Annotated in this window: 46 protein-coding genes and 2 pseudogenes (1 of these 48 running past the window's edge); 34 read left to right on the top strand and 14 right to left on the bottom strand. The window is 68.6% G+C overall.

All coding sequences use genetic code 11. The annotated features are described in order from the left end of the window. The 13 genes from ACFQ9K_RS43790 to ACFQ9K_RS43730 form a co-directional block, all read left to right on the top strand. Nucleotides 1–281, top strand: part of the annotated coding region (locus tag ACFQ9K_RS43790; RefSeq protein WP_378984514.1) for a hypothetical protein (this coding region is incomplete at its 5' end). The annotated region extends 525 nt beyond the left edge of the window; 281 of its 806 annotated nt are in view. Beyond that, nucleotides 281–1,105, top strand: a complete 825-nt coding sequence (locus ACFQ9K_RS43785; protein ID WP_378721050.1) for an ESX secretion-associated protein EspG — start codon at nucleotides 281–283, stop codon at nucleotides 1,103–1,105. The genes ACFQ9K_RS43790 and ACFQ9K_RS43785, both read left to right, overlap by 1 nt. Nucleotides 1,106–1,120: 15 nt before the next feature. Further along, a complete protein-coding gene (locus ACFQ9K_RS43780; RefSeq protein ID WP_378721049.1) occupies nucleotides 1,121–2,764 on the top strand; it encodes a hypothetical protein in 1,644 nt (547 codons plus the stop codon). Beyond that, nucleotides 2,761–3,540 carry an ESX secretion-associated protein EspG gene (locus ACFQ9K_RS43775; RefSeq protein ID WP_378721048.1) on the top strand — a complete coding sequence of 260 codons (780 nt, stop codon included), beginning with the start codon at nucleotides 2,761–2,763 and terminating at the stop codon, nucleotides 3,538–3,540. The genes ACFQ9K_RS43780 and ACFQ9K_RS43775 overlap by 4 nt, the downstream gene beginning before the upstream one ends. Continuing rightward, on the top strand, nucleotides 3,533–3,910 hold the full coding sequence (locus ACFQ9K_RS43770) for a hypothetical protein (RefSeq protein WP_378721047.1): 378 nt from the start codon (nucleotides 3,533–3,535) through the stop codon (nucleotides 3,908–3,910). Before ACFQ9K_RS43775 ends, ACFQ9K_RS43770 begins: the two co-directional genes overlap by 8 nt. After that, nucleotides 3,907–4,191 (top strand): YbaB/EbfC family nucleoid-associated protein, encoded by a 285-nt coding sequence (locus tag ACFQ9K_RS43765; protein ID WP_378984511.1) that lies wholly within the window; start codon nucleotides 3,907–3,909, stop codon nucleotides 4,189–4,191. Before ACFQ9K_RS43770 ends, ACFQ9K_RS43765 begins: the two co-directional genes overlap by 4 nt. 116 nt (nucleotides 4,192–4,307) lie before the next feature. Continuing rightward, the gene (locus tag ACFQ9K_RS43760; protein WP_378721045.1) at nucleotides 4,308–4,628 is read left to right on the top strand and encodes a type VII secretion target; all 321 of its coding nucleotides are present in this window, start codon (nucleotides 4,308–4,310) and stop codon (nucleotides 4,626–4,628) included. Next, nucleotides 4,625–5,950 (top strand): hypothetical protein, encoded by a 1,326-nt coding sequence (locus ACFQ9K_RS43755; RefSeq protein ID WP_378721044.1) that lies wholly within the window; start codon nucleotides 4,625–4,627, stop codon nucleotides 5,948–5,950. Before ACFQ9K_RS43760 ends, ACFQ9K_RS43755 begins: the two co-directional genes overlap by 4 nt. Nucleotides 5,951–5,963: 13 nt before the next feature. Continuing rightward, nucleotides 5,964–6,269: a PE domain-containing protein gene (locus ACFQ9K_RS43750; protein WP_378721043.1), complete on the top strand. Its 306-nt coding sequence runs from the start codon at nucleotides 5,964–5,966 to the stop codon at nucleotides 6,267–6,269. A 27-nt stretch (nucleotides 6,270–6,296) separates the two neighbouring features. Next, on the top strand, nucleotides 6,297–7,292 hold the full coding sequence (locus tag ACFQ9K_RS43745; protein WP_378721041.1) for a PPE domain-containing protein: 996 nt from the start codon (nucleotides 6,297–6,299) through the stop codon (nucleotides 7,290–7,292). Next, nucleotides 7,289–8,071 (top strand): ESX secretion-associated protein EspG, encoded by a 783-nt coding sequence (locus ACFQ9K_RS43740; protein ID WP_378721040.1) that lies wholly within the window; start codon nucleotides 7,289–7,291, stop codon nucleotides 8,069–8,071. The genes ACFQ9K_RS43745 and ACFQ9K_RS43740 overlap by 4 nt, the downstream gene beginning before the upstream one ends. A gap of 74 nt (nucleotides 8,072–8,145) precedes the next feature. Next, nucleotides 8,146–8,460 (top strand): WXG100 family type VII secretion target, encoded by a 315-nt coding sequence (locus tag ACFQ9K_RS43735; RefSeq protein ID WP_378721039.1) that lies wholly within the window; start codon nucleotides 8,146–8,148, stop codon nucleotides 8,458–8,460. Between the two features lie 40 nt (nucleotides 8,461–8,500). Continuing rightward, nucleotides 8,501–8,794 carry a hypothetical protein gene (locus tag ACFQ9K_RS43730; protein ID WP_378721038.1) on the top strand — a complete coding sequence of 98 codons (294 nt, stop codon included), beginning with the start codon at nucleotides 8,501–8,503 and terminating at the stop codon, nucleotides 8,792–8,794. A gap of 50 nt (nucleotides 8,795–8,844) precedes the next feature. Here ACFQ9K_RS43730 and eccE read toward each other — a convergent pair whose 3' ends face one another. Beyond that, entirely contained in the window at nucleotides 8,845–10,545 is a 1,701-nt protein-coding gene (eccE, locus tag ACFQ9K_RS43725) for a type VII secretion protein EccE (RefSeq protein ID WP_378721037.1), read from the bottom strand. 108 nt (nucleotides 10,546–10,653) lie between these two features. Between eccE and eccB the strand changes: the two genes are divergently transcribed. The 12 genes from eccB (at nucleotide 10,654) to ACFQ9K_RS43665 (ending at nucleotide 33,131) form a co-directional block, all read left to right on the top strand. Continuing rightward, complete coding sequence (gene eccB / locus ACFQ9K_RS43720) at nucleotides 10,654–12,054, top strand: type VII secretion protein EccB (protein ID WP_378721036.1); 1,401 nt, start codon at nucleotides 10,654–10,656, stop codon at nucleotides 12,052–12,054. A gap of 110 nt (nucleotides 12,055–12,164) precedes the next feature. After that, the gene (locus ACFQ9K_RS43715; RefSeq protein WP_378721035.1) at nucleotides 12,165–13,262 is read left to right on the top strand and encodes a hypothetical protein; all 1,098 of its coding nucleotides are present in this window, start codon (nucleotides 12,165–12,167) and stop codon (nucleotides 13,260–13,262) included. Further along, nucleotides 13,259–13,720: a YbaB/EbfC family nucleoid-associated protein gene (locus ACFQ9K_RS43710; protein ID WP_378721034.1), complete on the top strand. Its 462-nt coding sequence runs from the start codon at nucleotides 13,259–13,261 to the stop codon at nucleotides 13,718–13,720. Before ACFQ9K_RS43715 ends, ACFQ9K_RS43710 begins: the two co-directional genes overlap by 4 nt. A gap of 36 nt (nucleotides 13,721–13,756) precedes the next feature. Next, entirely contained in the window at nucleotides 13,757–14,113 is a 357-nt protein-coding gene (locus ACFQ9K_RS43705) for a YbaB/EbfC family nucleoid-associated protein (protein WP_378721033.1), read from the top strand. Between the two features lie 72 nt (nucleotides 14,114–14,185). Continuing rightward, nucleotides 14,186–15,760 carry an MFS transporter gene (locus tag ACFQ9K_RS43700; RefSeq protein ID WP_378721032.1) on the top strand — a complete coding sequence of 525 codons (1,575 nt, stop codon included), beginning with the start codon at nucleotides 14,186–14,188 and terminating at the stop codon, nucleotides 15,758–15,760. Nucleotides 15,761–15,978: 218 nt separating this feature from the next. Continuing rightward, a complete protein-coding gene (locus tag ACFQ9K_RS43695) occupies nucleotides 15,979–16,347 on the top strand; it encodes a hypothetical protein (protein ID WP_378721031.1) in 369 nt (122 codons plus the stop codon). 131 nt (nucleotides 16,348–16,478) lie between these two features. Then, on the top strand, nucleotides 16,479–17,138 hold the full coding sequence (locus ACFQ9K_RS43690) for a response regulator transcription factor (RefSeq protein WP_378721030.1): 660 nt from the start codon (nucleotides 16,479–16,481) through the stop codon (nucleotides 17,136–17,138). 12 nt (nucleotides 17,139–17,150) lie between these two features. Continuing rightward, nucleotides 17,151–18,569: a sensor histidine kinase gene (locus ACFQ9K_RS43685; protein ID WP_378721029.1), complete on the top strand. Its 1,419-nt coding sequence runs from the start codon at nucleotides 17,151–17,153 to the stop codon at nucleotides 18,567–18,569. A gap of 52 nt (nucleotides 18,570–18,621) precedes the next feature. Then, nucleotides 18,622–19,821: a hypothetical protein gene (locus tag ACFQ9K_RS43680; protein WP_378721028.1), complete on the top strand. Its 1,200-nt coding sequence runs from the start codon at nucleotides 18,622–18,624 to the stop codon at nucleotides 19,819–19,821. Then, the gene (locus tag ACFQ9K_RS43675) at nucleotides 19,785–28,514 is read left to right on the top strand and encodes a hypothetical protein (RefSeq protein WP_378721026.1); all 8,730 of its coding nucleotides are present in this window, start codon (nucleotides 19,785–19,787) and stop codon (nucleotides 28,512–28,514) included. The genes ACFQ9K_RS43680 and ACFQ9K_RS43675 overlap by 37 nt, the downstream gene beginning before the upstream one ends. After that, entirely contained in the window at nucleotides 28,463–32,602 is a 4,140-nt protein-coding gene (locus tag ACFQ9K_RS43670; protein ID WP_378721025.1) for a C2 family cysteine protease, read from the top strand. The genes ACFQ9K_RS43675 and ACFQ9K_RS43670 overlap by 52 nt, the downstream gene beginning before the upstream one ends. After that, nucleotides 32,595–33,131, top strand: a complete 537-nt coding sequence (locus ACFQ9K_RS43665) for a type VII secretion system-associated protein (RefSeq protein WP_378984508.1) — start codon at nucleotides 32,595–32,597, stop codon at nucleotides 33,129–33,131. Before ACFQ9K_RS43670 ends, ACFQ9K_RS43665 begins: the two co-directional genes overlap by 8 nt. Before the next feature lie 16 nt (nucleotides 33,132–33,147). Here the strand turns inward: ACFQ9K_RS43665 and ACFQ9K_RS43660 are convergent, their stop codons facing one another. The 4 genes from ACFQ9K_RS43660 to eccD are packed head-to-tail and all read right to left on the bottom strand — an operon-like array spanning nucleotide 33,148 to nucleotide 40,377. Next, a complete protein-coding gene (locus ACFQ9K_RS43660) occupies nucleotides 33,148–33,450 on the bottom strand; it encodes a hypothetical protein (protein ID WP_378984505.1) in 303 nt (100 codons plus the stop codon). Nucleotides 33,451–33,476: 26 nt separating this feature from the next. Continuing rightward, nucleotides 33,477–37,517: a type VII secretion protein EccCa gene (eccCa, locus tag ACFQ9K_RS43655; protein WP_378722382.1), complete on the bottom strand. Its 4,041-nt coding sequence runs from the start codon at nucleotides 37,515–37,517 to the stop codon at nucleotides 33,477–33,479. Between the two features lie 12 nt (nucleotides 37,518–37,529). Next, nucleotides 37,530–38,930, bottom strand: a complete 1,401-nt coding sequence (mycP, locus tag ACFQ9K_RS43650) for a type VII secretion-associated serine protease mycosin (protein WP_378722381.1) — start codon at nucleotides 38,928–38,930, stop codon at nucleotides 37,530–37,532. Continuing rightward, nucleotides 38,923–40,377 carry a type VII secretion integral membrane protein EccD gene (gene eccD, locus ACFQ9K_RS43645; RefSeq protein WP_378722384.1) on the bottom strand — a complete coding sequence of 485 codons (1,455 nt, stop codon included), beginning with the start codon at nucleotides 40,375–40,377 and terminating at the stop codon, nucleotides 38,923–38,925. The genes mycP and eccD overlap by 8 nt, the downstream gene beginning before the upstream one ends. Before the next feature lie 231 nt (nucleotides 40,378–40,608). On the opposite strand from eccD, the gene eccA reads away from it, so the two are divergent. From eccA to ACFQ9K_RS43620, 5 genes and pseudogenes are all read left to right on the top strand, one after another. Beyond that, nucleotides 40,609–42,429, top strand: coding sequence for a type VII secretion AAA-ATPase EccA (eccA, locus tag ACFQ9K_RS43640; protein WP_378722380.1), 1,821 nt, complete (start codon nucleotides 40,609–40,611; stop codon nucleotides 42,427–42,429). 203 nt (nucleotides 42,430–42,632) lie between these two features. After that, the gene (locus tag ACFQ9K_RS43635; protein ID WP_378722379.1) at nucleotides 42,633–44,324 is read left to right on the top strand and encodes a protein-arginine deiminase domain-containing protein; all 1,692 of its coding nucleotides are present in this window, start codon (nucleotides 42,633–42,635) and stop codon (nucleotides 44,322–44,324) included. Between the two features lie 22 nt (nucleotides 44,325–44,346). Then, nucleotides 44,347–44,649, top strand: a pseudogene (locus tag ACFQ9K_RS43630) (MerR family transcriptional regulator); the annotation flags it as partial. 182 nt (nucleotides 44,650–44,831) lie between these two features. Continuing rightward, entirely contained in the window at nucleotides 44,832–45,482 is a 651-nt protein-coding gene (locus ACFQ9K_RS43625) for a response regulator (RefSeq protein WP_378722378.1), read from the top strand. Then, nucleotides 45,479–46,579, top strand: coding sequence for a sensor histidine kinase (locus ACFQ9K_RS43620; RefSeq protein WP_378722377.1), 1,101 nt, complete (start codon nucleotides 45,479–45,481; stop codon nucleotides 46,577–46,579). Before ACFQ9K_RS43625 ends, ACFQ9K_RS43620 begins: the two co-directional genes overlap by 4 nt. 26 nt (nucleotides 46,580–46,605) lie before the next feature. Here ACFQ9K_RS43620 and ACFQ9K_RS43615 read toward each other — a convergent pair whose 3' ends face one another. The 5 genes from ACFQ9K_RS43615 to ACFQ9K_RS43595 all read right to left on the bottom strand — a co-directional run bounded on the left by ACFQ9K_RS43615 (nucleotide 46,606) and on the right by ACFQ9K_RS43595 (nucleotide 51,602). After that, nucleotides 46,606–47,121 (bottom strand): pyridoxamine 5'-phosphate oxidase family protein, encoded by a 516-nt coding sequence (locus ACFQ9K_RS43615; RefSeq protein WP_378722376.1) that lies wholly within the window; start codon nucleotides 47,119–47,121, stop codon nucleotides 46,606–46,608. Nucleotides 47,122–47,177: 56 nt separating this feature from the next. Then, a complete protein-coding gene (locus ACFQ9K_RS43610; protein WP_378984502.1) occupies nucleotides 47,178–48,242 on the bottom strand; it encodes a glycoside hydrolase family 3 N-terminal domain-containing protein in 1,065 nt (354 codons plus the stop codon). Nucleotides 48,243–48,502: 260 nt separating this feature from the next. Next, entirely contained in the window at nucleotides 48,503–49,735 is a 1,233-nt protein-coding gene (locus tag ACFQ9K_RS43605; RefSeq protein WP_378722374.1) for a dipeptidase, read from the bottom strand. A 41-nt stretch (nucleotides 49,736–49,776) separates the two neighbouring features. After that, nucleotides 49,777–51,123: an FAD-binding oxidoreductase gene (locus tag ACFQ9K_RS43600; protein ID WP_378722372.1), complete on the bottom strand. Its 1,347-nt coding sequence runs from the start codon at nucleotides 51,121–51,123 to the stop codon at nucleotides 49,777–49,779. Between the two features lie 95 nt (nucleotides 51,124–51,218). Beyond that, nucleotides 51,219–51,602: a hypothetical protein gene (locus tag ACFQ9K_RS43595; protein ID WP_378722371.1), complete on the bottom strand. Its 384-nt coding sequence runs from the start codon at nucleotides 51,600–51,602 to the stop codon at nucleotides 51,219–51,221. A 208-nt stretch (nucleotides 51,603–51,810) separates the two neighbouring features. Between ACFQ9K_RS43595 and ACFQ9K_RS43590 the strand changes: the two genes are divergently transcribed. Next, a complete protein-coding gene (locus ACFQ9K_RS43590) occupies nucleotides 51,811–52,254 on the top strand; it encodes a pyridoxamine 5'-phosphate oxidase (RefSeq protein ID WP_378722370.1) in 444 nt (147 codons plus the stop codon). A 27-nt stretch (nucleotides 52,255–52,281) separates the two neighbouring features. On the opposite strand, the gene ACFQ9K_RS43585 is transcribed toward ACFQ9K_RS43590, so the two are convergent. Then, nucleotides 52,282–53,157, bottom strand: a complete 876-nt coding sequence (locus ACFQ9K_RS43585; RefSeq protein WP_378722369.1) for a hypothetical protein — start codon at nucleotides 53,155–53,157, stop codon at nucleotides 52,282–52,284. 230 nt (nucleotides 53,158–53,387) lie between these two features. On the opposite strand from ACFQ9K_RS43585, the gene ACFQ9K_RS43580 reads away from it, so the two are divergent. Continuing rightward, nucleotides 53,388–54,449 carry an MCE family protein gene (locus ACFQ9K_RS43580; protein WP_378722367.1) on the top strand — a complete coding sequence of 354 codons (1,062 nt, stop codon included), beginning with the start codon at nucleotides 53,388–53,390 and terminating at the stop codon, nucleotides 54,447–54,449. Between the two features lie 64 nt (nucleotides 54,450–54,513). Here ACFQ9K_RS43580 and ACFQ9K_RS43575 read toward each other — a convergent pair whose 3' ends face one another. Both ACFQ9K_RS43575 and ACFQ9K_RS43570 read right to left on the bottom strand, forming a co-directional pair. Next, on the bottom strand, nucleotides 54,514–55,113 hold the full coding sequence (locus ACFQ9K_RS43575) for an ABC transporter permease (RefSeq protein ID WP_378722366.1): 600 nt from the start codon (nucleotides 55,111–55,113) through the stop codon (nucleotides 54,514–54,516). A gap of 49 nt (nucleotides 55,114–55,162) precedes the next feature. Then, nucleotides 55,163–56,194, bottom strand: a complete 1,032-nt coding sequence (locus ACFQ9K_RS43570) for a medium chain dehydrogenase/reductase family protein (RefSeq protein WP_378722365.1) — start codon at nucleotides 56,192–56,194, stop codon at nucleotides 55,163–55,165. Between the two features lie 105 nt (nucleotides 56,195–56,299). Here ACFQ9K_RS43570 and ACFQ9K_RS43565 point away from each other — a divergent pair, with 105 nt between their 5' ends. Beyond that, on the top strand, nucleotides 56,300–56,944 hold the full coding sequence (locus tag ACFQ9K_RS43565; protein ID WP_378722363.1) for a TetR/AcrR family transcriptional regulator: 645 nt from the start codon (nucleotides 56,300–56,302) through the stop codon (nucleotides 56,942–56,944). 161 nt (nucleotides 56,945–57,105) lie between these two features. Then, the gene (locus ACFQ9K_RS43560) at nucleotides 57,106–57,315 is read left to right on the top strand and encodes a hypothetical protein (protein WP_378722362.1); all 210 of its coding nucleotides are present in this window, start codon (nucleotides 57,106–57,108) and stop codon (nucleotides 57,313–57,315) included. Nucleotides 57,316–57,344: 29 nt separating this feature from the next. Here ACFQ9K_RS43560 and ACFQ9K_RS43555 read toward each other — a convergent pair. After that, a pseudogene (locus ACFQ9K_RS43555) lies at nucleotides 57,345–57,671 on the bottom strand (esterase family protein); the annotation flags it as partial.

Genomic DNA, 57,671 nt, shown 5'->3' with positions numbered 1-57,671 from the left:
CAACCGTGAAACAGGCCTTGGCGCAGGCAACCGAGCGTTTCGGCGAGGAGGTGCACCACGTCGAGGAGCTGCTGTTCCCGCCGGGTGCGACCGGCCCGATCGAGCCGCCACGCGCGCTGTTCCCCGGCCTGGCGGTACCGGATCTCGGTGCGATCAACCGGGCCGGCGGTCGCCAACCGGAAGTCTTCGAGGACTTCACATCCACGCGGTCGACCACCGAGGTCGGCGGAGAAACAGCATCGACCGGGTCGCCCGGCCACACGGTGGAGGGAAATCAATAGTGGAACGCACCTGGCGCCTGAGCGGCCTGGAGTACCTGGTCATGCGTGAGCGCCTCGTCGACCGCACGCACAACTGGCCGTTCAGCTACCTCTCGGACATCCGCGGTTACTACGACTTCCAGTTCCAGAAGGCCCGGGTCTGGGGCGAACTACAGGCGGCGTGGGATCCGGACTTGGCCGACGTACTGGTGAAAGCACTGCGCGCCGATGTCCGAATGACCGTGCATGCCAGCGACAACGGCGCTCCGCAGGATCTCACCGCCCATAAAGTCATGGCGGCCAGGCGATTCGGCGAACGCGCGCTGCTGATCCAAGGTTTCAGCAAGACGACATCGGAGAGCCACGACGATATCGAGATCACCGAGTGCGCCCCCGCTTCGCTGGCGCGTTTGATCGTGGACAGGTTGCCGCCGATGGCGGCGGGCACGCACCCGCGCGTCGCGTTGCTGAACACCGCCGACGAGCAGTTCGACCATTGGCACGGTCGCAGCGGGCTTTTCGACGACGAGCAGGACCACGACGTCGATGCCAGATGCCGCGAGTGGCAGGCGGCGCCGAAGGCGACCGTCGGCCAGATCATGATCACCCACGGTCACTCCACCTTCGGTCCGAGCGGTCAGGTCACCAAGTGGATCTTCTGGGAGGACCACCCGGGCGATGGCCGTTACGTGGTGGACCTCGAACCGCCGATCGCCGCCGTCGCGACCACGGCGGAGGGCCTCGCCAAGCTCATCGACCGGCACTGCGACGAGTTGCTGCTGGTCCGGGCAGACGAGTCCCGGCGCGGGGTCGCCAGGGCGAGCGTTTACGACGACGGCCGATAGCGCGGGAGGCAAGCCATGGCAACGGAAGCGAATGGTACGAACTGGACGGGACTGCCCGGCTCCGCGAAGGACGGGCAGCTCGAGCTCGCGCCCACGTCGGCGCTGCGCTGCGCCCGGCACGTTGAGGACATGCTGAATGTCGTTGTCGGCGTACAGGAGTGGATGACGAAGAACGTTCAGCTGGCGAGTCCGATCATCGCCGAGTCCGTGTCCGGCCGGCTGCTGTGGACGGTGTTCAACCTGAAGTTCGGCACCGAGCTGAAGCAACGGATCGACCGACATCACACGGTCCTCGTCGACATGGGCAACACCTTCGTCGCCGCGGGCAAGCGCTACGCGCGCACCGAGCACGACTCGAAGGTGAGCTTCGACGATCTGTCCTTCGACCACCCGTCCGGTACCCCGCCGAGCGGGGCGCCCGCGCCCGTGCCGATACCCGATCGGCCGAACAAGCCGGTGGCTGGAACCCATTACGACGCTTACGGTTTCGGCCCGGAGCTGGGAAAGCAGCTCGGCTGGGAGGCGCTGTGGATGATCGGCAACTCGATCGACGCGAAGGCGGTCGCCGCCGCGGCCGGGGTCTGGTACTGGCTCGCGCAAACCCTGGACACCGGCTTCACCACGCTGCGTTCGACGATCTCGGCGGTCTCGTACGAGTGGAAAGGCGCCGGCGCCGAGGCCGCGATCACCGCGACGACGCAGTATGTCGGTGCGTCGCAGCGGCTGACCGGCGACATGAAACTGCTGGGCGACGCACTCCAGTTCACCTCGGGCTGGCTCCAGCAGACCAAGCAGAACTCGATGCCGCCGACCCCGCAGCCGCCTCCGCCCACCTCCATCTCTCAGCAGATGGCGAACGAGCTGAATCTCATTCGGTGGCAAGAGAATTTCCAGCTGTACTACTCCGACAACTATGTCCAGACCACCACCAGCATTGTGAAGCTGCCGGATCCGGATCCCGTGACGACCACGCCGGGTCCCGGGGGCGACGAATCGCCGAACGACGATGACGATCGGCCGCCGACCACCGATGACGAGCAGGCCCCGCCACCGGGGGACGAGAACTCCGGCGGCGACAGCGGAGGCCAGCAGCCGCCCGAGAGCGGCGGTGGTCCGCCGCCATCCGGGGAGCAACCACCCGGCGGGGCCCATCCACCGTCCGACGGAAACCCGCCGCCGGTCGAGCGCCCGCCGACCGGTCCTGAAACACCGCCCGGCACACCGAATCCGCTGGTGGGAATCGAGAACAACCCGCTCGCGACGCTGGCCCAGCTGCCCAAAGGTCCGCTCGCCAACGAGTTTTCCGGCAACCTTCCGCTACCGGTCAACAACCCGATGCTGCCCAAGGGCGGTCCGCTTGCCGCGCTCGGCAAGGGCGGAATCGGCGGACCGGGTCGCGGCCTATTCGCCCGAGACCCATTGGCGCTCCAGGAATCCAAACTGTTTCCCCGCGCCACGGTGCCCGGCGAAGCGAAGATCGTCGGCCGGGCCGGACCTGCCCTCGGTCGCGAACCAGGCATGCCGTTCGGCGGCGCTCCGGGTCGGCCGACCGGTGAAGAGCGGGAGAAGAAGCGCAACGAGTACCTGAACTCCACCGAACACCTCGACGAGGCGATCGGTGCGCCGGAGCGTGGCATCCGGCCGGTGCTCGACCGGTGAGCCGCACCTGGACGCTCAGCGATGTCGAACTGATCGCTCTGTGGGACAGGCTGTTCAAGGACGGACTGCCCGCGCCGCTGTTCGCCCTGTATCGCGGCGAGGACGCCGAGGAATGGGCACGGTCGGCGGCGACGGCGCGGGCCGGCCTGGCTGACGACGGCGGACTACCCGACGCGCTGGCTCGGATCGCGGACGCCGACGTCCGGGTGTCGGTACGAGCGTTCGACCCCCGACGCCCGGACGACCCCGACGGTATGGTCCGCGTCATCGGCGGCAGACAGGGTGGGGTCGCCACGCTGATCCGGCAGCTGCCCGGTGAAACCATCTGGCACAGTGGTGGTTACATCGTCCATACCGGGGACGGGTCGCGGCTGGCCGGAGCGATGGTAGGGGCGCTGCCCGACCGGGCAGCGGGGCAGCGCCCGGACACACCGTTGGTGACCGCGCCGGGTAACGCCGACACCGACCATCACTACGGCCGGTCCCGGGTGCAGGACAGTTACGCCGAAGCGGATCGCCTCAGCGCCGAATGGCTCGATCACCCGGCCGAGCGGCTGGGACTTATCGAAACCAGCTTGGGCAGTTCGATATTCGGGCCACGGGGGATCACTCCCTATCGCATCGAATGGCGCGATCTGGTCGGCGACGGACGATACGCCGTCCGCGACGACGTCGGCCCGGTCGCGAAGCCGGTGGACCGGCCGCGACTCGCGGCCATGATCACCGCCGACATCGCCACCGTATGGCAGACCCTGGAGGACGAACGCCGTGCCTGAACAGCCCGACCTGGCCGAAACAACGGAGTTCGCCACCTACTCGGTCGGCGAAGCCTCCGTCCGCGGCGGCGAAATCGTGGTCAGCGCCACCGATTCCGGTCTCCCGCTCGCCGTCCGCGTCACGCCCGACCAGCTGCGGCGCAACCCGGGCGAGCTGGGCGCCGACCTCCTGCGCCTGTGCCGGCTGGCCGCCGACCGCGCCGGTCTGCACCGGCGGGCCTACCTGGCCGAACTCGGCCTTCCGGAACACGCGCTGAACCTGCTCGGGCTTCCGTCGCAGCAGACGGTCGAACAATCCGAACTGCTCGACGAGGCCGAGCGCGAGTACGAGCCGCGCAGCTGGCTCGATCAGGACGGCGGTTCCTGGTGACCGATTTCGCCGACCTGGAGGCCGCCGCACGCGCACAACTGGAACGGATGCAACGACTTTCCGACGACCTCGCCGACATTCGCGTCGCCCACGCCACCGCCGGCGATGCGGTGACGGTGGTGGTCGACGGCACCGCCAGGATCCTGGATATCCAGCTGTCCGAGGGTATTTCGCGGATGTCGCCGGGCGAGTTCGGGCAGGCGGTGGTCGCCGCGGCGGCCACCGCGGCGCAGCGGGCACTCGCGCTGCGCGGTCACCTGATCGAGGAATTCGACAACTAGGTGAACAACAGGTTCGCCGGTTCGCGTAGCGGTTGCGGAACCCGTTGCCCTCATTAGGTTTCTCGATGAACCGCCCAGGTATCGAGTTCACAGATCAGCCCCAGGAGGGTGCCGCGATGAACGTAGTCAATGTGCAGCCACAAACATTCCGTCAGTACGGCGACCTCGCCGAGGGGACGGCGGCGGCCGTCGCGGTCGCGGGCGCGGTCGACCAGGCGGCGGTAATCGCCTCCGTCGCACCGGTATTCGGACTGATCGGTCAGGAGTTCCTGGCGAGTTTCGCCTTCGCGCAGGCCAATCACTTCGTCGCAGTGGGCGATCTGGTCCAGATCTTCGCGGGCACCGCCGAGACCTCACGTGCGGCGGCGCAGTCCTACGAGCAGGCCGAGCGAAACAGTGCGGAGTCGTTCGCCGCGCCCGCGGGAACCCCGGAGTGACCGCGGAATTCCTTGCGGCGCCGCTGCATCCGACCGTCCTCGACGCGCTGCAGAACACTCCGGTCGCGCCCTACCTGGGTCAGTCGGCGCACCAGGTCCTCGCCGGCATCGGCCTGCCCGCGCTGCCGCAGCTACCGGCGCTTCCGCCACTGCCCGGCCTCCCGCCGCTGCCGCCGCTCGACCCGGCCGCGCTGGTGAAGCCGGTCACGGACCTGTTCAGCGGTTTCGGTGACGGGAACCTGAACACCAATCCCGCGTTCAACCCGCAGAAGGTGCTCCAGCAGGTCGCGCAGTCGGTCAGCGCCGCAATGCAAGTCATCTCCGGCGGTATCCAGCTGTTGCAGACCATGGAGAGTACCGGGACCCGAGCGGCCACCGCGGCGGCGGTCGACACCTACGCCACCTCGGCGGCGATCTCCGACCAAGCCGTGCGGATGAACCTCACGACCGGGGGAGCGGCGAGCTCGGTGGCCACCGGGTACCTCCAGATGGCCGCGGTGGCAACCCGATTCGCGATGACAACGGCGGCATTGACGCCCACGCTGGCCACCGCGCCCGGGCAGGCCGCGTTGCTGGCGACGGCGATCGAGGCGGCCACCGAGGCGCTGGCGATCACCGCGCACACCAAGGCCCAGTTGCTCGGCCACTCGGCACACATGACCGAGGCGGGCAAACCCGTGCCGACCCGGCTGCCCACCCGGCCCAAGGTCGGTGCGCCGAGCACGGCCCAGCGCCCGCTCACCCAGAGTCTGACGAAGTCCGGTTCGAAGGCGGGGCGGCTCGCTTCGACCGAGGCGAGCACGCAGGCTACGAATCAGGTTCTGACCCAGCTACTGTCGCAGCTGCCGCATATCGTGCAGCCGTTGCTGTCGGTCGCCCAGGAGGTCGGCAAGGCCACCGCGCCCGCACCGGCCAAGACCGAGCCGAACACCCCGGTACCGGTGCCCTTGCGGCCGGTCTCGACCATCGCCGCGAGCCTGCCGCACGGTTCGGCCGGAATCGGCAGCGGGACGGTCGGTCCCGCGACCGCGCCGCTCGGCGGCTGGCAAACAGAACACGTCGTCGCGGCGACGCCGGCCACGGTCGCGTCCGCGACCGTTTCCACCGGCCACGCCGCGGTCGCCGGTGAGGTACTGCCGCCGCTCGTTCCTGGCGTCGGGTCGCTCGGCGGTGCCGACCGGGCCAGATCGGCGGGCGGTGCCCCCGAGGCGCTGGTCGACGCCTGTCACGGCGACGAACTCGTCGGCGGCCGCGAGGACACCGCGGCCCCCGTGATCGGCGCTACCACGACCGAGGACCCGGACACCCCGTTCCGCCTGTAGAAGGAGAAATCTCTTGAGCCACATAGCATTCGATCACGTTCTGGCCCGAACGGCGGCCGGCCGCCTGGACCAGCTCGCCGACGGCCTGGAAGGCGGATTGCACCAGCACAGCACCGCACTGCATCCGGCGGCCGCGGCCATCGACCCGGTCTCCCGGCATACCGCGCGGACGCTCGGCGAGGTCGGTGGGTCGTTCCGGGAGTCGTATCTCGGCGGCGTCGGTGAGCTGCGCAAGATCGCCGCGAACCTGCGTGCACACGCCGATCTCGTCGAGGGATCCGACGGTGACGCCGTCGACATGTTCAAACCCCTGATGTAGCAACGCATCCAGACGAGGACCGATGTGATGGTCGAAGCACCACAGGCCGGTTTCACCGGCACGATATGGGACGCCGTCCCGGCCGAGCAATTGGCGCACGAGCTGACCACCGGGCCAGGTACCGCGCCGATGGCCGACGTCGGCCTGGCCTACGCCGAACTCGCCGTTGGGCTGGGCGCGGCGGGCACCGAGTTCCGTGCGATCCTGGCGGTCGTCGGCGATGTCTGGGGGTCGGCGTCCAACGAGGACGGTCTGGCCCAGTTGGCGCAGTTGGCCGACTGGTTCGACGAGGCCACCGCGGCGGCCAGGGAGAATGCCGCGATCGCTGCCGAGCAGGCGGTGTCCTACGAGGTCGCGCAGCTCACCATGCCGCACGTGGGGGAGGTGGCCGCGGCCGTGCGGACGGCGGCGGATCTGCTGAGCGGCAGCCTGCTGGGCGCACCGCTGGCCGGTCTGCTCGACACGGCCGACCATCAGGTCGAAGCGTTGCACGCGCAGGCGGCTCAGGTGATGCGCACCTATGAGGCGGCGAGCGAAAAGCTGGCCTTCCCGTGGGAGCAGGACGCTGCCCCGGCGGTGAGTGCCGGTGCGGCGCTGGCCGCCGAGCAGGCCCCGGCGCGGCCCGAGGCCGGGCAACCGGGCCTGCCGACGAACGCGCCGGTGGTCGCCGATCCGGTACTGGGGGCACCGGCCGTGGACCTGTCCGCGGTGCACGTCGCGCCGCCGCCGACCGTGGCCGTCGGCGGCGAATCGCTGATACTTGCGCCGACGCTGCCACCGAGCCCGGCCGTCGCGCCGGGACCCACTGCCGCACTGCCGGTTTCGGCGGCGCAGCCCGGACCGCCGCCGATGGTGGCGCCACCCGCGAGCGCGGCCCCGCCGGTCCCGCAGCAACCCGCCGCACGAGCCGACGCGGCCGAGGTGGGCGACATCGGCGATCGTTTCGTCGTCGACGCGGGATTCGCCACCGCGCCGCCGGTATTGGGCGGTGCCGCGGCTCCCGCGACCCAGGCGGGACGATGACCACGTTGACCACCGACGGCGTGCTCGCCGTCGCCGAAACCCTCGGCGTGCAGACGTTCCCGACCGTGCTCGTGCTGCGTCCGCGGCACGCCGATCGGCAGGCCTTCGCCGCGGCCCGCGCCGCCGTGCTGCCGGAACTCGGCGATCGCGGCGTGCTCGACCGGGACGGCAACGTTACCGACGATCTGGCCGGCGCCTTGTTCGTCCTGGCGCGTCCCGATCGTCAACTAGCCCTGCGCATTCGGCGCGGCGGCCAATTGCTCCGCGTCTGTCTGGCCCGGCGCGGACTCGACCATGCCCTCGCGGTGCGTCGCGGCGACGACCTCGAGGTGCGTCCGGTGTGGGGCGAAGAGGACGCCACGGTGCTGGCCCGGCCGCTGCTCGGCGTGCTGGGCCCGTGCCCGCCGGCCGACATCCCGGTCTTCAGTGCTCCGACCGCCGAATTGCAGCGGCGATTGGACGACGCGGGCACCACCCACGCGAGCGCCGCCTACCAGCTCGGCATGTCGGAATCCGGCGCGATCGCGCTGGGACTTGCTCTACGACAATGCGATTCGCTCGCGGAGCTGGTCTGCTATTCCCACCGTGACGGCCAGTCCGTTCGGTCTCCCGCCAGCGCGGCCGTCTACGACACCGCGGACGGCCGCATCATCGGCGGCGGCAGTGTGGCCGCCGACGGACAACTGTGGACCACCCTCGCCCCGGGCAGTGACCATCGATTGGCCCAGGTGCTGGCCGCGCACATCGAGGCATTGCCGGAAGGCAGGTGGATGCCGTAATTCCCGCATGACCGAGAACCCGGGCCGACCGCCCACCCAAAGATTTCCACACCTATCATCCGAGAGGACCTCTCATGGCCGGAAGTAACCTGCACCTCGATTTCGCGATTTTCCAGAAGTACGCGAACGCCTACGCCCAAGTCATTCCGCCGATCGACAAGAGCGTCGACAAACTGGGCGATACGGTCGAGGCCGCGAAGAAGGGTTGGGAGGGTGACGCCAACATCGCGTTCACCAAATTCGCCAACGAACTGCAAAACAAGATTCGCGCGGTGAACAAGGACCTGGATCTGGTGTCGCAGGCATTGCAGACCGGCGAGAAGAAGGTCGCGTCGGCGGAAGACGAGAGCATGTCCGGATTCACCACGCTGAACATGAACTACAGCTAGTCCCCGGCACGACACGCTATTCAGAGAACGGAAAATAACCATGCTGTACAACCCGGCTGCCGTCAACGCGCTGATCACCGAACTCAGCGGTTACCACAAGGACATCTCGGCCGAGCGGGAGAACGCCGAGACCGCGGCGACCAACTTGCTCAAGGAAGGCTGGCAGAGTGGTGACGCCGGCGCGTCCGCGGCCTTTCAGCAGAAGCACAAGACCCTGATCACCGACCTGGACGATCTGCTCGTGCTCCTGGCGAAGGGCAAGGACAACGTGCAGGCCGCGCTGGACAAGGCGATGGCCACCGACCAGCAGGTCGCCGACGACTTCACCTGGTAGTCGTCCGGACCGAGGGATGGGCCCGTCGCCGTCGGCGGCGGGCCCATCTGTCATGCCGGCTGCAACACCGATTCGGCCGGAGTCTCCGCGGTGCCGAGGTACTCGGTCTCCTCCGGGATCGACACCACCTGGACGACCAGTTCACGACCTTTGGTGCGGACGATTACCGTGCCGGGTTCGCCGGCCGAACCGATCAACGCGACATCGGCGCCGAGCACCACGGACGAGGACGCGGTCTGCGAACGGACGTGCACGGCGGTCGCCTCCGACACCTGCCCGGTGGCCGCGACGCCGTCGTAGACGATCATCGTCGCCGCGGCGGTATGGTGTGCCGCGCCGCCGGGCGACGAAACCGACAGGGCCGCAGGCGCATCGACCGCGGACACCAGGTGCGCCCACGCCTGCGGCCGGGTGGTGTGCACGATCGCCTGGGCGCCCACCGCGATCGACCGCAAGATCATCAGCTGGGTGAGCCACAGCGACCCGACGATCTCCACCCGCCGAATCTCCGGCCCGAACAGCGACACCGCGACGCCGAAACCGTCGCCGGTCGCGCCGATCACCTGGCCGCACCCGCCGGCAGGCACCGTGAAATCGGACAGCGTCGCCGGCGTTCCGTGCCGAGCCACCGGCGTGTCGAGGTCGCCGCCGTCGAGCAGCACGCGCCGTTGACGCCCGCGCAGCGGCAGCAGACCCAGCTCGAGCGCGGACGTGTCGGCGTCGTGATGACCGGCCCCCGCCTTGTCCTGACGCACCAGCGCGGTCAGTGCCACCGCATGGTCACGCTGTGTCGCAGCGGATCCGGATGCCGGCGTCAGACGCAGACGAGTCAGCACGGACTTGCCGGGCAACGCCCACACCGCGGCCAGCGCCTCGGCGTTCAACCGCTCGGGCCGGACCGCGTAACCCGCCAGCTCGACGCCGTCGCTGCGCACCGAACGCCAATCCTCGGCCCACTGCTGCGGATCGGTGTCGTGTAGCGCGACCGCCTCCGCGGCGGCCAGTTCGGTCGCGGTCAGCACCGACACCCGAACCCCACGGGTCGCCAGGCGCGCGGCGACCCGGCGGGTGGCGACCAGCGCCGTCCGGACCATCCCCGGCTGCCCGCCGCCCCGGTTGTCGATGGCGCCGGCATTGTCGAGCGGATCGATACGCAGGACCAGCCAGACGGTTTGGGCCGCCGCGGCAGGCAGCGGCCCGAGCAGCTTCTCGTACACGCGCACCACGTTGTCCGGGCCCTGCGTGCGGACGCCGAGCGTGACCACGTCGACGGCGGCGAGCCGGATGTCGAACTGGGCCAGGCAGCGGGCGACATCGGCGAGCGAGACGGCCGCGTCCGCGCGGATCTCTGCCGAGCTGAGCAACGTCGGTCGCACGCCGGTGCGCTCCAGCGCCAGCATGGTGATCAGGTGCCTGCCGTCCCAGCGCATTCCGCACCGGGTGCCGTCGGATTCCGGCAGCGTGACGTCGAATGGCTCGGTGCGCGCCCCGATAGCATTACCGCGCCGATTGCGCCACCGCAGCGCGATTCGCATTCCCAGAATTCGCCATACATTCGTTTTCCGAATCCGGACCGCGCCGAGTGCGGCGACCGCGAGACCGATTCCGGTGGCCACCGGTAGATCGGCGTGCAAGGCGATTGCCGTGGTCCCGGCCGTGGTACCCGCTGCGGCGGACGGCAACACGATGAACAAGGGCAGCCGGGTGAACAGCTCCGGCGTGCTTGGGCGCGGCAATATCTCGTTATTCATTCAACTCATCTCCATTCCGCGAGCACCCCCGTGGTGCGGTAGCCTCTCACACCGCAGTCGAATGTGCGTGTTCATGCGCACGGTGTTCATATGCATGGAGGAGTGGGAATGCCGGCACAGCTGACGACGCGCGCGCAGGTCAATGGATATCGTTTTCTGCTGCAACGTTACGGGCACGCGATGGTGCGTCGTGACGTGCGAATGCTGCACGACCCCATGCGTATCCAATTCCGGTCGTTGATCACCGGCATCGTGCTCGCCGTATTGATCACCGCCGGCTGTGCCATCCTGGCGTTCCTGCGCCCGCAGGGCCAGCTCGGTGACGCCAAGATCATCATGAGTTCCGGCAGCGGCGCGCTCTACGTGATGGTCGACGGGACCTTGCATCCCGCGCTCAATCTGGCGTCCGCCCGGCTGATCACCGGCAGCAGCGAATCGCCTACCGCGCTGAAGGATTCGAAGCTTTCGGCATTGCCGCGGGGTCCGCTGCTCGGCATACCCGGCGCGCCCGGCGCGCTCGGCGACCCGGTCGAGCGCGAACGCTCGGAATGGACGCTGTGCGAGGACGCGACCGCCGCTCAGGGCGGCACCGTGCTGGCCGGCTCGCCGCAGCTGGGCGCGCAGATCCGTCCGGCGGCGCCCGGCGAGGCGGTCCTCGCGACGCGCGACGGCGCGACCTACCTGATCTACGACGGCAAGCACGCCCGGGTCGACATGGGCAGTGACGCCATCGTTTCCGCGCTGCGGGTGCGTGGCCTGCGCCCGCGCCCGATCGGGACCGGGCTGCTGAACGCCACCGCGGCCGCGCCCGAGTTGAGCGTGCCCGCGATCCAGGGCGCGGGCGAATCGAGTGCCGTGCGCGGGGCGAATGTGGTGGTGGGTTCGGTGATTCGAGTCCAGGGGGTGAACGGGCCCACGCCCTACGTGGTGCTCGCCGACGGCGTGCAGAAGATCTCCGAGTTCACCGCGCAGGTGCTGCGTGCCTCGAACTCGATGGGGCTCACCGTGATTCCGTTGCTATCCCCGGACGCGATCAGCGGCATGCCGGTGCTGGAGACGTTGCCGGTCGGCCAGTTCCCCGCGGGCGATCTGACCATCGTCAGCACGGACACCGACCCGGTGGCGTGCGCGGCGTGGTCGCGCGGCCGCGCGGATCAGGTGGCGAAGCTGCAACTGCTCGTCGGCAGGCAACTGCCGCTGGCCGAGGGGGCGGCGCCGGTGGCGCTGGTGGCCGGCGACGGCGCCCGCGCGGCGTACATCCCCGGCGGCAGCGGGGAATTCGTTCAGGTGACCGGGATCGAGCTGGACAGCACCCGGCGCGATGTTCTCTTCTACGTCACCGACACCGGCGTCCGATTCGGTATTCCCGACCTTGCCACGGCCGCGACGCTCGGGCTGACCACGCCGAAGCCGGTGCCCTGGCAGATCATCAGCCAGCTGCCCGGCGGCCCGATGCTGGACCGGCAGTCGGCGCTGATCGCGCGCGACGTCGTGCGGGCAGGGCAGTAGCGCACCGGGTGACCAGAAGGTGAACGCGGGGGGCCACCGAATCCGCCCCGCTCGCTGCCGGACCGGCCGCTCGGTACGGTCCGGTGATTCCGAACCGAAAGGGAGAGCTGATGCCGCGGTTGGTGTGCAGGCATGCGGATGGTGCGGTGGTGGTGGCCGTCGGGGGCGCCTGCGTGGTCGTCCGGCCGGACGCGCTCGATGACGAGGGGCGTTGTGCGACAACGCCTTCGGCGCTGAATATGGTGCTGGTGAGTGCGGCGACGGTCGAGCCCGGTTTCATCGCCGTCGACGAGCCGATGCCGGCGGCACTGCTGTCGGCGGCGCAGATCGCGACGATCCTGGCCTGGGAGGTCGGTTTCGTCGAGGGCGTGCCCGGCGACGACGATCGCCCCGGGCTCAGCAGCGGCGAGGCCGAACTGTATCTGCGCTACCGTCCGGAAACCGGCGACCCGTATCCGAACAGCTTTGCGCTGCAAGCGGTCGACCGCCCGTTCTCCCTCGACCGCATCGCCCCTCCGCTGTCGGACAGCCGCGACGAGTTCGCCGCCGACCTCGAGACCGGTACCGCCGCGGTCGAATTCGACGCCGAGCCCGAACTGCTCGTCCAACTGTGCGCGTCCATGGGCTACGTGGATGACCTGTCCGGCGACGAGATCGTCGCCGCCGCCGCGCAAGACCTGATCGACCGAACGAGCTACCTCGCCACCGTGTCGGAGTTCTACGCGGAGCTGGCACGGGTGGTCGCGACCGGCACCGTGCCCGACGCGGCGGTCGAACTCGCCGGAAAGTTCGACGCACCGCGGATCCTGGACTTCGTCGGACGACTGGTGGCCGAGCTGGATCGGCGCAGGCCCTGGCCGGACCCGGCCCTCGTCCCGGTGGACCCGGCAACCTGGCCGTCGATCGGCTCGAGCAGGCCGATCGGCTGGCTGGAGATCACCATCGCGGACCTGGAGTGGGCGGTGAAGGCGCCCTTCGGCGACGTCCCCGACGACGATCAGGCCTTCCTCGTACTCCGTTTGCGCGGTGGGCAATTGGTGGCGCTGGTCGGGGAGGACGCGCCGAATCCGACCCGCTTCCTGGTGCTGGTGCCCGATCTCGACGATCAGCAGCACGCCGTCGCGGTGAACGCCTACTTGTCGCGGTACGCGGGCCTGCAGGTGCGGTCCGAAGAACTCGGCCTGGCCGTGGAGGTGGCGGCGCGATGATCCGCCCGGAGAACCGACGCGCGGCCGGCGACGCGGCCGACCTGATCGAGGCCGTGGTGGGCGCGCTGGGCCGGCTGGGCGAGATTCGCACCGCCAGGGACGCCCTGACCGCGTCGGCCACCGTGGAACACGGCCGAATCACGGTGACGGTCAACGCATCCGGGTCCATCCTGCGCACGGAGTACGCCGAGGGCATCGATGAGCTCAGCTACGGCCAGATCGCCCGCGCCACCGTGCAGGCCGCGCAGCAGGCCGCGGCCAAGGTGCAGCGGCAGAAGACGGAACTGATGGCTCCGCTCACGGCGCTGCGGTCGGGCCTGCGGCCCGAGGACCTGTCCGAAGAGCTGGCCGATCTGCGCAAGCAACTGCCCGAACCGGCCCGTGCCCCGCTGACCCCGCCGTCGGAGCGCGATGCCGGGACCCCGCACAGCGCGGACCACCGCATTCTGGACCGCTGAATCCGGCGAAACTTCGCGCGAGACAAGGACTTCCCCATGGACGACGAATTCGCCGGTGCCGTCGACGATTTCCGCACGAAGGTGGCCGAAATGACCCGGCTGCAAGCGGAATGGGCGCAACTCGTGGCGACCGGCACCGCCCAACGCCGCCGAGTCAGGGTCACCGTCAATGCCGACGGCATCGCCATCGAGATCAAATTCGCCGCCGACATCAGCGACCTGGACTACGACGAGATCGCCGCGGCGGTGACCGAGGCCTCCGGCAAGGCCGTGCTCGACCTGGCAGAGCAGGCCAAAGAACTGATGGCCCCCGTCGCCGTCGATCGCGGCCCGGCGCCCGGCCCCGCGGACCTGCTCGCGGCGGTCGCCTCGCTGCGCGATCAACTCCGCTGAGCGAATCGTGCCGGGCGAGCGGATCGTTCGCCGCGGGCGGTAGAAAGTCATGCTCGGACTTAAGGTCACAGCATGACAACGGAGATCGACCGTTCGGGCCGCGGGGGCGAAGAGGGCCGGACGAGCACGCAAACCGGGCCGAGCCGATTGACCGGCCGCCGTCGTGGACTGGTGCTGCTGGTCCTGTGCGGCACCGGCTTTCTGATCAGCGAGGACACCTCCACACACAGCATCGCGGTGCCGACGCTGTTGCAGCAGTTGGGCGATCGGCCGGTGCTGCAGACCTCGCTGTGGATCCCCAAGGTATATGTCCTGGCCTTCATCGCGCTGCTGCTGGTCGGCGGCGCGCTGGTGGATCGGCTCGGGGCCAAGCGGGTCCTGGTCGGCGGCTTCCTGGTCTATCTCCTCGGCTCCGCCGTGCACCTGGTGCTGGCGCAGACCTCGATTCCGCTGCTCCTGGCCAGGATATTCATGGGCGCGGGCGTGGCGGTCATCGTGCCTGCGACATTGTCCATCCTGGTGCTGGTCAGTGAACCCGGGGGCGAGCGGGCCCGGGCGGTCACGCTGTGGGCGGGTTGTTGCGCGGCGGGTGTCACTGTCGTCCCGCTGATCGCCGGGCTGATTCTCAACGATGTGGTGTGGCCGCGCGTGGTGGCGGGGCTCGGGTTCACCGCGGTGGTGCTGCTGATCGGGGTCGTCTGGTTCGTGCCTGCCGTCCGGCCGGATCCGGCCTGTCCGGTGGACTGGCCGGCCGCGGTCACGGTGACGCTCGGCATCGGCCTGGTCGCACTCGCCCTGATCCAGGCACCCTATTGGGGTTGGACCTCGCCGTCGTTCGGCGCCGCGCTGGCCGCCGGGGTGCTGCTGGCCGTGGTGTCGGCGCAGATCCGCCGAGCCGGAGTGCTCCCGCACGACTGCCTGCGAGCGGACCCTCGGGTCCGGCTCGCGATGGCGGCGCTGGCGACGGCGATCCTGGCCCTGTTCGGCGCCGTCTTTCTGGCCATCCAATATCTCCAGGCGATGGGGGATCGAAGTTCCATCCTGGCAGGCGCATTCATTTTCCTGCCCGCGTGCGCCGCGACCGCGATCGGCGCGAAGGCCGGTTCGGCGTTGCAGCGTCAGGGCTGCGTGGTCGCCGCGATCGTCATCGGGTTGACCGCGATGGTGGACGGTCTGGCGATCGGCCTGACCGCAGGCACTCAGGGGGAACTGAGCCCGCTGGTGGCCATGGTCGCGGTGACGAGCGTCGGCTTCGCGATGGTGCTGAGTATCGCGCTGGACGCGATCAGCGCGGCGCTGCCGCGGACCCGCACCGCGATTCCGTGGGCCGCGCAGATGATCGTCGTGCAGGTCAGCGGCCTGCTCGGCCTGGCGATCGTGGGCAGCCTGGTCGATCGGGGCTACCGCGCGCACTTCGTCATCCCGGCCAAGCTGCTGGCCCACGGCGGCGCCGCGGTCAGCCGGGATCCGCTCGGAAAGGGTGTGGCCGCGGCGGCGTCGGCGGGTGAGCCGCTGGCCGTCGCCGTGCAGAACGCATTCCTGGCCGGCTACCGGCACGGGCTGCTCGCCATCATCGGCGTGGTCGCCGCCATGGTGGTCGCGATCCTCGTTTCGGTGGCGCGCGCGAGAAAGCCGAAAAGGGTTTAGCCGCGAATCATCAAGAATGTGACGACTTCTCAAGGAAATCTAAAGATGATGCGAAAGTTATCTTCGAATTCCAAAGTCGCACACCATTATTACGGCGATGATTTGACGGTCATCGAATGGCGCGCATAATTTCGGTTCAGCGTTATGCCGAGTTGCTCTCGATGCAATCGATGTATTCGGCACGTTGTCACCTGAACTATCGAAAGGCTGGGTTTGCCATGCAGGATTCCGACACCGGCACTCCCGTTCGCCGGCGACGCACCGGCGGCAGCCGGACCAGCGCGGCGCGTTCGTCCTCGTCCCGGCCGTCGGCCGAGGAGACCCTGGCGAAGTCGCGAGCCGAACGGGCTCAGCTCGAACAGGGCAGGTTGTTCCAGGCCGGGCTCATCGAAGAGGCCGAGCAATTACACGAGGAGCTCCGCGTGCTGCATGAGGAATTGCGTGAGCTCTACCGGCAATTGGGCAATCTGCGCAAACGTTTCCCCAGCCTGCCGCCTGCCACTCGGCTCGCCGGATTCCCGCCGATCGTGGTCGGCCCGATGCAGTCCGCCGACGCCCGTCTCAACTCGGGCCGGGCTACCGCCTGAGCATAATCGCGCGCCGAAAGCGAGTTCCGCCAACGACGTTCACCCACCCGTTGCCCGCCGGTGTGCGCCTTCACCTGCTGTAGTCTCACGACCTGGCCAGGTCGAGTCTGGACTGCGGAAGGAATCGGGTCGTGCGTGTGGTGGTGGTGGAAGATGACGCGGGTGTGGCGGCTGCGGTCATCGATGGCCTGCGGACCCACGGTTTCGGCACCGTCGACCACCTGACGCACGGGCTCGACCTGCTGACCTCGCACACCGGCTACGACGCCGTCGTCCTCGATCTGGGCCTGCCCGATGTGAACGGCTATCTTGTGCTGCGTCAATTGCGCAAGGTCAGCACCGTTCCCGTGGTGGTGCTCACCGCGGAGGGCGACGAACTCGCGGCGGTCTCCTGCCTGCGGGCCGGCGCCGACGATTACATGGTCAAGCCGCCGCGGGTCGGCGAGCTGGCCGCGCGGCTCGAGGTGGCCGTGCGGCGTTGGCAGGCCCTCGGTTCCTGCCCGTCCGTGGTGGTCACCGGTGATGTGCGGGTGGATCTGTCGGCGCGGCAGGTCGAGGTGGCCGGCGAGCCGGTCGCCTTGACGCAGAAGGAGTTCGCGGTCGCGCGGGTACTGGTCGAGCAGGCCGGCGCCGCGGTGGGGCGCGAACAGATCATGGACGAGATCTGGGGCGAGAAGACGCCGTCCACCTCACGTTCACTCGACGTCCACATGGGCGCGCTGCGGGCCAAGCTGAACCGGCCCGGCCTGATCACCACGATCCACGGCTTCGGCTACCGCTGGGCTCGGTGAGGAGACCGCCGGATGCGCGTCCGTCTGGTGACCGCGTTCACCGTGCTCGCGGCGATCTGCATGACCTGCTTCGCCATCGGCATCGGCTACGAGCTGGCCTTCAGCCGGACCCGCGGCCTGGTGATCGATCGGATCCAAGACGCCAATAGATTCGGTGTGCTGGCCGCGACGGATCCGGCGAGCCTCATCGACGAGGCACAGACCTATTCCGACCGCAGCGGCAACGGCGTCCTGGTGATCGCCGCCGACGGCACGGTGATGTGCGACATCCGGGTCGACCGCGGCGACGCGCAGGTGCGTGAGGCGGTCGGCGACGGTCACTGGATCGTGCCCACGCAGCCGCTGTATCCGTGGAGTACGCAGCCGATGTTCGTCGCGCAACCCATCGGCACCCCGCCGCAGGCCGGCGGCGTCGTCGTCATCGATATCGCGACCGCGGCTACCCGCACCGCGATCACCGACCGCTGGATCCAGCTCGTCTGCGTCACCGCGACGGCTCTGCTGGTGTTCGGCGGCCTGGCGCTGGTCGTCTCCGGCTGGATCCTGCGCCCGGTGTCCGAGCTGCTGCGCGACGTCGACGCGCTGACCTCGACGCTGCCCGCGCAACGGGGCGCCGCCCGTCGGTCCTGGCTGCGCAGCGAAGGACCGCCGGAGATCATGGAATTGGCGGTCGGCGTGGAAACGGTGACCAGGGCGGTGGCCGAATTGGCCGCCGCCGAACGGCAACTCGTGGTCGACACCGCGCATTCGCTGCGCAATCCGCTTGCCGCGCTTGCCGTCCGGCTGCAGGCGTTGCAACCGATGATTGCCGCGGACCGGGCGGCGGCCACTTTCGTCAGCGTCGTCGGCGAGGTGGACCGGCTGACGGCGCTGCTGGACGGGCTGCTGGCCTCGGCGGTGGCCGAGGCCGGTTCGGATCGGCACGCGCGGCCGGCGGCCGGTTGCGATGCGGTCGGCGTCGCCGAGGATCGGGTCCAGGCCTGGCACGACGCGTTTCTCCGGGCCGACATGACGCTCACCCTGCGGCCGCTCGTGGGCGCGGCGGCAACGACCGTCCCGGCGGGCGTGCTCGCCCAGATTCTCGATGTCGCACTGAGCAATTCGGCCCGCTACGCCGGACGCGGTGCGCAGGCGACGGTCACCGTGAACCATGAATGCGAGTCCGTGGTGGTCGTGGTTGAGGACACCGGGGTGGGTGTGTCGCCGGACGAGATCGACCGGCTCACCACGCGATTCTTTCGCGGCGCACAGGCGGGCAGTGGTGGTTCCGGACTCGGCCTGCCGATCGCCGCGACCCTGGCCGCGCAGCACGGCGGGCTGTTCTTCGTCGACACCGCGCAGCCGCACGGCCTGATCGTGACGGTGAGTCTGCCTGCCGGAGCGGCCGATTCGCCAACCTTACCGGCGGGTGAACTGCTGAAGAAGCGGTGAACTCTGGGGTCGCCGCACGACATCGCTGACCGATAACACCAACGATGGCGCTGTGACACCACCGCCTGACCACAACGGGCCCTCCGTGCGCGTCGATCCGGCGGACCTGATCGACAAGGGTAAGAAGCTCGCCGAGCTGCCGAGCGCTGCCAAGGGCCTGTTCGACATCATGAACAAGCTGCACAGCACCCTCCAGTCGCTGGGGCAGCCGTGGGGCGACGACAAGCTGGGCAAGCAGTTCGCGGAGGGCGCGTCCGGCTATGTGGCCGCGGTGGATTCGGTGGTCGGCAACGCGAGCACCGGATCGGACGCGTCCGGCGCGATCCCGGTCTTCGGCCAGTTGCTGATCAATTACGGTGCCACCATTCAAGAAGCGGGCAAGGCGTTCTCGGCCGGCGAGGATCTCTACGCCGAATGGATGCTGAAGAACTACGTCGACGAGGACGCGCACGGCAATCCGGGGCCGTACAAGGGCCCGCTCAGTTCCGATCCGAATCACGGCAAGACCGGTGACGACAAGGACAAGGGCGGCGGGGGCAACAACGACAAAGGCGGCGGGGACAAGAACTCGTCGGGTCCGCCGCCGCCGACCACGGACAATCACGGATCGGGCGGCGGGCCGAAGCCGGGCGGGCCGAATATCCCGGAACCGGGCGGGTCCGATCCCGGTGGGTCCAACCCCGGTGGCATCGGCGTGCCGGGTGGGGCGACGGGTCCGGGCGGTGCTCCGCCAGAAACATCGGCTTTCACACCGGAGTCCGGCACAGAGCGTAAGAGTTCGGTCGACCCACTCGGACTTTCTCCCCGGTCGGACGGCGCGGACCTCGATGCGGCGCTCAACCCTGGCGCGGGTGGGCTGTTCGGCCCGCTCGGCCCGAACGGGTACCGGCCGTCCCTCGATTCGATAACCGGTGCGCCGGTGGACAAGCCGGGTGTGCCCGGCGTCGGCGGCAAGAGCGGCGCCGGCGGGGTGCCGGGCATTCCACAGACGCGTCTGCCGTCCTCGGCGTTCGACGGCGAGAAGCTGGCCGGCAAGAACGGGATCGGCGGGTTGCCGTCGCGGGCCGCCATGCCCGGCAACGGCATGCTGCCGCCGGGCATGCCGGGGGTTCCGCCCGGCGCCCAAGGCGGCGCTCCCTCGGCCGGAAAAGGCAAGCGGCGCAAGGCCGCTTCGCCCACACCGGAGGTCGAGGAGCCGACCGGCACGGATGCGCCGTGGCCGCTCACCGACCGCCGGACCGGCGAGCGCTGATGTCCGTGCCCGACGCGGTCTCGCAGTCCGATATCAAGCTGCCGGAAGAACTGCACTGGCTCAGCTACGTAGCCGGTAGCGAGTGGCCCAAGGGCAGCGAGAACGGCATGTTCGCGCTCGCCGACGCGTGGTCGGACGCCTCCGGTGAGTTGTCCGGCGTGGTGACCGGCATCGAGGACGCGGTCAAGGACATCTTGGCCGCGTATCCCTCTGCGGGCGAGCTGAATTCGTCGATGGTGCAGACGCTGAAGCACCTCACCGACGAGTCGGACACGGCGTCGTTGCAGGCCATCGCGAAGTCGATGCATCAGCTGGCCGGATCGTGCGACAAGGTCGGTTGCGCGATCCAGGAAAACAAGATCATGATCGTCGTCGGCCTGGTGCAGCTGGTCTACGAGATCGCGCTGGCCTGGCTCTCGCCGGTGACCGCTCCGGCCCAGGAGGTCGTGCTGATCGCCTGGTACCAGGTGGTGTTCCAATGGCTGAAGAAATTGCTGATGCAGATGGTCATCGCCGCGCTGAACGCCATGGGCCAGCAGATGATCCTGAACATCCTCATCCAGCTCGGTCAGATGGCCGCCCATCACCGCGACGGATTCGACGGTAAAGCGTTGTGGCAGGCCGCGGTCGGCGGTGCGCTCGGCGGCGCGTTCGGCGCGGCGTTCGGCAAATTGGGCGGGGACCTGTTCAAGTTCATGGGCGGGAAGATCACCCGCACCGAGTTCGACAAACGCTGGCAGCAGCTGCTGACCGGCATGGTGCAGGGCGGCGCCGGTGGTGTCGGCGGCATGGTCGGCGGCGGTGTGGCCAACATGGCCCTCAACGGCGGCCCGTTCGAGCTGGACCCCAGGATGCTCGGTGCGGGTGCGGCCGGCGCGTTCAGCGGCGGCGCGCGCGGGTGGCGCGCGTCCGGGGCGAAGCCGCATGTCGACCTGCCCACGACCGCGAATCCGGGAACCAAGCTGCCGGCGGGCGGACCGCCGGTGCGGCCGGGGGACGGACCGCCGGCTTCCGGATCCGGTTCGGCGCCGGTGCACGAGCCTGCGGGCACCGGTGGCCCGAAGGCGAACGGCGACAACGCGAACGGTAAATCCGGTTCGGGCGGCGGGGCCGATCAAGGTTCGAGCGCGACGCAGAAGTCCAGTGCGCCATCGGTGCACGGCAACGAGACGGCCGAGAACTCGTCCGGCGGTCGGTCCGGTCAGAACGAGGCGGCCGGGCGCTCCGGTTCGCACGACAGTTCCGCACCGTCGCATAGCGCCGACAGCTCGTCCGCGCATGGCGACAGCACGTCGCAGCGCGCGAACGATGGTTCGTCCCATGCGGACAACCAGCAGCGCCCGGTCAACGATCAGGCGTCGTCGGGGGTTGCGGGACAACCGCATTCGAATGCGGCCGCGACCGCACATCAGGCACCCGCCACGGAGCCGACCAAGCCGGGTGCCGCAGCGGCGAATGGCGCGCCACCGCCGAACGCGCGGGCGGCGACGAACGACGTCAAAGGCGGCGCACCAGCCGCATCGCCCAGGGCGACGGACTCGTCCACGTCGCCCGGTCGTCCGCAGGTCGGTGCCGACCAGCGAGCGCAACCTCGGATGTCCGACACACCCAGCGGCAGTGGCGCTTCCGATGTTCAAACGCAGCGGTCGACGAGCGCGGTGACCAAACCCGAAACCCAGCAGACGCAGGTCCATTCGACGCCGGAGCAGTCGGCGTGCGGAAGCCGGGCGAAGCCAGAGGGTTCCGCGCCTCTCGGCGGCGACAAGTCGCCCAGCGGCGGTGACCGCGCGTCGCAGATCGGCGACAAAACGCCCAGCGCCGGGGACAGGTCAACCGCCACCGGCGACAAGTCGGCCAACCCGGGTGACAAGCCCACCGGCAGCGGTGACAAGGCCAACGCCGGGGACAAGGCGTCCGGCGGTGACAAGTCCACGAACCCCACGAAAGAGCCGGCCAAATCACCGAATTCGCCCCACTCGTCCGATCCGAAGTCGACCGCTTCACCACAGCGCAGCGGCGTGGCCAAGGACGGTGACCGGGCCGGCGCCACCGATCCGGTCAACGCCCGCGCACACACAGCCGACGGCTACACCGGTCGTGCCCGCTGGCGCCGCGTGGAGGCGGACCTGCTCGGCCCGGTGTGGCCGGGCGGCCGCGCGTTCCTCCGCGAGGTCGTCGGTTTCCAGCAGACCCTGGACCTGCTGCGAGGCAGCAGGTCGCCGCACGACGACCGGGAGCCGTTCCGGCAGGCACAGGGCGCCGATCTGCCGATGCGCGAGGGTTTCGGTCAGAAGGACCCCGGCGACACGCCACCCGGTCACGAAGGCGCCGCAGTACCCGGCTACGACAAGCCGCTGTCCCGCGGCATGTATCGGCTGAACGAAAACGAAAGGGCCGCACACCTATTCAAGATCGAGGACGGGCACTGGTCGAGAGTCGAGGAAGCCCCCGCGAAGAAGTCCGACGACGACGTCCCGGCGTCGGGCAAGACCGGCGAGGCGCCGCCGAAGACCGGTAAGACGCAGTCCGCTCCGAGCAAGAACATGGTCGGTGAGGACGGCGGCACACCGCACACCCCGGTGCCGCGCTCGGGGCCGCTACTGAAACGATGGGCCGAGGGCACCGCCCCGGTCATGCGGACGGTGGTCGGCGACCACGAAGGTCGTTGGTACGTGAGCGATTTGCCGCACGAGGCGTTCCACAACGCCGGGGTGTACGTGGCCTTCAAAGCCGAGTTCGTGAACGGGAAACTGGCGTCGGTCTTCGACTGGGCCGGTGCGTACCATCCGTCGCCCGCCAGGATCAAGGCCGCGCTGGGCGAACATTATGACGGCATAACGCATTTCGACCAGCATGGCCGCAAGTACACCCCCGCGGAGCAGGAGGGCTGGCCGCCCGCGGCCGAACGCACGCCGGTTGGACACGACGACGTGGCACCGAAATCCGATCACGACGAGACACCGCCCAAGCCCGAGCATTCCGACCTGCCCGACCCGCCACCGCGTCGGGCGCCGACGGACCCGCCGAACCTCGAGCGCGACGCCAAGGACCTGCTCGATGCCTACCAGCCGGACGAATGGGCGCGAGTCTCTCGCGACGACCTGAAGGAGGCCCTGTCCGGCAGCATCCACCACGATGCGCAAGACCCGGCTCAGTTGGCCGAGTACCACCGCGCGGTGACGGCCGCGGTCGAGGTGGTCCGGCGCGAGACCGGCAAGACCCTGCGCTGGACCCAGGTCATGGCGGTCATGGCGATGCGGCACGGGCCGATCAACATGGACGCCGGCGAGGGCAAGACGCTGGCGTTCCTGGCCGACGCGATGCTGAAAGCCTCGGCGGGCGACCCGGTTCAGGTCTTCACCACCCGAGACACCCTGGCCAACGACGCTTTCCGCCTGTACAACGACGTCCTGCGCCCGTACGGCTTCGATGTCGGCCGGATGAATCCAGAAGGCGGCCCGACCGGTGCGGACGCCGACGCGCCGCAACGCCCGACGATCAATATCGGCACCCTGAACGACGCCGGCTTCGGCAGGCTGCGAGGCAAGGTCGTGCCGGGCCGCCTCGCGGTGATCGACGAGATCGATGAGGCCCTGGTGCATGCCGACACCACCTGGATCCTCTCCGAGGGTGCGGCCGCGCCGGCCGCGCACGACGTAGCCGAACGCGTCGCATACGCGCGCGATTTCCTCGATCAGCGGCTGAGCTCCGGTGAGCTCACCCCGGCGCACTTCGGCCGGACCGGCGATCAGGTGGGCGGCCCGGCGAAGCTGACCGAGGAGGGCAGGTCCGCGGTCACGGAGCTGCTGGCCCGCGAGCAGCCGGGTGACCGAACGCTGACCGAGGCGCAGCGCCGGGAACGGCTCGACGAGGCCGTGCGCCGGATCGAATCGGCCGCGTCGGCGCGATGGGAGTTCGTCGAGAACGACCACTACATCGTGGACCGGGCGAACAACAAGGTCTTCATCATCGACCAGACCACGCACAAGGTGATGTTCGACCCGAAGACGTCCACCGAGAGCCGCTGGAACGGTGGCCTGGCCCAGGCCGTCGAGGCCAAGCACGGTCTGACCATCCGCAACGATTCCGGCGGTGCGCTCAGCCTGACCGCCAAGGAGATGTTCTCCGACACGCACTATGACCCGTTGACCGGCGCGTCCGGCACCGCCGCGGGCGTATCGCACGAACTCGTCGCGCAGTACGGCATGACCGACGTGGTGAAGATCCCGCGTTTCGCGGAGTCGAGACTCGACGTCCTCGACGCGTCGATGGCCCGCGACCAGTCGGCGAAACACCAGATGATCGCCGACGATATCGCCGCGCAGCACGGTCCGGCAGCCCGTCCGCAACTGGTGATCGCCAACCGCAACAGCGAGGTCGCGCAGCTGTCGGCGTTGCTGACCAAGGCGAACGTCGACCACATCGCGGTCGACGCGAAATGGTTCCTCGACCACGGCGAGCACGCGGAGGCGCGACTCCAGCAGATCTTCGACGAGGCGGGCCAACTGGGCAAGGTGCTGCTCATCAACCGGCAGGGCGGCCGTGGTGTCGACATTCCGGTCAGCCACGCGGTCAGCGAGGCCGGTGGCCTGCACGTGACGGTGACGAGCAAGTCGAACCTGCGCGATATCGACATCCAGGCCGAGAACCGGGCCGCGAGGTCCGGGCAGGAAGGCAGTGTCCGGTACTACCTGGCCGCCGACGACGCACTGTTCGCGCACGCGCCCGAGCACGCCCTGACCATCATCCGCTACACCGACGCGGTCGCGGAGCACGCCACCCTGGACACGAAATACCGTGCGACACAGGAGACGCAACAACTCGCCGAGGCCGCGCACCAGGCGGCGCCGACTCCGGCGAATCGAGCCGTCCTCGACGCCGCCCGCGACGACCACGACGCGGCGCTGGTCGCCCGCGACGCCGGGCTGCGGGTTCGTCAGGCGGCGGAGGCCGAGCTGGCCAACCTGGCTCCGGTGCTACAAGCCAGGAACTCCCGGCCCGAGCAGGTCGACAGTGTTGCCGCGCTCGCGGATTCGCTCGCCGAGCGGAGACAGGTCGGTCCGGTGGCGGCGCATCAGCCGGACGTGGACGGTAGGCCGAAGATCCCCGACCTGGAAATGCCGGTGGCACAGACCGTCGAGAGCCGGCACGACCATCTCGGCGACGGCGTGGCCACACCGGACACCGCGGCTCTGCCCGAGGTGAAGGTGGCCGATCCGCAGAGCCGGGAACTGGGCAAGCGGATCGCGACGATCACGGAGACGATCAAACAGGCCGACCGAGCCGATCTCGAGTCGCTCGCCGCGCTTCGGCAGGAACAGCAGGAACTGAAGGGGCAGTTGGCCGCTCACTTCGCGGAGCTGTCGCCCGACGAGCAGCAGATCGCTGTCGCTCGTGCCGAACAGCTGGGCAGCATCGATCGGCACGAACAGGATCTGGCTGACCGGGAAGGCCTTTCGCTGGACGAGTTGCGCACCAGGATGACGGCGGAGCTCGAAACCGCTTTCGCGGGTAAGGATGTCGCCATCCGCGTGACCGAGGATTCCCTCGTCGACGTGTTGCGGGACGGACGGTTCAAGACGGCCTTCGACCACGGTGATACCGGGGAGGGCGTGAACAGCCGCGGGTTGCTCGAGCACCGCTGGTTCGGCCACGAACAGCACAGTCATCCGGTCGGCAAACGTGCCGTCTACGGATACGTGCGGATGAGCGAGGAGCGACCGGCCCGCCGCCAATCCGACGACTACCTGTCCAACTATGGCGAGGTACAGGTGGTGCTGAAGGCCGCGGTGCGCGCACGGACTACGGCCTGTGTCGGTGATTCGATCGCCGACCAGATGCGTACCTATCCCTCGCCGCTCGAGCATCCGCTGCCCGAATCGTTCGGAATCTACGCACCACCCCAGCGGACTGTGCTGCCCTCGGCGCATGTCGGTCTCGGACGCGACCTGACGCACGCCGATTTCGAGAAGTGGCGATATGTCGAGGCGCAGGTGCACGGCGGGGTCGAGGTCGCCGACATCGATCACGTGGTCTTCCCGACGCATCCGGAACAAGATGTTCGGGATCTGTTGCATCGCAATGGTATTCCATGGAAAGTATTCCGCTCCGCGGATGACGAGCAGATCGTTCCGGCGGAGTTCGCGGACTTCTTCGCGAGCCGGGCCGGCGCGATGGCGCCGGCCGGCGTCGTCGGTGACGTGGTGACACACACCGCTGCGGAATCGGACTCGGCGGTCAGCAACCCGCTGATCGGATGGAAGTCGCATCTGAACTCGCTGCGGCTGCTCGGCGACGACGATGCGCAGCGCGGCAAGAACTTCCTGAACGTGCCGATCCGGTTCAAGCCGGAGGATGTCGTGTCGCAGTCCTTGATCGGTCCGGACGGCCGTACGATCGGCGTCTCCTTCAAGCACGTCCAATTCGAGATCGAGCATGCCGCCAGCTGGGCAGGCGCGCAGCTCTGGCACGACCAGGTGGTGCGCACCCGGCCCGGCCAGGGCGGTGCGGCGGTCTTCAACGGGCCGACCAGGAAGGGACAGGAACTAGCGGTCGCGCCGTGGGCGTCCGAGTACGTCAGCGGGGGTAAAGGCCCGTTCTTCGTCAACGCCCACGCGGGCTCGAACACGTTCGAGATCCGGCTCCGGACCGGGACCACGCTCGAGGTGAACGGCCGCACCTTCGCCGCGCTCCTGGAGGCGTCCGCGGGATTCCGCGATACGTTCGGCGCCGGCACCGATGCGCCCAGCTCGGTGGTGCTGCTGTCCTGTAAGGCGGCCAAGGGTTCGGCCGCGCCCGATTTCGCCGCAGCACTGCACGAGACATTTCCCGGCACCGACGTGCATGCGTCCAGCGGTGTGGTCACCACGTCCACGAAGTGGTCGCGGGACGCGCCGGATACCCGGGCCCGGTTGGTCTCGGGTGACAACAACGCGGGTTGGGAGACCTTGCGTAGCAACGGCTCTCGGACAGTGCACGAGAGCACCAGGTACGCAGATGCCACCGCCCCGGTGAATTCCACGGTCGGATTCGCGTCGGCGGTCAGTCACGATGCGGTTGCCGAGTCTGCGAGCAGGGCGGATGCGGTGAATCCGCCCGGGGTCGTCGTCGACGCGGCCGTGACCAACACCGGCACACACGATGACTCCGCGCCCATCGTGGACACCACGGTCAGCAACCCGCTCGGCTTCAAGACCCATCTGCGTTCCCTGCTGCTGAGCGGCGACGACGTGCTGACCGGCGAGAACTTTCTGCACAAGTCGGTCAAGTTCAAGCCGGCCGACGTCGTGTCGCGGGCCTTGATCGGACCGGACGGGCAGCCGATCGGCGTGTCGTTCAAGCATGTGGCGCACGAGATCGACGCGAGCACGCGGTGGGCGCAAGCGCAGAATTGGCAAGACAAGGTGGTGCGCACCCACCCCGGGCAGAAGGGTCAGGCTGCCTTCGACGGCGCGACCCGGCTCGGGCACGAGGTGGTCCCAGCGCCGTGGGCCGCCGAATACGGTGCGGGCGGTAGGGGGCCCGTCTACATCGACGCGCACGCGGGGAAGAACACCTTCGAGATCCGGCTGAAGACCGGAACCACACTCGACGTCGACGGTGCGACGTTCGGACGGCTGATCAAGGAGTCTCCGGCCTTCCACGACGCACTAGGCACCGATGTGGTCCGCTCGGTCGTACTGATGTGCTGCAACGCGGCCAAGGGCACGGCCGCGCCCGACTTCGCCACCGCCTTGCGCGAAATGCTGCCCACCGCAACGGTGCACGCGTCCAGCGGCACGGTGTCGATGTCCTCGATGAACTTCACGAACGCGCCGGGCAACCGGTATCGGCTCCTGGCGGCCGAGGACAACGCCGGCTGGGAAACCTTCGACGGCAATGGCGGCCGGACGATGGACGAATCCACCAGATACGACCCCGCCGCCGCGACCGCGACCGCCGCGGCCCGGACCCCGTCGGGGATCGACCGCACCCAGACCGTGACGAATACCGCTCGCTCCGCTGCCGCGCCCGCGACGGATCCGTTGTCCGCGAGCGCCGCCGGGCCGCAGGTGCACCCGACGCAGCCCGCATCGGCCACCTCGATATCGGGAGAGTCGGCAAAGAGCAAGCGTCCCTTGAGCTTCGAGGCCTCGGATGTGCTGAGCCGCCCCCTGGTGGACAAGCACGACCGGGTGATCGGGGTGTCGTTCGTGACCAAGGACGCCGGTCAGCGGGAGGCGGTGAAGTGGGCGCGCGCGGCATCCGGGCAGGACCGGGTCGTGCTCACCGATGCCGGACAGACCGTGGAGGATGTGGCCAAGCGCCGCATGGACTTCGGTACGGATGTCGTGGACGCGCCGTGGAAGGCCGACTACGACAACGGGGCGCCCGGGCCGATCTTCATCGATGCCCATGCGTCGCCGGAACGATTCAGCGTCGACATCCGGCAGGCGAACGGGACCAGCAAGACGGTCCAGGTCGACGGTGCGAACTACGCCGAGATCGTCAAGGCGTCGGCCCCGTTCCAGCAGGCGATGCAGGAGGGCGCGCAGTCGGCCCGCTCGCTGGTGCTCATCTCGTGTAAGGCGGGAAAGAAGCATGCCGCAGCGGATTTCGCCCGCGCGATGCGTGATCTGCTGCCGGACGCGGCATCGGGACCGTGCAGGTCAGCGCGAAGAAGGCAGGCAAGACCTTCGCCACCCTCGGAGTGAACCGCAACAAGGGCTGGGTCACGATTCGGTCCGACGGCTCCGCGGAAGTCCAGCAGAGCACGGTCAAGGCGGACACCGGCCGAACGGGTTCCGGGACCAGACGGACAGCCAGGACCGACCAGCCCACCGCGGCCACGAGAGCGCACGACAGCGAATCCGATGACGAGTACCTGGGCGGCACCGACGCCGAGGCCGGCGACGCCCAGCTGCGACAGTGGTTCGCGCGCAACGTGTTCGACGACGCCTTCGATCGAGCGGTACGCGGACGCCCGCTGCGGGACGGTACCGGCGCGGAGGACCTGTCCGATCTCGAAGGCGTCTCCGACGATGTCCGCGATCCCGCGCCCGCGGCCGGTCTGTTCGCCGACGAGACCGGCGAATCCGGCGTCCGGTTGAGCGAAGACGCGCTTGCGGATCTCTTCCGCTCATCGACCCCGACCGGCACGCAAACCGAAACCATCGCTCCGGCAGCGCATTCCGACACCGCCGTGCCGGATACCGCGACCTTGCTCGCACTGCCGCCGCATGCGGCTCCGGCCGTCGCGGGTACCGTTCCGCAGGATCGAACCGTCCTGATCGACCGGCTCGGCAATCCGCACATCCTCGGCGTCGACGAGGGATGGCGGGTGCTCGGCACGCGGTTCACCCATCCGGACACCGGTCATGAGTACGTGGGATTGGTTCCGTTCGACCAGAAGACGGACGTGGATCCGATCTGGGTGCGTGACGGGCTGCTCGACCAAGCCTTCCACCTGCAGAAACGACTGTTCCCCTGGGGGACGGACTGTTACCTGACATTGCCCGGCCTCGGCTTCGACGGCGCCGCCGGTCGCGCGCAGTGGCTGCCGGGCGGCTCCTCGATCACGGTGAAGCCGGCCCAGAACGCCGACGGGACGGCCGATCTCAGCCGGACGATGTTCCGGGATCCGCAAGCCACCGACCCGGCGCACGCGTGGCGCACGCTGCCGCGTCCGGTCCTCGGCGTCGCGCTGCCCGGACTCCGTGCCTTCGACGGCCCGCTGTGGCACGCCGAACACGGCCCACTCGAGTCGGATGTGCGCCAGGGCAGGCTGGGCGACTGCTTCTTCGTCGCCAACATGATCGCGCTGGCGCGTAGTTCGCGGCAGCCGATCCCGGAGATGATGGTGGACCTCGGCGATTCGGTCGCGGTGCGGTTCTTCGACCAGGCCGGTGCTCCGGTGTGGAAACGGGTCACCAAGGACCTCTACGTCAACGGCGACGGCACCGCGCGTAACGCGGCGCATCTGGGTGTGCTCTGGCCGGCCATGCTGGAGAAGGCGTACGCGGTATTCGCCGGGGACACCGGGTACGCCGGACTCGATGGTGGTGATCCGGTCGACGCCGCCCGAAACCTCCAGCCCGCCAACCTGTCCGGTGGACTGCGGTCGCAACCGTCGCGTGCCGTCATGGACCACTACTTCCTGCACCCCATGCGGATGGACCACGACGCCTATACCCGGTTCGCCTCGGGCGACGAGGAATTCGCGCGCACGATCACCGCCCTGCACAGCACCTGGGAGGCGGAGTTGCGGGCGCATATCGCCCGCGAGCGAAATCCGGTGGGCGACGGTGCCGATTCGGCCCTGGTCCTGCGGCTGATCGAGACACACGGCGAAGTCCGCCAGGCCATCCAGGAGTTCCATCGGCAGATCCGGCCGGATAATCCGGCGTCCGCCACGGGTTTCCGTCGTTTCCTCGAGGGGCACCTGAGCGCGGATCAGCGAACCCGATGGGCGGCCCACATCGACGCCCTCGTCGACCACACCGGTCGAGAGGCCGCGTGGCGTGATCGGCTACTGGATCCGGCGACGATGCGTCCGGTTGCCGATCGGGTCCAATTCGCCCTGGACCGCGGCGATTTGGTGATGCTGAGCACGCGGCCATGGGGTGTCGACGACACGGCGCTGGTGCCAGGGTTGGTCGGCGGCCACGCGTACACGGTGCTCGGCGTCGAACGTGACGCGCACGGCGATCCGACGGCGCTGACCCTGCGCAATCCGTGGGGCAGCCATACCGAGACACCGGCGCCGCTACCGGGCATCCGCCACGACGACGACGGTGTGGTGCACGTGAACCTGGAGCATCTCAACAAGTTCGGCAAGCTGACGGTCAGCGGGTCCGGAGCCCGCGCCCTGTTCGGCTTGGACGAGTTGCCGCTGCCGTTCGCCAGTCTCGTGCGGATGGCCGCCGCGGGCGAGGAGGCCGGCTCCGGCGCGCACGTGCGCACCGATTCCGCGGATGCCGACGACCTCGCCGTAGCTCACGTGACCCATCCGCTGGAGTTGAAGCGGCGCTTCGCCACGATCAGGCTGCGACTCGACAAGAACCTGCTGCTCGGCGAAACGGAGAACACGAGCGTATACACCTTCCGAGCCAAGCAGCTCGTCCAGTCGCCGATCCTCGATAACCAGGGTCGCACGATCGGGATCACGTTCCTGCACGAGGAAGCTCAGCTGCGCCTGCTGCACGGGTGGGGCAGTGCCGCGAACGGGCACGACCGGGTCGTCCGGATGCGCTCCGACGAGGCGGATATCACCGCGGTGATGAGCGATCCGGCCAAGCTGACGCCCGACCGTTTGGCCGCGGCGCCGTGGGCAGGCGAATACCGGAACGGGCGAATCGGTCCGCTCTATGTTTCCGTGCACGCGGCCGAGAACGGTTTCGAGGTCCAGCTCCGTTCGGGCAAAGCGGTCGCGGTCGACGGGCAGACCTTCGCCTCGATCATCAAAACGTCTCCGGCATTCCGGGACGCGATGGCAACGGATCCGGCGAGATCGGTCGTCATGATCGCCTGCGAGATCGCGGCAGGACCGGCCGGGCGGGATTTCGCGCAGGCCGTGCACGAGTCGTTCCCGCAGAGCCGCGTCTACGCGTCCCAAGGGTCGGTGCAGACCTATGTCGACAGCAGCCTCGGAATAGGTTTGCTCGGTGCGGTGCGCGATCACGGCTGGGTGTCTTATTTCAACGGATCGGGCACCAATTATCCCAGAACCCGTTTCCCGATCACGGGGGCCGTTTCCGCGGCACCCGAGGTGGTTTCGGCATCGGTGATCCATTCCGGTTCCGACGACGACGCCTACACCAGCGATTCCGCGAGCGACGCCGCCCTCGGCGACGAGCTCACGACCACCGACATGACCCACCCCCTCGAGTGGCGGGCCCGCCTGCACACGCTGCGGCGGATGCTCACCGAGGACCCCTTGCTCGGCGTCACACCCGGCTCGTATGTGGTGAAGTTCGAGGCGAAGGATGTGCTGTCGCACCCGCTGCGCAACCACCTCGGCGAGACGATCGGCGTGTCGTTCCACCACAAGAACGACCTGCGCGGAGCGCAGCTGTGGGCGCAGACCGAGATCGGCCACGACTCGGTGATCCGCATGGATGCCGACGAGACCGACATGCTCGCCATCGGTAACCGCATCCGGAACAACGCGTTGAACGGCGCGAATTCGCACCCGGAGATCGTCGCGGCGCCATGGCAGCGGGAATATCGGGACGGCCGCAACGGTCCGGTCTACATTTCCGCGCACGCGGGTCCCGATCACTTCGAGATCCGCCTGAAATCGAAGGTATCCATCATCGTGGACGGCCGGACGTTCGCCTCGATCGTGGAGTCCGCCCAGCCGTTCCGGGATGCGCTGACCTCTGGGACGCTGCCTCAGGGGACGTCGAAATCGTTTGTCCTGGTGGCGTGCGAAGCGGCGAAGGGGGAGGCGGGCTCCGGTTTCGCCGACGCGATGCGGGTGAACTTCCCGGACAGTCGAATCTACGCGTCTCAGGGAGTGGTACACACCGCCGTCGTGGATATATCGACCCCGACGATTCGGTTGCCGGACATGAGCATGATCGGCGCGCACAACAACGCAGGCTGGATATCGTATTTGCAGGGCAGGGGATACCAGTACGCCAACACCCGGTATCCGGCGCAGAACCCGCCCGCGAACTTTGTCGTACCGCAGGCGAACCTGCCCGCGACGGGCACAACCCATTCATCCCCTTCGTATTCCGCGGGCACGCTGTTCGGCGTGCGGTTGCGGCGTCCAAGAGAGAGGTCCACCGATGAGTGACCAGCAGTCCGACGAATCCACCGGCGCCGAGTGGCTGTTCCTGATCGATCCGGCGTGGCAACCGGCCGCACCGGACGAGCGCCCGCCGGCTCATGCGGTGCTCGGCGGCTGGTTCGTCGACGAGGACGGCACGGTCGGCGAGTTCAACGCCAACCCGGACTACCGGCCGGTCGAGGACGGGCCGGCGGTCGATCCGGTCGATGCGACCCTGCGATTGGTGACGGAGGGCAAAGCCGATGCCGCGCAGCTGATGTCGACGCTGCGCGACGCCGTGGTCGGTGTCGCGATCGACGCGAACGGTGATCCGGTGGTCGCGGCCGCGCCCGACGGCGTGCCGTGCGTCCTGGTCACCTCCGCCGCGACCCATCGGCAGCACGTCGAGGGCGCGCGCTGGACCGAGGTGCCGATGGCGGAATTGGCCGACGCGCTGCCCGAGGAGGGCATCGACGTGCTGATCAATCCGGGCGCGCCGGCCTCGATGCGGTTGCTGGCCGGCGCGGTCAAACAGGCGCTGCCAGTTCAGGGTTGAGCAGGCCGCGGCGGTATCAGCCGCGGCCGTCCTGGTATTCGGTGGCCCGACGCCGCATTTCGGCGCGCTGCTCCGGGGTCAGCAGGCTGTGCGGCGCGGCTTCCTCGCGCCGCCGGAAGCCCGGTCGCGCGAGCAGCGAATCCAGCAGCAGCACCGGCAGATCCGCCGGTGGCACGGTGTATCGCCCGGCGGCATCGACGTCACGATGATCGATCACCACGCACACCGGACCGACCGCCACGACCCGAGCGCCGTCGCCCCGCTCGGCCACGATCCGGGCCGAGGCGTCCTGCGGCGGGGAAACGTTCGACTCGTCCATCAGGTATTCGTCTCTCTCGCAGTCGTTCATGCCGGTGGCAGGTGGCAGATCTGGACCAGTTCGCGTCCGCGCGTCCGCGACACCAGCACGCCGCGACCCGGCGGATACTGTGCCGGTCGCACGTCGCCGAGCAGCACACCCTCGTCCTTGGGGATGCTCATCAGCAGGCCGTCGACCGACATGTCCTTCAACGGCCCGAGCACCTGGTCGTAGAGCGCGCGGGACGCGCCGCCGGCCCGGCGGGCGATGATCACGTGCAGGCCGATGTCGCGCGCCTGCGGCAGCAGATCCATCAGCGGCAGCAGGGGATTGTTCGAGGCGACCATGTCGTAGTCGTCGACGATCACATAAACCTCGGGCCCGCTCCACCAGCTGCGCTCGCGCAGCTGGGTCGGCGTGATGTCGGTGCCAGGCATCCGCTTGGAAACGAATCCGGCCACCTCCTTCAGCGTCGGCACCGAGGTCTGCGCCGAGGTGGAGTAACCGGCCAGGTGCGGGCCCTCGATCGCGCCGAGCATGGTCCGGCGGTAGTCGACCAGGATGATGCGGGCCTGATCCGGCGTGGAATTCTCGACGATGCCCTGTGCGATATTGCGCAGCAGCGTGGTCTTGCCGCAGCCCACGTCGGCGAAGACCAGCAGGTGCGGCTGCTCCTCGAAGTCGAGCACCAGCGGCGCGAGCTCGGATTCGCTCAGCCCGATCAGCACCCGCCGATGGTCGAGCCGCGTGTCCTGCGCCCGCGCGGTCTCCAGCACCTGTTCGCGGTCGAGTTCCAGCGGGAGCATGCGCACCGTGGGCGCGTGCCGACCGGGATAGAGCTCGGCCAGTTCGGCTTTCGCCGCGGCGACGCCCTCGGCGAGGGTGTTCGGGTCGACGGCGGTGTCCAGCCGCGGCAGCGCGATCAGCATGTGCAGCTTCTCCGCGGTCATGCCGCGGCCCGGCCGGTTGATCGGAACCCCCACCGCCGCACGGCGATCCATCTCGGAGTCCGACGGGTCGCCGAGGCGCAGCTCGATCCGGGTGCCGATCTGGTCCTTGACCGCCGGTCGGATCTCGCCCCAGCGGTTCGCGCCGAGCATGAGATGGATGCCGTAGGACAGCCCGCGCGCGGCCAGCACCAGCACCTGACCCTCGATCAGCTCGAACTCCTCACGGAAGGCGGCCCAGCCGTCGATGACCAGGAAGACGTCGCCGAACAGGTCGGCCGAGAGCGGATGCGCGGCCCGCTCGTCGGCGGGCAGCTCGGCGAGCTCGGCCTTCATCGCGCGGAACGCGCGCATGTTCTCGATGCCCAGTTCGAGGAAGCGGGCCTCGCGCCTGCGCAGCAATGTGCTGAGTTCGGCGACCGTGCGGCGGACCCGATCACTTTCCAGCCGCCCCGCGGCCGATCCGACGTGCGGCAGGCCGTTGAGTGCCGACAGCGCACCGCCGCCGAAATCCAGGCAGTAGAACTGTACCTGCTCCGGGGTGTGCGTCGCGGCCGCGGCCATGATGATCGTGCGCATGGTGGTGGACTTGCCCGACTGAGGTCCGCCTACCACCGCCACATTGCCCTGTGCACCGGCCAGGTCGATGGTGAGCACGTCACGCCGCTGCTCGTACGGCTTGTCGACGATGCCGATCGGCAGCCACAGCGTGCTCTGCTGGGTGCACGCCGAACGCCAATCCGGTTCGGGCAGTAGCATATCCACGCTGGGCGAGACGTCGAGGGGCGGTAGCCACACCTCGTGCGCCCGGTTGCCGTGCCCGGTCAGCCGCCCGACCACCACCTGAAGCAGCGACTGCTCCGGGCCGGCGGGCGGCGTCTCAGCGAGCAGTGCCGCCAGATCCGGCAGCTCCACCTCGACCGGTGCCGCCTCGGTGGCGGTCGGCTGCGTACGGAGCGCGACGGCGGCGGTGAACAGATCGACGACCCCGGCCGAGGTCGGAGCCGGTGCTCCGGCCGCCCGGCCGGCGACCGGTGGAACGTAGGGGCCGGACACGTAGGTCGCGTTGAACCGCAACGGATCCGAGGCATCGCTCTTCAGGTACCCGGCGCCGGGATTGCCCGGCAGATGGTAGGCGTCGGTGATCCCCAGCACCTGCCGGGATTCGCCGGCGGAGAAGGTGCGCAGGCCGATCCGGTAGGACAGGTGCGAATCCAGGCCGCGCAGCCGGTTCTCCTCCAGCCGCTGCGAGGCCAGCAGCAGGTGTACCCGCAGCGAACGGCCCAGCCGGCCGATCATCACGAACAGTTCGGCGAAATCTGGCTTCTGCGAGAGCAATTCGGAGAATTCGTCGACGATGATGAACAGTGCGGGAAGCGGATCGAGCTGCGCGCCGTTGGCCCTTGCCTTCTCGTATTCGGTGACATTGGCGAAGTTTCCGGCCGCGCGCAGCAGTTCCTGGCGGCGGTTCAGCTCGCCGGCCAGCGCGTCGCGCATGCGGTCCACCATCGAGAGTTCTTCCTCGAGGTTGGTGATGACCGCCGACACATGCGGCAGCGGATCGAGGCCGAGAAACGTTGCGCCACCTTTGAAGTCGACCAGCACCAGATTCAGCAGGTCCGGTGAGTGGGTGGTCACCATCGACAGCACCAGCGTGCGCAGGAACTCCGATTTACCCGAACCCGTCGCGCCGATGCACAATCCGTGCGGGCCCATGCCGCTCTCCGCGGATTCCTTGATGTCGATCTCGACCCGGGTGCCGTCGGGCGTGACGCCGATCGGTACCCGCAATCGCTCGCGCGCGGACCGAGGCCGCCATACGTCGTCCGGCTCGATGGTGGCCGCGTCGGCGATGCCGAGCATCGACATCAGGCCGGGGTCGCCGCCGAGATCCGCGCCGAGATCGACGATCTGGGCGCTGGTGGCGATCCGGTAGCGAGACACCCCGCGCGCGAAGGTCGCGGCCACCTCCAGGCTCAACCGGTCCGGATCGGCGAAGTTCTGCACCGAGCCGCCGGTGCGCGCGCCGATCACGGTCTCCTCGACCACCAGCTGCAAACCCCGGCGGACCGCGAGGCCGGTCTGCGGCGCGGTCAGGTCCAGCACGGTCACCGAGTCGAGACCGGCGTCGCTGATGGTGCGTTCGGAACCGCTGACGTAACCGTCATCGATCACCACCACGACGTGCAACCGGCCGGGCGTCGGTGGCGCGTTGCGCAGGAATCGGCCGCGTTCGAGCAGTTCCTCGGCCAGCGCGGTCTCCAGCTCCGACAACGACTCGTACAGCATGCGGGCCGTGCCGATTCGGTCGGTGTCGCGCGGATGCTGGAGGTGCGGAAGCCATTTCGTCCAGCGCCAGGCCGCCGCGTCCGGATCGGCGGTGACGATCGCGAACACCATGCTGTCCGGACCGTGAAAAGTGGCCAATTCCATCAGCATCGAGCGCAGCAGGGCACGGCCGTGCGCACGCGGGCCCTCGATATTGACCGCGGGAAACGCGCGCAACGAAATAGCGGTCGGTAGACCGTGCACGACCGAGTGGGTGCGCACGAACCGGCGCAGCGCCACCGTCGCCACCGGTTCCAGATCCTCGAGCGGAACCGTCTCCGGCCGCGCCAGTTTGGTGGCGAGCCGGTGGCTGCCCACGCCGACCCGCACATGACCGAAGTCCGGGTCGCCGGGCCTGCGCTCCCACATCCGCCGGGTGCCGATGAGTGCGTGCAGGTCGATCGGGTGCGGGTGGCTCCAGATCAGCGCCGCGCGCTGGGCGGTCCCGGTGCCGCGAACGTCGCGGCGCAGCTGGTCCAGGTAGCGGAAGTAGTCCTTGCGTTCCTCGTTGAGCTCGGCGGCCTTCTTCCCGCCGCCACCGCCGCGTCCGGCGAACATGCCGACCATCGACATCAGCATCATCATCGGGAACATCATGGCGAGCGGATTGGTCAGCATGGCCTTGCCGCTCATGGTGAACATCAGCGCCATCATCCCGACCATGGCGACCACCATGACCAGCGGCAACAACCGTTGCCAGAGCGGGGCGGGCACCGGCGCGGTGATCTCCGGCGGCGCGTTGAGCACTACCTCGCCGCCCGGCGGGCGCGGCGGCGCGATCCGGGCCAGCCGGATGAAACCTTGCGTACTCATGGCTGGTCCTCGTCAGTTGTCGCCCGGCAGGGCGAGCCGTTCGCGCTGTTTGCGCCGGAAGGGGATCGACAGGGTCAACAGGATCGCGAGCGCCGCCAGACAGCCTGCGGCACCGGCGATTCCGATGCGGCGCGGCCAGGGATCCGGTATCGGTGCCGGGGTGGGGGCGGCGATCGGTTTGCCCGCCGCGGGGTCGAGTCCCGAAGGGGGCGGCAACACCGCGGTGAGCGCGGCGACCGGGTCGATCATGCCCGCCCCGATGCGCGCGTCGCGACCGCTGCCCGGTGCGTGTGCGGTGCCGACGATGCGATCCATCACCTGCCCGGCGGACAGGTCGGGAAAGCGGGACCGAACCAGGGCGACGAGTCCCGCGACGAAGGCGCTGGCGAAGCTGGTGCCGTTGACCGGGGCTACCCGGCCGTCCGCCTGCGGCGTGCCGTTGACCAGGCCGGTGCCGCCGGGCGCGCTATCCAGCGACATCAGGTTGCTGCCCGGTGCGGCGACGGAAACCCAGGGCCCGTACAGGCTGAACGACGACGGCGACCCGTCGGCCTCGACCGAGGCGACCGACAGGACATAGGGGGAGAACCACGCCGGGGTGGCGATCGTCTGCACGGAATCCCAACCGGCAGTGCCGTTCTGGTCCTTGCAGGCGCCCTGGGACTGCACGTTGCCCGCTGCCGTGACCACCACGACGTTGTGGTCGTAGGCATATTTCAGCGCCGCGCCGAGCGCGCCGTCCAGCGGACCGGTGCCGGCCGGTCGGCAGGACACGGCCGAGATGTTGATGACGGAGGCGTGCAGGTCGACCGCGTGCACGACCGCGCTGGCCAGCGTATCGACGGTGCCGTAGCCGCCGGCCGACATGCCGCCGGGTTCCGCTCTGCCGTAGTTGTTCTTGGCCTGGTAGGCCAGGCTGGTCTGCCGGATGGCGAGCACGGCCGCCTGGGGCGCGACGCCGGCGAAGCCGTCGGCGCCGTCGGCGGCCGGATGTCCCGCGATGAGGCCGGCCACGAGGGTGCCGTGCCCGTCGCAGTCGGCGGTGCCGTCGGAATCGGCGACGTAGTCGCCGCCCGGCTCGACGGTCAAGCGTGGATGCCGATTGACGCCGGTATCTATCACCGCGACGGTTTGCCCTGCGCCCCGGCTGAATTCCCACGCGTGGTCGAGAGCGAGCGCCTTCTGCGCCGCGGGTATTCCGACCGGTGCGGAGCCGGTCCAGATCGGCTGGGAACACAGCAGCCGCTGCTCCGACGGGGTCGGCGGCGCGACCGGCGCGCCGATGACCAGCAGTCCCGGGTCCACCTCCGGCGGCGTAACACCCTGCGCGGCACCGGATGCCGACAGGGCCAACAGGACTGTCATCGCGGCGGCGGCGAATCCGGATTTGCGAGACAGGCCGGGTTCAGCCATTGCGCGCCATGGCGTAGACATCGATGATCCAGAACGTCAGCGGGCCGATCGCGCAGATCAGCGCGTACTCCAGGATTTCACCCGCCCGCTGCACCACCGGCGAGATCTCCAGGTTCGGACCGGCCACGCCGACCAGCATGGCCAGCGCCGCGACCAGCAGCAGCACCCCCGCCGCGGGCAGCGCCGCGTCCGCCAGCCGCACGCCCCACAGCACCGCAGGCGGGATGAGCGCCGCACAACCACCCAGCACCAGCACCGAGGCCTGGGTCAGGTCGGAGAAGGCCCGTCCGCGCCGGGCCAGCACGATGCCCACCGACGCGGCGAGCGCCGCGCACTGCCAGCGATGCTCGGTGGCCGTGGCGACCGTCATGATCGTGGCGAACACGGTGACCGTGACGATGCCGATGATCATCCCGGACTGGTAGTCGTTGGCCAGCCGAGACCGCAGGCCGAGGCCGGCCGCCGACGGGATCGACGTCGCGCCGATCGCCCCGATGCCCTCGATGGTCGGCCGGGGTTCGTGGTCGCGCGGGTCGATCGCGCCGCCCGCGGTCGGTACCGGCGGCACCGGCAACCGGGCCGCCGCCACCGCGATCCGCGGGGCCAGGGTGATGCCGAGCAGCCCGATCAGAATGATCGCCGCCGCCGACTTCGACGGCGCCACCTGCCATATTGTCGAGGCGGCCGCGGCGCCGGTGCCGAACGTCGCGATGGTGATCACCGCCGTGAACATGGTCGGCCGCACCCGGATCGCGCGCATTGCGATCACCGAAAGCAGCAGCGCGGCAGTGCAACTCAGCAGAACGTGCGGTGCACCGAGCGGACCGGGCACGATCGCCGCCGCACCGCTGGCCAGCAACAGCAGGCCGCACAGGGCCAGCACGGTCGCGGGCAGCGTGGCGGCGTATATCCGGGCGACGAGTGCGGCGCCGATCAGCGTCAGCAAGCCCGCGCCGAGCCCCGAAGCGCCGGCCGGGACGCCCAACCCGTGGGCCGCCGCGAACAGCAGCAGGAAGCACGCGCCGGCCACGGCGGCGATCGCGCCTGCCAATCCCGCCCGTCCCGCCGACTCGGCGGTCCAACCGCGAAAAGCGTTGTCGGTCAACCGCGCTACCGCATCGATCACGTCATCGAAGAGAGCGGGCGACTCCACCGAGTCCACCGCGCGCAGCACCAGCAGGTCGCCGTCGAACACCTCGGCCTCGGTCAGTGTGCGCACCGGATCGATCGCGGACCGGCCGAGCCGGCTCAGCGTCCAGTGCTGCGCCGCCAGCGGGCTGTTGTCGTCGTTCTCGGACAGGTCCGGATTGCGGGAAGCGATGAGCGCCACCAGATCCGGGATGAAGTTGGCGATCGGGACGGCGGCGGGCAGCGCGACGTCCACCTGGGTGTTGTCGCCGATCACCGAGACCCGGCACAGTTGCGGCTCGATCGCCGTTGACTCCATCACGCTGACGACTCCCGAATTCCCTGGTTCCGACGTTCGGGAAGGTAGCCAATCGGCCGGTACCACGGCACCTGCCGAGCGGGGAGTTCGCCTCGCCGTAACCGCTGGCGCGCAACGACATGCGGTTTTCCGCGCCCGGTCGGCGCGCCCGGTGAACTGCCGATGAATGCGCGGTGGGCGCGGACCACGCCCGATATGCGACGACCGTGTCCGGCCGCTACGTTGCCCGGCATGTCAGCCAATCGGCAAGCGCAACAGATCTTCGACGCGGGCGTGCTGTCGTTGGGCTTGATGGTCGACGGCCAGCAAGCCGCCAAGAACCTCGAATACGCCAAGGTAGCCTTCCGCCGGGCGACCGAGCTCGACCCGGAGATGTGTGATGCCTGGTTGGGCCGCGTCGCCGCCGGTGACGTGAGCCAGGAGGTGCTGCGTCAGCTGCACCGGACCTCGGCTACTTCGCTGATGCGCGAGCAGCGCCGGCTCGGGTTGCCGCCACGGCAGTTGGCCGGCCGGTTCCAGATCGGCCAGTACATCGACTACCCGATCGCGAGTCTCACCGAGATCTGGATCGCACAGGCGATGCACCTGTTGCAGGACAAGGAATTCGAAGCGGCACACCAGGTGCTGGACGGCCTCGACGAGCGGCGCCGCCTGCTGGCCGACGACCCGGATCGCGCGATCGATGACCAGATCTGTGCCTACGCGCGCGGCGTGCTGTACTTCACCGCCCAGCTGTGGCCGGACGTGATGGCGGTGCTGGCCGGCTCGGCGGAATGGCAGGACCAGTACATGGCCTCGGGCGCGCACGTAATGGTCGGCACCGCGTGCGCGCACCTCGGATTGTTCGGCGAGGGGACGCGGCGGCTGGAACTGGCCGAGCGCGGCCCGATTCCGGCGGCCAGGATCGCCGCCATGTACTGCCGTGGCCTGGCGTTGCGCGAACAGGGCAACGAGGAGGAGGCGCGGGCGCTGTTCGAGACGGTCTACACCCAGGTCCCGGAGTTCGCGTCGAACGCGCAGGCCATGCACGACCCCAAGTTCCGCATCGTGGTCACCACCCGCGAGCAGATCGAATCCCGCACCGACCGTTGGGATCCGGCGTCCGCGCCGTCGCTGGCCGAGGCCGCCGAGGAGGAGCAGCAGCACCGGGCCGAGGTGGTGCTGGCCACCGCCCGCAAGGAACTCGACGCCCAGATCGGCCTCGGTGCGGTGAAGGTTCAGGTGGCCAAGTTGCAGTCCTCGGCCACCCTGGCCAAAGTCCGGGCGGAGAAGGGGCTCACCAGCATGCCGCGCGGGCAGCACCTGGCCTTCACCGGCCCGCCCGGCACCGGCAAGACCACCATCGCCAGGGTGGTGGCGAAGATCTACTGCGGGCTCGGCCTGCTCAAGACCGACAATGTGGTGGAGGCCAAGCGCTCCGATTTCGTCGGCCAGCACCTGGGTTCGACGGCGATCAAGTCGAATTCGCTGATCGACTCGGCCATGGACGGCGTGCTCTTCGTGGACGAGGCGTACACGCTGATCCAGACCGGACTGTCCGGCGGTGACGCCTTCGGCCGCGAGGCGGTGGACACCCTGCTGGCCAGGATGGAGAACGACCGCGACCGCCTGGTCGTCATCATCGCCGGCTATGACGGCGAGATCGATCGGTTCCTGGCCAGCAACGACGGCCTGGCATCCCGCTTCGCGAAACGGGTCAAGTTCGATTCGTACTCGCCGGACGAACTCTGCGACATCGGCCGATTCATCGCGGACAGGCGTGATTCCGCGGTATCGGACGCGGCGATCGATCTCCTGCGCACCGCCTGCACCGACCTCTACCACGCCGAGGGCACCGATCAGAGCGGACTGCCCCGCCGCGGCATCGACATCGCAGGCAACGGCCGCTTCATCCGCAACATCATCGAGGGCGCCGAGGAGGAGCGCGAATACCGGCTGGCCATGGACGACAGCCTGGACCTGCGGTCGCTCGACGAAGCCACGCTGATGCGGATCGAGGCCGATGACATGCGGAAGGCGTTGGAGGTCGTGCTCGCGACGTTGGCGCTCTGACTCGGGTGAGACGAAGAATTCGGCCGAGCGTTCGGCCTGCGGCGGTAGCCGACCGGCGGTGATTCAGGGGCTGGTCGGACCCCCTTTTTCAGCCATTCGGCGGGGCGTAATGCGGGTCGCTCGTCGGTAGCGTCGGCACGGTGAATCAGCAAACGATATTCGGCCCGGTATATCGTAGGATCTGGTTGATCGCCGGCGTTGCCGTGTTGGTCCTGACAGGTTGTTCGGCAACGGCGGAGGATCGGCTCGTCGCCGATATTCGCGCCGATACCAATCGAGACGGCGTGGTCGACGGGAAAGATGTCGGCGCCGGAATCGAAAAAGGTAAGTGGACCGCCGAATACGGCGCGATCGTGCTCCCGAACATCGGCGATGTGGCGCGGCGTTGCCCATCGAGCCGAAGCCAGGTCTCCGACGCCGAACTCGCCGGGTGTCACGACGCGGCCGACGATGCCGCGCGCGCACCGGACTACCTGGCCCCCATGATGACCATGCCGGTCGGGCGCGGCGTCGACGGCATGACCGGCGGGGTGGCACCGGTAGGCGTCGGCGCCGACAAGATCCGCGTCTTCGTCAAACGGCAAGACTCCTGGATCAGACTGGGATCCGAGGACAGTCTGACCGAAGCCGAATTGCGCGACGGCGCCACCCTGGGCGTCGACTCGCGAGATGTCGTGCGCGACCGGGCGGTCTGGGACGGCTCCGTCACCATTCGGTTCACCGTCCGCACCGGCGGCCGAACGGTCACCGACGATATCGCCCTTCGCGTGGCTCCGGTCCTCCTGCACAGTCACAACCAGAACGCCGAGGCGTTGGTGATCCCGTCGAGCGACAACGACCCGGCGTATGACCGGTTCGTCGGCGACCTGACCACGGCCGCGCGAGCCGGTGGCGTGACCGCGCCGCTGATCAGGATGGACACCGACGACACCTGGGCGCAGGACTTCGTCGAGTTCGGCTACGTATCGATGCCGGGGCCGGGCGGAAAGACCGTTTCGCTGCGCGTCGCGATTCGCTCGCCGCAACCCGAGCGTGCAGGCGGCAGGTCCGTATTCGATCTGCGCGGTCCCGGTATGGGCGTGATCCAGATCGGCGGCGCCGGTGATCGGCACGTGGATTCGTTCGGTAATGTCGAGACCATCCCGCCCTATACCCACAACGGGAACGAGTTTCCGCAGGGCCGGGTGATCATCGGCACCGGCAACCGCAACGACGCCGCCACCGGCAGCCCGGAATTGCAGAAATTCTTTGCCGCCCAGCAGATTCAGCCGCCATTGACCTTGGACACCACCTGGCTCGTGGTCGGCCACGTCGACGAATTCATCCAGTTCCTGCCTGCTCCGTCCGGTCGAGGATGGCGGCCGGCGGTCTCCGATCCGCGGCGCGGGCTCGAGCTGCTGCGTGCGCAGCAACGAGCCGGTCACGGTGCGGAACGGGCGTTCTCCCACCCGGGCGCACCCGACCGGACCATCGACAACGTCCTGGCCGACCAGCGCTTCGTCGCCGACAACGAATTCGCGGCCCGCAAGATCGACGAGAACGTGCAGCGCGTGTCCCAGGAGACCGGCACGAAACCCGAAGACTTCGTGCGCATTCCAGGTCTCTACGAGCTCTCCGTCGGCATCGACGACGAACCGGACGCGCTGGTGAGCTTCTACCCGGGCGCCGTCAACGGGGTGCTGATCAACGCGGCGAACTACATCGCGCCGCGGCAATGGGGTCCGGTCGTCGACGGGCGGGACATCTTCGAGACCGCGGTCACCGAGGCCTACCGCTCCGCCGGAGTATCGGTGCGCTACGTCGACGAGTGGGAAACGCTGCACGTCGGGGGCGGCGAAATACACTGCGGCACGAATGCGCTGCGGCAGACCGGCAATCTTCCGATCGCCCGGTGATCCTCGGGCAGGAGTGGATACCGTGGCTTGGAGCACCCGCAGGCTCGCCGAACTCGCCGGCACCAGCATCCGCACCGTGCGGCACTATCACGACCTCGGCCTGCTGGCCGAACCCGAACGCCAGCGCAACGGCTACAAGCGCTACGACGAGACCCACCTGGCTCGCCTGCGACGGGTCAAATACCTTGCCGATCTGGGCTTCTCACTGGCCCAGATCGGCCGGATGGACGAGTCGGGACCGTCCGAACAATCCGTGCGCGCCCTGGACGCCGACCTCGCCGCGACCATCGAACGGCTGCAATGGATGCGCGCCGAACTGGCCCGGACGCTGCGCCCGGCCGAGCCGCCGTCGCGCCCCGTCGCGCCCGCCCTCCAGCCGACCGGATGACGACCCCCGCCGTGCGGCTGGAACACCCGCGCCGGACGGCCGCTATTGGTGATCCGCGCTAGCCACTCGGCCGCTGCCGGGGCAACCTGGGCGGAGATCTCGTTGATGAAAGTGTGCTCATGATCCGCGTGGCAATAGTGGACGACGAGGCGCTCGTGCGATCGGGTTTCACGCTGATCCTCGGCGCCGCCGACGACATCGAAGTCGTCGTCGCCAGCGATGGCGTGGGCGCGCTGTCCGCGATTCGGGCCGCGGCACCGCAGGTCGTGCTGCTCGATATCCGGATGCCGAATGTCGACGGGCTGCACATTCTGTCGAAACTGCTCGAGGCGCCGCAGCCGCCGACCGTGGCCATGCTGACCACGTTCGCCGCGGACGAGTACATCGCCGACGCATTGCGCAGGGGCGCTTCCGGTTTCATCCTCAAGGACACCGAGCCGCAGCACCTCGGCGCGATGGTCAGGGCGCTGGCCGGCGGGGCAGTGGTGCTGTCGCCCAAGGTGACCAAGGCGGTGGTCGAAAGCTATCTCGACCCGATCGACACCGGGGCGCCCGAGCTGGTGCGGCGGCTGACCGATCGGGAACGCGACATCGTCGTGCTCATCGCGGACGGCCTGTCCAACGCGGACATCGGTGTGCGCCTGCATGTGAGCATGGGGACCGTAAAAGATTCCGTCAGTGCGATTTTCGCCAAACTCGACATCAGCACCCGGGTGCAGGCGGCGCTGATCGCCGAGCGGGCCGGCCTCCTTCGCGCCGACCTGCCATGAGCGGCCGCGAACGGGTCCTGCCCGTCGCCGTCGACCTGGTTCTGGCCGCGATCGGGGCCTTCGATGTCTGGTGCAATCGCGATGTGCCCCTTGCCATGTGGGAGATCGGCGTCGCGCTGCTCACCGCGGCGGCGTTGCTCGTGCGCCGGTATGCGCCGATCGTCGCGTTCGCATGCACGCTGCCGGGGACGATACTGGTCGGGGCGCTGCTGGCGCCGATGGCGGCGCTGTACTCGGTGGCGCGCGGCGCGGCGCCGCGGTGGATCGTCGCGGTGTTCGCCGTTCTGCTCGGGTCCTCCTGTCTGTACACCTCGCCCACCGGCGACTTCCGGTTGAGCGATCTCGAATTCCTGCTCCATCAAATAATTTTCGCCACGCTGGTCGGCGCGGGCCCGGCGGCGCTCGGGTGGCTGGTGGCGACGCGACACCGGCTGGCCCGGCAGATGGACGAGATCGATCGTGTCTACGCGCACGAACGCGAGCTGCAGGTGGCGGCCGCGCGGGATCGCGAACGCGCCGAACTGGCCAGGGAGATGCACGATGTGGTGTCGCATCAGGTGAGTCTCATCGCGGTGCAGGCCGGGGCCTTGCAGATGGTGAGCTCCGACGTCGACGCCCGCTCGGCCGCGGAGGTGATTCGCAAGCTCAGCGTCAACACCCTGGATGAACTGCGGCACATGGTGAAGGTCCTGCGCGCCCCCGCCGCGGCGGGGGAGATCAGTCCGCAGCCGTCCATCGATCAGCTTCCGGCGCTGCTGAGCAGCAGCGCCGTACCGATCGAACTGATCGGCGAGCTGCCGTCGAATCTGACGCCGGCCGGCGAGCGTGCCATCTACCGCACCATCCAGGAGGCGCTGACCAACGTGCACAAGCACGCCCCCGGCGCGGCCGTGACCATCGCCTCCGCCCACACGGATCGTGCTGTGACAGTGTCGATTACGAACGCTGAGTCCGACGCGCCGCCGGTCGATCTGCCCGGCGCGGGCTCCGGTCTCGCCGGTCTACGCCAACGCGCGCAACTGCTCGGCGGAACGGTGACGGCACACGCACTGCCGGACGGCGGCTGGATCGTGCGTCTCCAATTGCCCCGCCCCTGAGCACCGAGATGGCCTGCCGGTCGCTGCTAGTGCCTGGGCAATTCGGCCGATACCGGCACCGGGGGTGGTCCGAGCACGGCAACGCGGGGCGTGAAGTTGGTCGGGAATTCGGCGCCGTCGAGGACCTGAACGCGCTCGGGATCCAGCCGCAACAGGGAGAATTTCGGGCTGGCGGGGCCGTCGGGGGTGAACAGGCGTAGGTCGTAACCGAGCGGCGGCGGAGTCGTCATGAACAGATCCCAGATCCGGTGCTTCACCGCCACGTCCTCGACCCAGGTGGCGACCGCCTCGCCCTGCACGACATGCTGCGCCGGGCTCCAATAGGAAAACGCCACAACCGGATTGGCCGCCAGATGCCGGGCCTTCACCGGTGTCTTACCGGTCGCGATCCAGCCGACCGGGCGGCCGTCGCGCATCTCCCAGAGCGGATGCAGGATCCGGGACCGCGGGCGGCCGTCGCCGCTCACCGAAGTGACTGTGCACCACACGATCTCCTGAGTGAATCGAAAGAAATCGGCTTGGATCGCCTCGAATGCCGCCATCGGCACCTCCTGGACTTGTTCGATGATGTCTGCCCGGCCGGTCGGTCTCGCGTTGGTCACCCGAGTCCGGCGCGCAGGGCATCGACGCGGCCGACGGCCGCGCGGAAGGCCGCCGGATCGAGCCGGCCGCTGGTATAGGCCTCGGCCAAAGCCGTTGTGGCGTCGCGACCTTGGTTGAGGTCGCGGGCCGAGCACAGGATCAGGTCCAGTCCGGCGGCCGCGGCGGTCACCGCGCGTTGCCCGGTGTCGCCGAATGCGCTCAGCGCGCCGGCTTCCAGCGCATCGGTGATGGTCACACCACGGAAGCCGGTGCGGCCGCGCAACTCCTGGTTGACGATCGTGGCCGACAGACCGGCCGGGCGGTCCGCGTCCAGGGCCGGGTAGACGGCCCAGGACATCATCACCAGCTTGACTCCCGCGACCACGGCCACCGAGTACGGGACCTCGTCGCGCGACCACAGCGTGGACCGGCTCACCGGAAGCGTGACCGGGCCGAGGTCAGTGTTCGCGTCGGCCGGAGCGGAGCCGAGGCCGGGAAAGTGCTTGGCCGTGGCCGCGATACCGGTGGACTGCTGAGCCGCGATGAACGCCGAGCCGAGCGCGGCCACGACCAGCGGGTTGTCACTGTAGGAGCGTTGAGTACGGTCGATGAAGTTGCCAGGCGTGTCGTAGACATCGAGCACCGGTGCGAGATTCACGTTCATCCCCGCCCCGCGCAGGGTGTTTCCCGCGCCGAACCCCGTGCTGACCGCGGTCCCGAGCGAATTCGCGGACTGGCCGACCTGCTTCGCCGAAAGCACCGGCTCGCCCGGCAGCCGCCGCACCAGCCCACCCTCCTGGTCCGTCATCAACAACAGCGGTGCCGAGATCGGACTCTCGGCCTGGGCCCGCCGCAACCGGGCGACCACCCCGGCGATCTGCTCGGTACTCGCGATGTTCTCACCGAAGAAGATCACTCCAGCCGCCCACCCGGCCCGGATATCGTCGAACAACGATTCCGGTGGAACCAGCCCCGGATACGAATAGATCACCCGCTGCCCGGCCAATTGCTCCGCCGTCAACCCGGGCGTCGCCCCGGCCGACACCCCCGCGAACCCCGCAGCCACCAAGAACAACGCCACAACGGCCGCGAAGCACCCTCGAAAACGACTCCTGCTCCAGCTAATCGGTTGCGCCATAACGGAACTCCCTATCACCCGACTGACCCCATGATCCCGCACCTGACCGCTCGGCGGGCCGACTTCACTCCTTTCGGCGCCGCGTGGCGGGCGATCGCCGTCACCCCGCCCGGCCGGGGACCGGCATCGGCGCGTCGGTGATCAGTCGCGCGTCCTGCGGGCCGCGCGCCGAGCCGCACAGCGGTCCTTGCGCTTACGTGGGATCAGGCATCCGCCTGGCTGGAAGGTTCATTGCGGCGTATCGCGGCACTGTCGAGCTGGTCGATGGTGGCGATGGATGGTTTACGGCTGCGCTGCAGGCTTTTCGCTACCTCTTCCGCGTCGCGAAGGACACGGACGGCGTTGTGCCAGGTCAGTTTTCCGATATCGGAGTCGGACCAGCCGCGGCCGAGTAGTTCGGCGATCAGACCCGGGTAGCCGGCGACATCACCGAGATCCGAGGGCAGGTAATCGGTGCCGTCGAAGTCGCCGCCGAGACCGATGTGGTCGATGCCGACGATGTCGCGCACGTGATCGAGATGATCGGCCACCGCCGCCGATGTCACCCGCGGGCGCGGGTGAGTGGCCTCGAACCGCCCGCGGCATGCCATCGCCTCCGGCGACCAGTCCATCCGGTGGAACCCTTGGCTCAGCACGTATTCGTCGGCCGCGGCCGCCCAATCCTTGGCGGCGGGCGCCAGGAAGTACGCGACGAACGCGGTCATCGCGACGCCGCCGTTCGCGGGCAGCGTGGCCAGGACATCGTCGGGGATATTGCGCGGGTGGTCGCAGATCGCACGGGCGCAGGAGTGCGAGAAGATCACCGGTGCTTCGGAAACCGCGATCGCCGCGCGCATGGTGTCGGGCGAGACGTGCGACAGATCGACCAGCATGCCGACGCGGTTCATCTCCCGCACGACCTCTTCGCCGAAGGCGGTCAGTCCACCGGCCTTCGGTTCATCGGTGGCCGAATCCGCCCACGGCACGTTGTCGTTGTGCGTGAGGGTCAGGTACCGAACGCCGAGCTGATGCAGGGTGCGCAGCGTCGCGAGCGAGCTGTTGATGCTGTGCCCGCCCTCGGCGCCGATCAACGAGGCGATCCGGCCCGCCGCGCGCGCGGCCTCCATATCGTCGGCGGTGGCGGCCGATTGCAGCCGATCGGGGAAGCGATCGATCAGCGCCCGGACGAAGTCGATCTGTTCGAGGGTGGCGCTGACGGCGGTGTCGCCGGTCAAGCTGCTCGGTACGTACACCGACCAGAATTGCGCGCCCACGCCGCCGGCCCGGAGCCGGTCGAGATCGGTGTGCAGGCGTCCGGTCTGATCGGTCGCCAGATCGATGGCGTCGAGATCGTATCCGGCCTCGGTGCGCATGGCCCAGGGCAGATCGTTGTGGCCGTCCACCACCGGGGTGTCGCGGAGGATGGCGCGTGCTCGATCGAGATGAGGAGAAGTCACGTCTCCGTTCTATCCGCGCGGCGCACGGGTGTCGACTGCGTTTACGCGTCGAACACCTTCCCGGGATTGAACAGACCGAGGGGGTCGAGCGTGCGCTTGATCGCGATCATGAGATCGACGGCCGCGCCGTGCTCCTCGCGCAGGTACCTCTTCTTGGTGAGGCCGATGCCGTGCTCGCCGGTCGCGGTTCCGCCGACGGCGAGTGCGTGATGCACCAGGCGGGCGGAGAAGTCTTGCACCGCAGCATAATTGAGGTCGGTGTAGGGGACGATGGTGTGCACATTGCCGTCGCCGATGTGCCCGGCCACGCTGACGTCCAAGCCGAGCTCCGCCCCGGTCCGGGTCGCGGTGTCGACCGCGGCGGCGAGTTGTGCGTAGGGGACGGCGGTGTCGGTCACCAGGAATCGACTGCCCGGGTGGCGTGCCTTGAGCGCGAAGAAGAGGTTGTGCCGGTCCTCCCAGAGCGCGTGCCGCTCGGTGTGGCTGCGTGCGGCCGCGATATCGAGGGCGTTGTGGGCCCGCACGATCCGCTGGATCTCCTGCTCCTCGGCAGCGCCCGCCGGCTCGGACGAGGATTCGATATCGATGAACAAGGCCGGTGTCTCGGCGTAGCCGGCGTTGCGAAACTCGTTGAGCGCGATCATGCCCGGCGCGTCCACCAGCTCCAGCCTGCTCACCGGCAGCGCCGCGCCGATCATGTCCAGCGCGGCATCGACGGCGGCGGACACGGTGGGGAACGAAACGCGCAGCGAGCGTATCCATTCCGGAATCGGATGCAGGCGAACGGTCAGTTCGGTGATGATGCCGAGCGTCCCGGCGGAGCCGATGAGCAGGTCCTTGAGGTCGTAGCCGCTGGACGACTTGCGGACCGCACGGCCGAGTCGCACGATTGTGCCGTCGGCGAGAACCGCCTGCAGGGCAAGCACATTCGCATGCATGCCGCCGTAGCGCACGGTGGTGGTGCCGCTGGCATTGGTCGCGGCCATTCCGCCGAGGGAAGCGTCGGCGCCGGGGTCGACCGTGAATTGCAGACCTGATTCCGCGGTCGCCGCGTTGAGTTGGGTGCGGGTGACGCCGGGTTGTACCGTCGCGGTGAAATCGACGGGGGAGATGCCCAGAATCGAATTCGCCTGGGACAGGTCGACGATCAGCTCGTTGCCCTGCGCGAGCAGATGCCCTTCCAGGCTGGTTCCGGCGCCGCGGGAGATGAGCGGAGTTCGCGTCGCCCGCGCCCAGCGGACCAGCGCGGCCACCTCGTCCGCATCGGCCGGGTAGGCGACTCCGGCCGGTCGTTGCCCGGCCTGCCCGGTCTCGTCGACCGTGAACTGGTCGAGAACCGCGGGGCGCGTGTCGATCTCGATGGGCGGACCGTCGAACGAGATGGTCATCGTGCTCCTCCATCCGGGCGTGGCTCGAAGCCGGTGCCCGCATGGTAGGTCTCGCGTATCGGCCCTCGCCAGCGATCGAGGTCAGTCGACCGGGGTCAGGGGGTGTCCAGCGCGGTCGCGGGAACACCGTAGGGCAGGAAGCGCACGCGCCGCCGTTCGTCGGTGTTGTCCCGATGTGCGCGCAGGGCCTCGAGCTCGCTCGGGAACACCTGCTCGATCCTGGCCTCGCCGTCGTCGACGATGCTGTAGATGACCCACACCCCGCTGCCGGTCTCGCCGGTGGTCTCGTCCTCCGGTTTCGTCGTCCGCGGCCGCTCCGGCTGCACGAACTGACCGAACAGCGACGCCAGCGTGTTCACGCCGCTGCGATCGACGTACTCGCCCGCCTTTCCGAGGAGGTCGCGGATTTCGATCCCCGCCTCCCGCAGCGCGCGTTCGAATTCTTCCGGACCGATCCCAAAAGGTTTATCGGATGCCATCACAGTGCTCCTGGGGGTGAATTCAGCGCTTTGCCCCAGTGTCCTCGCGTAACCACCATTTCGCCACGACCGGGCGCGGTACGCGGGGTCAGCCGGCTATTCGACGAACTCGCACGCGGCCTGTTCACCGGCTACGGTCACCGCGCGGCGGGCACCGGGCGGGCGCTACCCCACGGACCGGACGCGTCCGGTCCGTAGACTCTCCTCCGTGACCGATATCGCGGACTTTGCTCGGCTGATCGACGGCGATCATGGCCTCTGTGTCGTCTCCACCTCGCGTGCCGACGGCACCGTGCACTCCTCGCTGGTGAACGCGGGTGTGCTGGCCCATCCGCAGACCGGTGAGCAGGTGGTGGGGATGGTGATCCGCGGTGGCACAAGGAAATTGGAGAACCTGCGGGCGCGAGCGCGGATGACGGTGGTCGCGCGGGTCGGGTGGGCCTGGGCGGCGGTCGAGGGGCCGGTATGGATCGTGGGCCCCGACGACGAGGCGCCGGGTATCGACGGTGAACGGTTGCGAGTGCTGCTTCGCGAGGTGTTCACCGCGGCGGGCGGCACGCACGATGACTGGGACGAGTACGACCGGGTAATGGCCGCCGATCGCCGCGCGGTCGTTCTCGTCACCCCGGAGCGCATGTACGGGAACGGCTGAGAAGCCGCTTCCGACAGGTGGATTCGACTATCCACTGCCGCCGCGGTAGATGGTCGGCATGGAATTGAGGTCGGCGAAGTTGAGTTTGTTCTGGCCGTCGGTGCCGAACCAGGCGACGTAGGTGACCCCGTTGATGGTCGCGACCGCGGGCGGCCACGGGCTGGTATCGGCGAATTTCCAGCGCTCGGTCTGGTTCTCGTCGAGATTGTCGACACCGAATAGCAGGTACATATTGGTGTTCTTGCCGGTATATCCCGCCACATAGCGGCCACCGAGGGTGAACAGATTCGGGCCACCGATGAGCCGATCGGTGAAAGTAGCCCTGGTCGGCGGGACGTTGACGCCGATGTAGCGCGCGTTCAGATTGTTCGCGCTGTCCATGCCCGTCCAGGCCAGCAGCACACCCCTGGACTGATGGATCACCAATCCCGGTGTATCGATGCTGTATTCGGTGGGCTGCGGCGACCTGCCATAACTGCTGAACGGCGGATTCTGCGACTGCACCGCGCAGAGGCTCAGGTCGCGCTGCGCGGTGTAGCTCAACCACATCGACACGTTGTCGGACTGCATCGCCGGTCCGCCGATCGGCGCCTCCAGCCACTCCCGCCGATCCTGATAGTCGAAACCGTTGTTCGACCAGGCGAGCCACATCTTGCCGTCGGTGCGGGCGTAACCGAGGTACAGCAGGCCGGTCTGGGCGTGTGCCGCCAGCGACGGGCGCTGCAAGCTGAAATCCGCCGGCAGCGGTTTCGCATTCACCACGCCGTCGGTTTCCATGCCCGATGCGGTGTACATGGTGCCGCTTTGCGTCGACCACACCATGACCAGCCGGTTGTTGTACACCGCCAATGCGGGCGCGGCGGCGGGTTGGTTGGATGGCCACACTGTGCGTCCGGTGAACATGAGTGCCCCCATTCGTCGCGGAGTTCGAGCCCTTGGCGGGAGCGTAGGTTCGGCGTCCCGTGAAGTCAGGACTTCGTGTCACCCAGCGGACCGCTGCTCTTGGGCGTTGGTCCAGTTGACCCTTCAATTCCGCCGCGTCGGGCATCGTCCCGCTGGTAATGTCCGAGCCATGGCGAGGGGAGTTGACGGTGCCCGGGAGACCCGAAACACTCGACATACGAAGGACTTTCATGGTCGTGGTGACGGCGGCCCTGGTGGCGATCAGCACCGGGTGCGGTCTCACGGTGGACAGGCTGCCGCTGCCCATGCCGGGTGTCGGCGGCGAGACCTACACGATCCACGCGGTGTTCGAGAGCGCGCTGAATCTGCCGGACCGGGCCAAGGTGAAGATCGGCGGTTCCGACGTCGGGGTGGTCTCCGGCATCAGGACCAAGAACTTCCAGGCGATCGTCGACCTGACCATCCGCAAGGATATCGAGCTCCCCGAGGGCAGCACCGCCGAGTTGCGGCAGGCGGCTCCGCTCGAGGATATGTTCGTCGCGGTGTCGAGGCCGAGAGCCGGACCGGGCGTGCGGATACTCGGCGACGGAGACACGATCGGCCCGGACCAGACCTCCGCGGGGGCGACCGTCGAGCAGCTGCTGATCACGGTCTCGCTGCTGTTCGACGGTGGTGGCCTGGTGCGGCTCGGCAAGCTGACCTCGGAGCTGGACTCGATCGTCGGTGGACGCGGCGGTGAGCTGTCCCGGCTGATCGCCGAAATGACCGGCGTGGTCGATGGTTTGCACGCCAACAGCGCGAAAGTCGATGGCGTACTGCGGGAGTTCAGCACGCTGGCGAACACGGTAGCGGCTCGCCGGGTAGAGCTCGGTGCGGTGGCCGACACGCTGCCTCGGCTGATCGGCTCGATCGCCGAAAACAACCGGGCCGTCGCCGATTTGCTGACCAAGGTGTCGATCACGACGGCCGCGCTCGGCGACTACGCGAACACCACCGGCAGCCAACTCGGCACCCTCCTGGTCAACACCCGTCAGCTGATGAGCGCACTCGCCGCGACCGGCGACAACTTCGAACTCCTCTTCGATCGACTGCACACGATCACGCCCAAGCTCGACGCGGCCGTCCGAGGCAAGAGCTATGCCTTCTTCTTCACCGCGACCAACCTCGATCTGAGTGCCCTGACCGACCCCCACGGCGGTTTCCCGGACCTGCGCGACCTCCAGAACTTCGCCGGCAGCGTGCTTCAGGTATTGCAACTCGTACAGGGCCGAGTACAGGGCGGGCACCGATGACAGCGGAATGTCCGGAGCTTGTGGGACTCCGGACATTCGGGTTCGGTCGATGGGGCAACGGTTTTCAGCGCAACGCCGCGAGCCGGCGACGTTCGAGGACGGTCGCGACGGCGTAGCCGCCTCCGCCACCGAGGGTGAGCACCCAGAACAGGTTGGGGGTGCCGAGCAGGAGTGCGCCGGTGGATACCAGGGCGAGCCACGTGCCGAGGCAGTAGTGCAGGACATTGCGGCGGGCGGCGCCTTCGCCGAGGTAGAGCAGGCCGACGATGAGACCGGAGCCGACGGGCCAGAGCACGCCTTGCAGGTCGGGTCGGTCCAGCAGGGAGGTGATGCCGGTGATGACGAGGAACAGGGCGGCGAACGCGCTGGCCCAGGAGACGCCGAGCAGCTTGCCGGACAGGACATCCGGGGCGTCGGCAGCGCGCTGAGCACGCAGCGCGGCCAGGGTCGCGAACACGGTGCCGGCGGCGAGGCCGGCGCCGAGCAGAGCCATCGGCAGCCAGCCCGGCAGGCCGAGCGCCGGATCGGAACCTTTCGACAATGCTGCGGCGCCGTGGCCGAACACGTACGCGAACGCGAAGCTGAGATAGGTGGCGCGGTTGTCGACCTCGCCGGGCCGGTCGAGGACGGGGACGGGCGGAGCGGAGAGGGTCATGGTGGCCATCGCTGAATTCCTTTGATTATGAACAGGGTTGAACTGACTGGGTGATCGGCTATACGGTGATGACGACCTTGCCCGCGACCGTGCGCGATTCGGCGAGCGCGAGCGCTTGCGCGGCGTCGGCGAGCGGGAACTGCGCGGCGATCTGCGGGGTCAATACGCCGTCGGCAAGCAGTCGCAGCACCTCGACCAGGTCCTCGTGCAACCGATTGCGGAACGCGGTGAGCCGGCGCTTGCCCGCCCAGAAGTTGTAGAAGTGCGCGCTCTTGCCATTGGGCAGGTAGTTCCAGGCGGCCAGCCGCGCGAACGACTTCAGCACCGGCAGTTGGGAATTGCCGTCCTCGTCCTTGGTCGCCGCGGTGCCGTAGGACACCAGCGTGCCGCCCTTGCGCAGCAGCGCCCAGGACTGAGCCAGGCCGGCGCCGCCGACATGGTCGAACACGGCGTCGGCACCGTCCGGCGCGAGCTGCCGAATACGCTGGTACATCTCCGGGTCCCGGTAGTCCACCGGGATCGCGCCCAGCTCGCGGATCATCTCGTGATGCCGGGGCGAGGCCGTGCCGATCACCCGGATGCCGGCGTGCCTGGCCAACTGCACCAGGGTCGAACCGACGCCACCGTTGGCGCCGAGCACCACGATCGTCGCGCCGCTCGGCACCGCGGCCATCCGGTGCAGCATCTGCCAGGCGGTGATCCCGTTGACCACGACCGTCTCCGCGGCGGCCGAGGTGACGCCGTCCGGGATCGGCACCAGGTCCGCGGCGTCGATCAGCAGGTGGCTGGCCCAGCCGCCGACCTTGACCACCGCGGCGTACCGGCGGCCGATCATCGCGGAATCGACCCCAGGGCCGACTGCGGTCACGGTGCCGACCACGTCGTAACCGGGAACGAAGGGGAACGGGGGCTGGTCGTAGTACTTGCCGCGGCGCATCTGCTGCTCGGCGAAGGACACGCCGGTCGCGTCCATCCGCAGGACGACCTGGCCGGTGCGGGGCGCGGACAGATCGCGGGTTCGGAGCAGCAGGCCGGTCGCCTCGACCTTGCCTGGCAGCACTACCTCGGTGGTCACAGTGGTGGTGTTCATGATGTTCTCCGCGCTCAGTAGGTGGTTACGTCCGTAAACATACACACGTTAGCTTTGCGGAATCAAGGGGTAACGCAGATAAGTTTTCAGGTGTAAGTTGACGGTATGGCAGACAACTTGACCGAGTCTCCCGCTCGCGTACGCAACCGCCGCGGGGAAGGCGCCCGCCTGCGCGACGAGATCGTGGCCGCGGCCGTCGAGGTGCTCGATGAAACAGGCGACGAGAAGGCCGTCACGCTGCGATCCGTCGCGCGGCGCGTCGGGATCGCCGCGCCCTCGATCTACCGGCATTTTCCCGATCAGCCGACCATCATGCTGGCGGTGGTGCAGCAGGCGTTCGCCGAACTCGAGCAACACCTGCGCACGGCGCTGGCCGCGACGGGCGACGATCCGCGGGAGCGCCTGTTCGTGCTCTGCCATGCGTACCTGGAGTTCGCCGAGCACTATCCGCAGCGCTACCGCACCATGTTCGGCGGCCTGTGGATGCCCGCGCTGGACGACACCACGCTGACCGAGGCCGAGGTCGCCTCGCTCGGCGACGTAACCCTGCACCTGCTCACCGGTCTGCTGCAGGACTGCGTCGATGCCGGTCAGGCCACCAGCGACGATCTGTCCGCCGACACCATCGGGCTATGGCTCGGCCTGCACGGGCTCGCGCATCAGCGCGCGGCGACCGTCGCGTTTCCGTGGCCGCCGGATATCGCGGACCGCATGATCACCGCGCTGGCGCACATGAAAACGACGCCCTGACCGTGCAACTGCCACGGTGGCAGGGCAACTGCCAAGATCGTTGTCGGTCTTGGCGGCGGTCGGCGTCGTCGCGTTACGCTCACCTGGCGGCCGTCGAAAATGACTTTCCGACAACGTATTCCGAGGTCATGTAAATGAAAACGCTGTTTCGCGTAGGGGTTATGGCCGTCGTCGCCGGTGCGGGCTGTGCGGTAATCGCCGGGCCGGCGCAGGCGGATGTTTGGCAGGATACGGTGTGCGGCCACGGATATCACTACGGCCAGCACGTCAACATCGGCGGGCAGGACTGGAAGATCACCGCCGAGAACAGCAACGGAAGCGAGTACATCCTGCGCGACGGCTACGACCGGCAGGTCAGTGTTCGCTGCTGAGTAGCGGATTCGGGCCGCGAATCCTCGCCCTATCGCTTGCCTAGGGCCGCTTCGAATTGGGGCCAGGAGTTGTGCAGGTCCTGCTCCCAGTAGCCCCAGGAGTGCGTACCGATCGGGCGGAAGTCGAAGGTGGCGGGAATGCCCAACTGCTCGAAGCGATCTCGCAGCTGATGGGTGCACACATTCATGACGGCTTCGAGCGGAGAGCCGAACAGCAGCTGCCAGGTCGATTGGATCAGGTCGCCGTGCAATGCGGCCGGTGTGTCGAGTGGTCCTGGTTGTCCGGTGCCGGTGCTGATGTAGAGGGTGGTGTGGTGGAGGTCTTGGGCGTGGAGGTAGGGGTCGTTGGCGGCCCA

The organism is Nocardia sp. NPDC056564 (genome assembly GCF_042793755.1).
In the GTDB taxonomy this organism is placed as follows: Bacteria; Actinomycetota; Actinomycetes; order Mycobacteriales; family Mycobacteriaceae; genus Nocardia.
Note: the sequence above shows the minus strand (reverse complement) of the source record. Positions and strands in the feature narration are given on the sequence as shown.

Bases quoted from the DNA above. Each gene is read 5' to 3' on its own strand.
- ACFQ9K_RS43780 (WP_378721049.1), top strand. From the start codon at position 1,121: ATGGCAACGGAAGCGAATGGTACGAACTGGACGGGACTGCCCGGCTCC.
- ACFQ9K_RS43760 (WP_378721045.1), top strand. From the start codon at position 4,308: ATGAACGTAGTCAATGTGCAGCCACAAACATTCCGTCAGTACGGCGAC.
- ACFQ9K_RS43745 (WP_378721041.1), top strand. From the start codon at position 6,297: ATGGTCGAAGCACCACAGGCCGGTTTCACCGGCACGATATGGGACGCC.
- ACFQ9K_RS43740 (WP_378721040.1), top strand. From the start codon at position 7,289: ATGACCACGTTGACCACCGACGGCGTGCTCGCCGTCGCCGAAACCCTC.
- ACFQ9K_RS43735 (WP_378721039.1), top strand. From the start codon at position 8,146: ATGGCCGGAAGTAACCTGCACCTCGATTTCGCGATTTTCCAGAAGTAC.
- ACFQ9K_RS43730 (WP_378721038.1), top strand. From the start codon at position 8,501: ATGCTGTACAACCCGGCTGCCGTCAACGCGCTGATCACCGAACTCAGC.
- eccE (WP_378721037.1), bottom strand. From the start codon at position 10,545: ATGAATAACGAGATATTGCCGCGCCCAAGCACGCCGGAGCTGTTCACC.
- eccB (WP_378721036.1), top strand. From the start codon at position 10,654: ATGCCGGCACAGCTGACGACGCGCGCGCAGGTCAATGGATATCGTTTT.
- ACFQ9K_RS43715 (WP_378721035.1), top strand. From the start codon at position 12,165: ATGCCGCGGTTGGTGTGCAGGCATGCGGATGGTGCGGTGGTGGTGGCC.
- ACFQ9K_RS43710 (WP_378721034.1), top strand. From the start codon at position 13,259: ATGATCCGCCCGGAGAACCGACGCGCGGCCGGCGACGCGGCCGACCTG.
- ACFQ9K_RS43705 (WP_378721033.1), top strand. From the start codon at position 13,757: ATGGACGACGAATTCGCCGGTGCCGTCGACGATTTCCGCACGAAGGTG.
- ACFQ9K_RS43700 (WP_378721032.1), top strand. From the start codon at position 14,186: ATGACAACGGAGATCGACCGTTCGGGCCGCGGGGGCGAAGAGGGCCGG.
- ACFQ9K_RS43695 (WP_378721031.1), top strand. From the start codon at position 15,979: ATGCAGGATTCCGACACCGGCACTCCCGTTCGCCGGCGACGCACCGGC.
- ACFQ9K_RS43685 (WP_378721029.1), top strand. From the start codon at position 17,151: ATGCGCGTCCGTCTGGTGACCGCGTTCACCGTGCTCGCGGCGATCTGC.
- ACFQ9K_RS43665 (WP_378984508.1), top strand. From the start codon at position 32,595: ATGAGTGACCAGCAGTCCGACGAATCCACCGGCGCCGAGTGGCTGTTC.
- ACFQ9K_RS43660 (WP_378984505.1), bottom strand. From the start codon at position 33,450: ATGGACGAGTCGAACGTTTCCCCGCCGCAGGACGCCTCGGCCCGGATC.
- eccCa (WP_378722382.1), bottom strand. From the start codon at position 37,517: ATGAGTACGCAAGGTTTCATCCGGCTGGCCCGGATCGCGCCGCCGCGC.
- mycP (WP_378722381.1), bottom strand. From the start codon at position 38,930: ATGGCTGAACCCGGCCTGTCTCGCAAATCCGGATTCGCCGCCGCCGCG.
- eccD (WP_378722384.1), bottom strand. From the start codon at position 40,377: ATGGAGTCAACGGCGATCGAGCCGCAACTGTGCCGGGTCTCGGTGATC.
- eccA (WP_378722380.1), top strand. From the start codon at position 40,609: ATGTCAGCCAATCGGCAAGCGCAACAGATCTTCGACGCGGGCGTGCTG.
- ACFQ9K_RS43625 (WP_378722378.1), top strand. From the start codon at position 44,832: ATGATCCGCGTGGCAATAGTGGACGACGAGGCGCTCGTGCGATCGGGT.
- ACFQ9K_RS43620 (WP_378722377.1), top strand. From the start codon at position 45,479: ATGAGCGGCCGCGAACGGGTCCTGCCCGTCGCCGTCGACCTGGTTCTG.
- ACFQ9K_RS43615 (WP_378722376.1), bottom strand. From the start codon at position 47,121: ATGGCGGCATTCGAGGCGATCCAAGCCGATTTCTTTCGATTCACTCAG.
- ACFQ9K_RS43600 (WP_378722372.1), bottom strand. From the start codon at position 51,123: ATGACCATCTCGTTCGACGGTCCGCCCATCGAGATCGACACGCGCCCC.
- ACFQ9K_RS43595 (WP_378722371.1), bottom strand. From the start codon at position 51,602: ATGGCATCCGATAAACCTTTTGGGATCGGTCCGGAAGAATTCGAACGC.
- ACFQ9K_RS43585 (WP_378722369.1), bottom strand. From the start codon at position 53,157: ATGTTCACCGGACGCACAGTGTGGCCATCCAACCAACCCGCCGCCGCG.
- ACFQ9K_RS43580 (WP_378722367.1), top strand. From the start codon at position 53,388: ATGGTCGTGGTGACGGCGGCCCTGGTGGCGATCAGCACCGGGTGCGGT.
- ACFQ9K_RS43575 (WP_378722366.1), bottom strand. From the start codon at position 55,113: ATGGCCACCATGACCCTCTCCGCTCCGCCCGTCCCCGTCCTCGACCGG.
- ACFQ9K_RS43570 (WP_378722365.1), bottom strand. From the start codon at position 56,194: ATGAACACCACCACTGTGACCACCGAGGTAGTGCTGCCAGGCAAGGTC.
- ACFQ9K_RS43565 (WP_378722363.1), top strand. From the start codon at position 56,300: ATGGCAGACAACTTGACCGAGTCTCCCGCTCGCGTACGCAACCGCCGC.
- ACFQ9K_RS43560 (WP_378722362.1), top strand. From the start codon at position 57,106: ATGGCCGTCGTCGCCGGTGCGGGCTGTGCGGTAATCGCCGGGCCGGCG.